Raw genomic sequence first — 57,671 nt, 5'->3', positions numbered from 1 at the left:
TGTCGCGGCTGCGGTAGCCCTCCAGCAGCTTGAGCTTGGCGACCCAATCCAGTTCCTCGGCCAGATCCATGGGGTCGTCGGCCAGGCGGTCCAGCACGGACTCCCAGCGGTCGAGGATGTCGGCGGTATCGGCGTCGAGATCGGGTCCGAACCGGTTCTGGACGTATTTGCGGGCCAGTTCCAGATACTCGCGCTGCAGCTCCAGGGCGGTCATGCGGCGGCCGTCGCGCAGGCGCGCGGCGTGGGTGAGCCCTGGATCGTGGGAGAACTCCCGCAGGTCGGCCACCGGGGTCTCCAGCGACAGGTCGACGTTGAGGAAGCCGTCCTCGACCATGGCCAGCACGATCGCGGTGGTGCCGGCCTTGAGGTAGGTCGAGATCTCGCTCATGTTGGCGTCGCCGATGATGACGTGCAGCCGCCGGTACTTGTCGGGGTCGGCGTGGGGCTCGTCGCGGGTGTTGATGATGGGCCGTTTCAAGGTGGTCTCCAGGCCCACCTCGACCTCGAAGAAGTCGGCCCGCTGGCTGATCTGGAAACCGCTGTCGCGCCCGTCGGCGCCGATGCCCACGCGGCCGGCACCGCACACCACCTGGCGCGAGACGAAGAAGGGGATGAGGTGGCGGACGATGTCGCCGAACGGTGTGGAGCGGCGCATCAGGTAGTTCTCGTGGCAGCCGTAGGAGGCGCCCTTGTTGTCGGTGTTGTTCTTGTAGAGCTGGATGGGTTCGATCCCGGGGATGCCGCCGGCGCGGCGGCAGGCGTCGGCCATCACGCGTTCGCCCGCTTTGTCCCACAGCACCGCGTCGCGGGGGTTGGTGACCTCCGGCGCGGAGTACTCGGGGTGGGCGTGGTCGACGTAGAGCCGGGCTCCGTTGGTCAGGATGACGTTGGCCAGCCCGAGGTCCTCATCGGTGAGCTGGGTGGGGTCTGCGACCTCGCGGGCGAGGTCGAAACCGCGCGCGTCGCGCAGCGGGTTCTCCTCCTCGAAGTCCCAGCGGGCTTTGCGGGCGCGGGCGGCCGAGGCCGCCAGGTAGGCGTTGACCACCTGCGTGGAGGTCACCATCGCGTTGGCACCGGGGTTCCCGGGCACGGAGATGCCGTACTCGGTCTCGATGCCCATAATCCGCTGCACACTCATGGTGGAAGGTTATCCACCGTTGGGGGGTCTTGAACTCGCTCCGGCGAATTGTGGTGCAACAGCCACCGATTTCCGGTCTTGGCCGCGGGTGTTGCCGAGGCGCGGCACGAATCCGGTGCGGGCGCTGCAGGGCGCTGCGCAGCCGGCGGCCGAGGGGGCCGCGCCGGCGGATGGCGGAAACGACCGGCTGCGGGGCGCGGCCGGCGGCCGGGCACGGAGGCGCCTCAGGGGCCGCCCGCGCGGGCGGCCCCTGAGATTGCGGTGCCTGCCGGCTACAGGTACTGGCCGGTGTTGGCCACGGTGTCGATGGAGCGGCCGGAGTCGGCGCCCTTCTTGCCGGAGACCAGGGTGCGGATGTAAACGATCCGCTCGCCCTTCTTACCGGAGATCCGGGCCCAGTCGTCGGGGTTGGTGGTGTTGGGCAGGTCTTCGTTCTCGCTGAACTCGTCGACGCAGGCCTGCATCAGGTGGGACACGCGGATGCCGCGCGCCTGGTTGTCGATGTAGTCCTTGATGGCCATCTTCTTGGCGCGGTCGACGATGTTCTGGATCATCGCCCCGGAGTTGAAGTCCTTGAAGTAGAGGACGTCCTTGTCGCCGTTGGCGTAGGTGACCTCAAGGAACCTGTTCTCCTCGCTCTCGGAGTACATCCGCTCGACGACGCGCTGGATCATGGCGTCGACGGTGGCCCGGCTGGAGCCGCCGTGTTCGGCGAGGTCCTCCTCGTGCAGGGGCAGTTCGTCGGTGATGTACTTCGAGAAGATGTCGCGGGCGGCCTCGGCGTCGGGGCGCTCGATCTTGATCTTGACGTCGAGGCGGCCGGGACGCAGGATCGCCGGGTCGATCATGTCCTCGCGGTTGGAGGCGCCGATCACGATGACGTTCTCCAGCCCCTCGACACCGTCGATCTCGCTGAGGAGCTGGGGGACGATGGTGTTTTCGACGTCGCTGGAGACCCCGGAACCGCGGGTGCGGAAGATGGAGTCCATTTCGTCGAAGAACACGATCACCGGTGTGCCTTCGCCGGCTTTCTCGCGGGCCCGCTGGAACACCAGGCGGATGTGCCGCTCGGTTTCGCCGACGTACTTGTTCAGCAGCTCGGGGCCCTTGATGTTCAGGAAGAAGCTTTTGCCGACATCGCGGCCGGTTTTCTCGGCGACCTGCTTGGCCAGGGAGTTGGCCACCGCCTTGGCGATGAGGGTCTTGCCGCATCCGGGCGGGCCGTAGAGCAGCACGCCCTTGGGCGGGCGCAGCTGGTGCTCGTAGAACAGGTTCTTGTGCAGGTAGGGCAGCTCGACCGCGTCGCGGATCATCTCGATCTGCCCGCCAAGACCGCCGATGTCGGCGTAGGCGATGTCGGGGACCTCTTCGAGGATGAGTTCCTCGACCTCGGACTTGGGGATGCGCTCGTAGATGTAGCCGGAGCGGGGCTCCAGCAGGAGCGAGTCGCCGGGGCGCACCGGCTGATCGCGCAGCGGTTCGGCGAGCCGGACGATCTTCTCTTCGTCGTGGTTGCTGATGACCAGGGCGCGGTCGTTGCCCTCAAGGAACTCCTTGAGCAGCACGACCTCGCCGACGGTTTCGTACGACTGCGACTCGACGACGTTGAACGCCTCGTTGAGCATGACCTCCTGGCCGGGCCGCAACTGGTCGGCGTCCACCGAAGGGCTGACGTTGACCCGCATCTTGCGGCCGTTGGTGAAGATCTCGACAGTCTCGTCTTCGCGTGCCTCCAAAAAGACGCCGAACCCCGACGGAGGCTGCGACAGCCGGTCGACCTCTTCCTTCAAGGCCGTGATCTGGTCGCGGGCCTCCTTCAAGGTCGCCACGAGGCGCTCGTTTTTGCCGTTCGCGGCGGCCAGGTTGGCCTGCGCCTCACGCAACCGGTCTTCGAGCAGCCGCACGTGGCGGGGGGAATCGGCGAGCTTGCGCCGGACTACGCTGAGCTCCTTCTCCAAGTAGGAGACCTGAGCAGTGAGTTCCGCAACTTCACGGTCGCGCTCGGTCTGACGCTCGTCGTCGCGCTCGGCCACGTCCGCCACCTCCCTATAAGAAGGACGACTACTGAAAACCCTACCTACCCATGGACTATTCCTAACCTCCAGGCAGCGGCGAGTGTCGTAGGACTCACTTTTCGATCTTGTGGATACCCGGGCTGTCCTGGTAATGGCAAAGTCAGCGTAACGCGAACGCCACTTTGCCGGCCTTCAGTCCTCGCCGGTACCCGTTTCGGGTCCTCCGGAATCGGGGGTGGTGTCGGTGGCATCGGGGGCGGTGCCGCCTGAGGCCGTGCCCGCGGTGTCCCCGGCATTGCGGCCCGTGTCCGCCGCACCGGCGCCCTGGCCGGAGCTTCCGGTGCGCGCGGCCTGCTCGCGCTGCCAGTCCTGGCCGTAGGCGCCCTTGGAGGGGCGCCGGCGGCGGTCGGGCGGGACGGCGCCGTCGGCCAGCCGCCGGGCCATCACCAGGAACCCGGTGTGGCCGATCATCCGGTGGTCGGGGCGCACGGCCAGCCCTTCGACGTGCCAGTCGCGCACCATGGTCTCGAAGGTGCGCGGCTCGTAGAAGGAGCCGTTTTCGCGCATCTCCTCCACAACGCGGGAGATCTGGGTCGTGGTGGCGACGTAGGCGCACACCAGCCCGCCGGGCACCAGCGCGCGGGAGGCGGCGTCCAGGCACTCCCAGGGCGCCAGCATGTCCAGTACCACCCGGTCGACATCGGTATCGGCGATGTCCTCGGCCAGGTCGCCCACTGTCAGCCGCCAGGCCGGGTGCTCGCGGCCGAAGTACCGCTGCACGTTGGTGCGGGCGATCTCGGCGAAGTCGGCGCGGCGCTCGTAGGAGGAGACCATCCCTTCCTCGCCCACGGCGCGCAGCAGCCAGCAGGTGAGCGCGCCGGAGCCGCCGCCCGCCTCGATGACCCGGGCCCCGGGGAAGATATCGGCCTGGGCCACGATCTGGGCGGCGTCCTTGGGGTAGACGATCGTGGCGCCGCGCTTCATGGACAGCGTGAAATCGGCCAGCAGCGGCCGGAGGGCTACATAGGCGGTGTTGGAGGTGGAGCGCACCACGCTGCCTTCGGGGCTGCCGATGAGCTCGTCGTGGTCCAGCCGCCCGCGGTGGGTGTGGAACGCCGCTCCCTCGCGCAGGGTGATGGTGTGCATCCGTCCCTTGGGGTCGGTCAGCTGCACGGTGTCGCCGTCGCCGAATGGGCCGCGGCGGCCATGGATGCCGGTCACAAGTACTCGTCTCTTCACGTTCGTCGGCGGGCAGCTGCCCACGTTAGCGGCCCGCGGGGCGTGCGGCGTAATCGCGCTGCGCGGGTTCTCCGGGCGCAGTGTGCGCAGCGCACCGGCCGGGCCGGCACAGGCGCCACAATGAGACTGCGGGCACACGCGGCCGTGTCCGCCAAGGCCGGGAAGGACGGAAATGAGAATGGCGCCCAGCACACCCGAGGTGGGTCTCGGGATCGACATCGGCGGCAGTGGGATCAAGGGAGCACCGGTCGACCTGAAGCGGGGGAGCTTCCTGGTCGACCGGCTCAAGACGACCACGCCCAAACCCTCCACCCCCGCCGCGGTGGCCGAAGTGGTCGCCGAGATGGCCGGTTCCTTCCCCGAGCACGTGTCCGGGTCGGCGCCGCTGGGGGTCACGTTCCCGGCGGTCATCCAGCACGGGGTCGCCCGCAGCGCAGCCAACGTCGACCCGTCCTGGGTCGGCACCGACGCCGAGAAACTGCTGTCGGATGCAACCGGCCGCCAGGTCTACGTGGTCAACGACGCCGACGCCGCGGCCGTGGGCGAGCACCGCTACGGGGCGGCGAGCGGTGTCCGCGGCGTGGTGCTGATGGCCACGCTCGGCACCGGAATCGGCACGGCGCTGCTGGTCGACGGGCACCTCGTGCCCAACACCGAGTTCGGGCACCTGGAGATCGACGGCTACGACGCCGAGACCCGGGCGGCCTCCAGCGTGCAGGACCGCGAAGGGCTCTCCTACGAGCGGTGGGCCCGCGAGCGGCTGCAGCGCTACTTCGACGAGGTGGAGCGGCTGCTGTGGCCCGACCTCATCGTGGTGGGCGGCGGTGTCAGCCGTGTGGCCGACGAGTTCCTGCCCTACCTGCGGTTGAACGCGCCCATCGTGCCCGCCGAACTGCGCAACACCGCCGGCATCGTGGGGGCGGCCTGCCTGGCGGTCGAGCGGTTCGGCCCGCCCGAGCCCGGCCCGGCCGAACAGGGCTGACCGCCCGGCGGGAAGTGTTCCGCCGCCCGGGGCCCGGGGCCGCGGGCGGCGGAACACTGCGCGCGCACTGCCCAATGCTCAGTATGCAAGGCGCGACGGGCCCCACGCGGTGCTCATACACCAGCGCGGAAAGCCGAACGCCGCTCAGCCGCGGGGCGGCGCGAGCACCCGGGCGATCCGCTGCGCGGCGTCGGCGGTGTGCACAGCGGGGGTGAGCGGGCTGCGGTGCGGCGGCGGAAGAGCGGGCTCGCCGGTGCTGTGCAGCCACCACCACAGCCGGCCGCGATGGGGGCGCAGCACGGCCTTGTGCAGCACGGTCCGGTGCAGGTGCGGTGCGGGGCCGCGGGTGAGGACGTCGACGGCGCCGATGGCCCCGTCGACGCGGGCGTCGACTCCGCAGGAGCGGAGTTCGGCGGTGAGGCTGCTGAGCACCCGCACCCAGGCGGGATGATCGGTTTCGGCGCCGGTTTCGATGTCAAGGCGGTGGCCGACTGCGGCCAGGCCGGGGATGCCCGAAGGCGGGGTCTCGACGGTCATCGGTGCTCCTGACTGTTGCGATGAATCCCCAGCACCGAGGGGACTTTGGCCCCTTGACTCTGCCTCACGCGCGGGCCTCGCGAACCCTTCTATTCCTACTACGCATAGCAGTAGTCCTTTCACTCATAGCCACCAATACCAGGTGGACACCCTAACCTAGGCTCATGGACCGACGAGACAGCGCGCTGCCGCCGGACTTCTGGGCACGGACCGACATCCGGGCGGCGCTGGCGACCTGCGACCTTGCCCGCGTCCTGGAGCAGGCCCGCCTCACCCGCGGCTGGTCCCAGGGCGGGCTCGCCCGGGCGGTCGGCTACTCCCAGAGCTGGGTGTCGCGGGTGGTCAACCGGCAGCAGTCGCTCACCGTCGACCAGGTCCGCGAGCTCGCGGGGCGGCTGGGGATCCCGATCCACCTCCTCCGGTTCGCGGACGCACCAGCGCCGGAGAGGGGGGCCGATCCGACGAAACGACGCGATTTCGGCAAGGCCATTGCCGCGGCCGCCATTGCGCCCGCGCAGCCGGCCCGGCCGCAGAGCACCGAAACCGAAACCGATACCGACGAGGGCACGGCCCAGACCCTGCGCGCCATCACCGGCGGCCAGCGGCGGCTGGATGCCGCCTCGCCCTCCCCCGACCTCGCCCGCGGCGCCATCGCCCATGTCGAACTCACCGGGCGCACGCTGGTGCGCGCGCGCCGCACCCCGTTCGCACCGGGCATCGCCGCGGCCGCCAGCGAGGCCGCCGGGTTCGCGGCCTGGCTGCACGCCGACATGGACGACTCCGGCTCGGCCCGGGGCTACTACCGCACCGCGGTGCGCAATGCGCGGCTGGCCGGCGACCCGCTGCTGGCCGCCTACATGCTGGGCAGCCTGGCGGCTTTCGAGACCGAGACCGAAGACGCCGCCGCCGGCCTCGCGCTGGCCGACGAAGCCGCCCGGTTGCTGGGCCCCGATACCCATCCCACCGCTGCGGCGTGGCTGGCGTGCACGCGCGCCGTGGCCCACGCCGCTCTGGGCGACTCCGCTGCCGCCGACCACCAGATCGCCGCTGCCGAACGCGGCGCCGAACACGCCGACAACACCGACCCGCCCTGGCCCTGGGTCTTCCCCTTCAGTACCGCCAAGGTCGCCGGGTACCGCGCGCTGACCGGGGTGCGGCTGCACCGGCCCCACGATGCGCGCGCGGCCTTCAGCGAGGCCTTCGGCCGCTCCCGCCCTCCCGCCAAGCAGGGCGCGGTGCTGATGGTGGAACTGGCGGGCGCCCACGCCGACGCCGGCGATGTCGACGAAGCGTTCTCGCTGGCCGGCGAGTCGCTGCGGATCGGGGTGCGGTTCCGCTCCGACCGGCTGATCTCGCGGGTGCGGCGGTTCCGCCGGTCCTACCAGGGGCCCGCGGCGGCCTGCGTCAAGGAACTCGACGACCGGTTGGCGGCCACCCTGACCATGTAGCCCCGCTCGCCCATCCGGGCTCTCGCGGCCGCGAACGGTTGCCGGGTGGGCGCGCGCCGCGGGCGGGGTAAGTCTCAGCCACCAGGAAGGAAGGGCGATGCGGCGTCTTGCGATCACCGGTCACCGTGCGCTGCCCGCGCAGGTCGAGCGGGATGTCGACTCCGCCCTGCGCGCCTATCTGCGCCAATGCGGCCCGGCGGTCACCGGTTTGTCGTGCCTGGCCGACGGCGCCGACACGCTGTTCGCGCACGCCGTGCTCGATGCGGGCGGCGACCTCGAGGCGGTCGTACCCGCCGAGGGCTACCGCAACGGGCTCCCCCGTTCGCACTGGGCCGCCTACGATGCCCTGCTCGCGGCGGCGGTGCTCGTGCACCGGCTGCCGCACCTCGAATCCACGCCGCAGGCCCACCTTGAGGCCGGCCGCCATCTGGTGGAGCACTGCGAGGAACTCGTGGCCGTGTGGGACGGGTGCCCGCCGCGCGGGCCGGGCGGCACCGCCGACATCGTCGGCTACGCCCGCGAGCAGGACCGGTCGGTGACCATCATCTGGCCGCCGGGCGCCCGGCGGTGAACCCGTCCGGCCGCGCGCACCGGCCGTTCGCACCGGCGGCGAGCGGGGCGACGCCTGCGGCCGGCGTGCCCCCGTTCAGTGCCCGGTGACCGCCTGCTGCACGTCGGTGGTGCTCAGCACTCCGAACGCGCTGCCGTCGTCCTCGACCAGCAGATACTCCGGCGCGGGGTGGCCGCGCAGCGCCTCCAGCAGGTCATCGCCTTCCAGGTCGGCGCGGATCACCGAGCCGCGGGTGATGGCGCGGGACACGCTGGAGACCGGTACCCACGGCCGCCGCGATTCGGGCACCGCGGCGGCCGCGGCCTCGTTGACGATCGAGGTGGGGGTTCCGCCGGTGTCGGCGACCAGGACCGCTCCGGCTCCGGCCTGGTGCATGCGCCGCTGCGCCTCGGCCACCGAGGTGTCGGCGCTGACCACCGCCGCGCCCCGGCCCAGCTCGCGGGCGCGCAGCGTCGGCACGCGCTCGCGCAGGCGGGCGGTGCGCAGCGCCGAGGCCGCACCCATCCAGATGAACGACGCCAGCAGCAGCGCCCACACCAACCCGAACAGGTTGGGCGTGGTTCCGGTCAGCAGCGCGTAGCCCACCGGCACACCGACGATCAGCACCGCCAGCACGCGCCCGCCCCAAGCGGCCACGACGGTGCCGGCCCGCGGCCGCCGGGTCAGGGCCCACACCAGGGCCCGCACCAGCCGGCCGCCGTCGAGCGGCAGGCCGGGCAGCAGGTTGAATACGCCCACCAGCAGGTTGGCCACCCACAGCTGCCAGACCAGCACGCCGGCAATGGTGGCAGGGTCGACGAACCCGTAGACCGCGAAACCTAGCACGGCCAGCACCAGCGACAGCACCGGCCCCGAGACCGCCACGAGGAACTCGCGGCCGGGCGTGGGGGCTTCGCGCTCGATCTCGGAGACACCGCCGAGCATGTAAAGGGTGATGCGTCCGACGGGCAGGCCGAACATGCGCGCGGTCACCGCGTGGGCGAGTTCGTGGATGAGCACCGACGCGTACAGCAGCACCGCGAAAACGAAGGCCACCAGATAGGAGGCGGGTCCCAGCGCCAGCGAGCGTTCGACGACGGGCTGGTAGATCACCGTGATGATGACCGCGATGATCAGCCACGACGGTGTCACATAGACCGGGATACCGAAGGGCCGCGCCATCAACCAGCCGTTGGTGCGGCCGGGGCGGGGCGTGGTCGCGTTCTCGGGCGGGGTGCTGCTGCCGTGGTCGGTCACACCGCCCAGACTATGCGGTGCCCGGCTGCGCAAGGCCGCTGCGCAAGGCCGTAGCGCCCGGGTACCGGGTGCGGGGACCGGCGGAGCGGCGCCGCGGTTGCCGACGCGCTGTGGACAGCGGGCACCGGGCGGCCGGAGCCAACGTACTGTTGGGGCATGGACTCCCCCGACACCGCTCTGGTCCCGGCGCTGTCGCCGTCGCGGGCCGCCGATTTCCTGCAGTGCCCGCTGCTGTTCCGCTTCCGCGTCATCGACCGGCTGCCCGAACGCCCCAGCGCCGCCGCGCTGCGCGGCACGCTGGTGCACGCGGTGCTGGAGCGCCTGTTCGAGCTCCCGGCCGAAACCCGCACGGCCCGCACCGCTCTGTCGCTGCTGGAGCCGCAGTGGGAACTGCTGCGCTCGTCGCGTCCCGATACCGCCGCCGAACTGTTCGCCACCGAGGCCGAGGTCGCGTCCTGGCTCGCCGATGCCCGGGCCCTGCTGGAGCGCTACTTCGAGATGGAGCAGCCGCACCGGCTCGAACCCCGCGAACGCGAAATGCGGCTTGAGGTCACCCTGGAATCCGGGCTGCGGCTGCGCGGCTATGTCGACCGCCTCGACGTCGCACCCACCGGCCAGATCCGCATCGTCGACTACAAGACCGGCAAGTCGCCGCACCCGCGCTTCGAGGACAAGGCGAAGTTCCAGATCTTCTTCTACGCCGTGATGCTGTGGCGGGAACTCGGCGAGGTCCCCGCCCGGCTGCAGCTCATGTACCTCGGCGATGGCAGCGTGCGCTGGTATGAACCCACCGAACAGGAGCTCGCGGCGGCCGAATCCGAGATCACCGGCATCTGGCGCCGGATCGAGCACACCGCCCGCTCCGGCGACTGGGCTCCGCGCCCCAGCAAACTCTGCGGCTGGTGCGACCACCAGCAGCTGTGCCCGGAATTCGGCGGTACCCCTCCCCCGCTGCCCGCGCCGCAGCCGGCACGCTGAACCGTCCGCTGCGCGCAGGTACCCGGCGGCCGGGGCGCTCGTCCGAACGGGGGACGCGCGGGTGACCGGGCGGCGGCCGAACACGCGGCGCGGCGCTCATCCCGGCAGGGCAACCGGGGCGACCGCACAATCCGCGCAACCCGCCCGATAGCAACACGCATCCGCGAATTCGTCCGGGCGGAGGAGGCGAGATCCACCTGGCGAAGGTCGGCCCGCACCCGCACCCGCTTTTAACGTGGAACCGTGACCACTGCGCCAGCCGATTCCCACACCAGCGCGGGCCCGTCCGGCCGCGGGCCTTCCGGGAATCCGGTGCGGCGGGTGGGCACCTGGCCGTGGGTGACCGATGCCGCCATCGTCGCGGCGCTGCTCGCGTCCAACGCCGTACTGGTCGCCATGGCCGCCGAAACCCCGGCCATGGCGCGGCTGTGGGACAACCCCGCCGCGGGCTACACCGTCGGCACCCTGCTGGCGCTGCTGCTGTTCGCGCGGCGCTACGCACCTTTGGCGGTGCTGATCCTGCTCACCGCGGGCGGGCTGCTCGCCGACTACGCCCAGGTGATGGTGTGGGGTGCGGCGAGCCTGGGCATTGCCGTGGCGTCCTACTCGGTGGGCCGCTACCTGCCGATGGTGCGCGCCCTGTGGGGGCTGGGCCTGGGCACTGCGGCCAACATCGCCACCACCCTGCTGAGCCCGGCCCAGTCCGCACCCGACCACGGCAACCCGTGGTGGATCAACCAGGCGTTCTACCTGGGTTGGATCCTGGCGTCCTGGTGGGTGGGGCGGCTGGTGCGGATGCGCTCGTTCCACATGATCGAACTGGCCACCCGCGCCGAGCGTCTGGAACGCGCACGCGACGCCCACACGCGCGCGGTCCTGGCCGAGGAACGCAGCCGCATCGCCCGCGAACTGCACGACGTGGTCGCCCACCACGTCAGCGTCATGACCGTGCAGGCCACGGCCGGGCGCCGGGTGATCGAACGCTCGCCGGAGCGGGCCCGCCAGACCCTGACCGAGATCGAAGGGACCGGACGCCAGGCACTGGCGGAGATGCGGCGGATCGTGAGCGTACTGCGGATGCCCGAAGGCGACCGCGCCGACACCGACCGCGGCCCCCAGCCGGGGCTGGCCGGGTTGACCGAACTCGTCCAGCAGATCCGCGACACAGGCACGCCCGTCGAGCTGATCGCCGAAGGCACGGTCCGCGACCTGGAACCGGGGCTGGAGCTTGCCCTGTACCGCATCGTCCAGGAGTCGCTGACCAACGTGCTCAAGCACGCCGGCCGCAACGCCCCCGCAACCGTGCGGGTGCACTACGGCCTGCGGGCCGTCGCCATCACCGTCACCGACGAAGGCGGCCCGACAAGCGAGGGTTCCTCCTCCTCGCCCACCGACGAGCCCGGCCACGGCCTAGTCGGTATGCGCGAACGCGTGGCCCTCTACGGCGGCGAACTCGCCGCCGGCCCGCGCAGCGGCGGCGGGTTCGAGGTCAGCGCCCGACTCCCCCTGGGGCACCGCGGCTGAGCCCCGCCGCACCGTGCCGCGGGGCCGCATCCGGCCGCGGCGGTCAAAACGGCTCGGCCGATCGGTGAGAATCTGGTCATGGCCATCCGCGTCCTGCTTGTCGACGACCAGCCGCTGCTGCGCACCGGCTTCCGCCTGATCCTGGAGTCCGAACCGGAGATCTCCGTGGTGGGCGAGGCCGCCGACGGACATGCCGCGCTCGCCGACACGCGGCGGCTGCTGCCCGATGTGGTGCTGATGGACATCCGCATGCCCGGCAAGGACGGCATCGACGCCACCCGCGAAATCCTCGCCTGGGCCGAGGACAGCGGGCAGCAGGTGCGGGTGCTCGTGCTGACGACCTTCGACCTCGACGAGTACGTCGTCGAGGCGCTGCGGGCGGGTGCCAGCGGGTTCCTACTCAAGGACGTGCCGCCCGACGAACTGGCCGGGGCGATCCGGGTGGTCGCCGACGGCGCCGCCATCGTCGCCCCCACGATCACCCGCCGGCTGCTGGACCGCTTCGCCGACAAGCTCCCCTCGTCGCGGGAGCGGCCCGCACCGCAACTGGACCACCTCACCGAACGCGAACGCGAGGTGCTGCGGCTGCTGGCGCGCGGGCTGTCCAACGCCGAGATCGCACGCCGCTTGGTGGTCAGCGAAACCACTGTCAAGACCCACGTCGGCAACGTGCTGACCAAGCTGGGCCTGCGCGACCGGGTGCAGGCGGTGGTGCACGCCTACGAGACCGGCATCGTCCGGCCCGGTGAGGACGAGGGGCCGGTCGGGGGCTGACTCGACCCACCGTTCGACCGCATTTGGGGCACCGGCGCGGGACACCGGTCCCGGACACGGATCCGGGACACCGGTGGGGCGCGCCGAAGCACCCGCTGCACGGATGAAGCACCCCGCCACCGGGTAGGCCGGGCGCCACACGCCCGCCATCCGCCCAATCATGCCTACGACCTGCGAACATGAGCCCGTGACCGACCTCACCCGGACTACAGGGCGGAAACCGGGCAACCGCCCCCTGAATCGGGACGTCCCATACGTGGGCGCGCGGATCGGGCGCCCACCGCCCGCTCCGGACACACCAGGAGGTATCAAGCACCGGCCATGGCCCAGGACCCCCAACCCGCGCCCCTGAACGAGGACAATCTGCTGAGCCGCCTGCGGGATTGGCGGGCGTCGCGGGAGTCGGAGATGCACTCCGACCTCTTCGACGAGGCCGTCGAGCTACCCGACCCGCGGGCGCTCGATCTTGTGCTGCGCGTGGGCGAGCTCCTGCTGGCCAGTGGCGAAAGCACCGAAGTGGTCAGCGAGTCCATGCTGAGCCTGTCGGTCGCCTTTGAACTGCCGCGGTCGGAGGTCTCGGTGACCTTCACCGCGATCACCCTGTCCACCCACCCCGGCGGCGACCAGCCGCCCATCACCGGCGAGCGGGTGGTGCGCCGGCGCACCATGGACTACTTCCGCGTCAACGAACTGCACGCCCTGGTGCAGGACGCGGCCCTGGGAGCCGTCGAGCTGGAAGGCGCGATCGCGCGGCTGCGGGCCATCAAACGCGCCCGCCCGCCCTACCCCAACTGGCTGATCGTGACCGGGTTCGGGCTGATCGCCTCCAGCGCCAGCCTCATGGTCGGCGGCCAACTGATCGTGGCCGCCGCCGCGTTCGTCGCCACCGTCCTGGGCGACCGCGCCTCGGCGTTCCTCGCCCGGCGCGGCGTGGCCGAGTTCTACCAAATGGCCGCCGCCACCGTGGTGGCCTCCTCGATCGGGGTGGGGCTGCTGTGGGGCAGCGACCAACTCGACCTGGGGCTGCAGGCGGGCGCGGTCATCACCGGCAACATCATGGCGCTGCTACCGGGACGGCCGCTGGTGGCCAGCCTGCAGGAAGGCATCAGCGGCAGCTACGTTTCCGGTGCGGCACGGCTGCTGGAAGTGTTCCTCACCCTGGGCGCGATCATCAGCGGCGTCGGCGCGGTCGCCTACACCGCCGTGCGGCTGGGTGTGGGCGTCAACCTGCAGGACCTCCCGACTGTCGGCACCAGCGTGGACCTACCGGTGCTGATCGGCTCGGCGGGCATCGCCATGGCCTTCGCCGTCTCGCTGACCGTCCCGCCGCGGATGCTGCCGTGGATCGGTGCCATGGGCGTGATGATCTGGGTGATCTACGCCGGCGTGCGCGGGCTGGTCGACGCCCCGCCGATCGTGGGCACCGCGGCCGGCGCCGTGGCCGTCGGCGTGGTGGGCCACGCCCTGGCGCGCCACACCCGGCGGCCGGTGCTGCCCTACGTCATTCCCGCGATCGCGCCACTGCTGCCCGGCAGCATCCTCTACCGGGGGCTGCTGGAGATCACCCTCAGCCATCCCGTCCAAGGGCTGCTGAGCCTGTCGGAGGCGGTCGCCATCGGCCTGGGGCTGGGTGCAGGCGTGAGCTTCGGCGGCGAACTGGTGCGCGCCTTCCAACGCGGCGGCCTCGCCGGAGCCGGCCGCCGCAGCCGCCCCGCGGCCCACCGCAGCCGCGGCGCCTACTGAGGTATCGGCACCGAGGGCTTGCTCGGGCGAGCGACCACCGGCGCTTCTTGGGGCGGCGCCCCGGCGAAGCGGCAACGGTTGGCTGTGCGGCCTTGCGATCACCCGGGCAACGGGTGGGCTGCGGTGAAAAGCAGCATCAACGGCAGCGATGGGTCCGGGCCGGCGACCACCGGAACCGCCCACAGGTGGTGGCGCGCCCGCCGCTGCGATGATGGCGGGTGCGTCGGTGCTGCCCGGCCGCGTAGCGGGTGCCGTCCCGCCCGGATCCGGAGTACGAACGGGGCTTGCCAGGCAGGCAACCGGCTGGTGCGGCTCGGCGCAGCCGTACCGGGGCGCACCGCGGCCTGCGCAGTGCTCGGTCAGTGCTGCCGGGCCGGTCAGCCGGCGACGATGACGTCGATGCGGTCCGGGCCGTGCACCCCCTGTACGCGGGTTCCCTCGATCGCCGTCGAGGCGGTGGTGCCGGTCAACCACGTCGTGGGGCGGGCGGGGTCGAGCTCGGCCAGCGCGGTGGCCATGGTGTCGACGATCTGGCCCGACTCCACCACGCACAGGTGGCAGCCCGCCAACAGGGACAGGGCGCGCCGGCCCTGACCGACACCGCCGTCGAAGACAAGGGTGCCGGTATCGGCGACCGCCAGCGCACAGCGGGTGATGGCGGCACCGGCGCTCTCCACCGCCCGCGCCGACAGCGCCGCGTGCGGCGGGTCGTCGCGCATGGCCCACACCCCGTCCAGGTCGGACAGCCACAGCGACGACAGGTCCCGCGGCACCGCGACGCGCCGCACGCCGTAGCCCCACACCGCCGAGGCGATGACGCGCGGCAGGTCCTCCAGGTCGCCGACGTGCTGCACCCCGATACCGTGCTCGGCGAGGCGCTCGGTGAACAGCGAGACCTCATCGCCGCGGCCCTGCGCCGGTGCGGCCCCGTCCGGCTCCGCTCCGGGCCCGGTCACCGCTGCGCCCCCAGCGGCGCGGGCATCGGGCGGGGCGGCACCCGCCGCGCGGCGCACCCGGGCCAGCACGGCCGCGCGCGCCGGGTTGTGCTCCTCAGCCATCATTCCCCCCGCCCTGGGCGCCGCGGCGCCCGTGCTCGTCCCGATCCGGTGCGCCTCCTGCGCCTGGACCGCCCGCCGCACGCCGGGCCAGAGCACGCCGTCGGCGCGCCCACCAGGCGCGGAAGGACTCTGCCGGCGGGGCGGGCAGGTCGCGGGCCTCGGTCCACCGCCCCAGCAGTCCGGGCAGCCGCCTGATACGCCCGGCGCGCGCCATCAGCCGCCCCCACCGCGAGGCGGCGCGCTGGGCGCGGGCGAAGCGCCGCTCCGCCGACATCACCCACTCGCTGCTCTGCGCGGCCAGCGCCTCAGGCGTGGGCACCGCGTTGGCGCGCCGCTCGTCGACGACACGGCCGCGCAGCTCCAGCAGGATTTCGGGGATGTCCACCCCCACCGGGCAGACGTCAGCGCAGGCGCCGCACAGCGTGGAGGCGAAGGGCAGGGACGCCTCGCGCGGCGAACGCGTACCGCGCAGCTGCGGTGTCAGCGCCGCGCCGATGGGCCCGGCGCGCACGGAACCGTAGGGGGCCGACCCCGTCCGCTCGAACACCGGGCACACGTCCATACAGGCGGTGCACTGGATACAGCGCAGCGCCTGGCGGCCCACGGGATCGCCGAGAGCGGCCGTGCGCCCGGCATCGACCAGCACCACGTGCACCTCCTGGGGACCGTCGCCCTCGACCGGACCGCTCCAGGTGGAGACCACCGGTGCCTGCGCCGAGCCGAGCGCCGAGCGCGCCCATACCCGCGCCAGCACCGCCACGTCGGCCCACGCGGGCACGACCTTGTCGATCCCGGCGACCGTGATCAGCCGTCCGGGGACGGATGCACCCATGCGCACGTTGCCCTCGGTCTCCATCGCGACCAAGCTGCCGGTCTCGGCCACCAGCGCGTTTGCACCGGTTATGGCCGTGCGCGCCTCCAGCAGGGTCTCGCGGAGGTAGTCGCGCGCCGCCTCGACCAGGGCCTCGGGCTGCGCCGCCAGATCGGCCGGTGCCCCCGGCAGGCGGCGGACCAGCGCAGAGCGCGCGCCCGCCCGATCGTGGCGGCCCACGGTGCGGGACTCGGCCTCGGGCGGCTGCTGGGCGAGCCCGGCGATCAGGTCGGCGATGGAGGTTTCGTGGACGGAGACGCCCGCGCGCAGCAGCGCGGCGTCCAGGTCCAGTTCCCCGGCGGTGGCCGAGGAGGAGCGCACCGCCTCTCGCTCGCCGCCCGCTGCGGCGATGCGGGCCACGACCCTGCGGGCCTCGGAGGCGTCGCGCGCCCAGTGCACCCGGGTGCCGGCGGCCGCGGCGGTCTTCTCGAACTCGGTGAGGTGGCGCTCAAGGTCGGCCAGGGCGCGCTCGCGCACAGCCGTGGCCCGGGTCCGCAACTCCGCCCAATCGGGTTCGGCGCGCCGGCCGCGCCCGCGTTCGCCGCGCTGCCCGGCGGACGCCGCCGAGCGGGAACTGCGCACCGCGCTCTCGCCGAGGGCCGAGCGGGCGGCGTCGGCGAACCGCGGCGGGCCGGTCGGGCGCGCACCCGCCCCGCGCCCGAGCAGATGCGACCAGGGATAGGCAGGCCCCTGCGCCGCGGCCCCGTCCGCGCCCGAGCGCGCGGTCCGGGGGCGGCCCGGTTCGCCCGGCCCGCTCACTGCCCCGCTCCCGCGCCGGCCCTTGCCCCGTCGCCGGAGGCGAGGATCTCGGCGAGATGGAGGGTGCGTGCCCCGCCGCGCAGCCGCGACAGGGCGCCGTCGATCTGGGTCAGGCAGGCGTCGTCCACCGCGCACACCACCTCGGCGCCGGTCTCGCCGATGTGGCGGACCTTGTCGGCGACGATCGCAACCGAGGTGTCGGCGTTCTTCCAGGCGAAGGTGCCGCCGAACCCGCAGCACTCCTCGGCCGCCGGCAGCTCCGCCAGTTCCAGCCCGCGCACCGCCCGCAGCAGCCGCACCGGGCGGTCGCCCACTCCCAGCGACCGCAGGGACTGGCAGGCGGGGTGGTAGGTGACGCGGTGCGGGAACGAGGCGCCGACGTCGGTGACCCCGGCGACATCGACGAGGAACTCGGTGAGCTCCAGTACCCGCGGCGCGCGGCCCGCCCGCGCGTCGCGTTCGGCCAGCCGCGGGTATCCGGTGCGCACCATGGCCGCGCACGACGCCGAGGGCGTGACGACGAGGTCGCACTCGGCGAAGACCTCGGCAAAGCGCCCTGCGAGCGACGCGGCCTCGCGCCGGTAACCGGAGCTGTAGTGGGCTTGCCCGCAGCAGGTCTGCTCGCGGGGAAAGATGACCGTGTAACCCAGGCGCTCCAGTACGCGCACGGTCGCGCGAGCGGTGGCCGGGTAGAGGGTGTCAGTGAGGCAGGAGACGAATAGACCTATGCGCAACGCTTCTCCTAGCGCCCCGGCACGGGGCACGGGGATGCCTGTGGCACAGCAGAGGGGACCGGTCGGCACGGACGGCCCGGACCGGGACCGCCGCCCGGATCCACGGCCATCCTAGACACCTGCCTTCTCTGCCGCCGCGGTTTGCGATGATCTTCACCAGCACCGGCGGCGCTGACCAGGCGCGCGACACGGCGAGGGGTCGCTGTCGCCAAAACACCGCATGCCTACGGGCCCGTTTGTCCGCGTCCGGCCAGCTTTCTCCGGGAACTGACGGAACGGTCGCGGAGCCGCCCGGCAGACGGGTCGGCGTGGGGCCGCGTGGCCCCCGCTGGACCGCCGGGCTCTTGCCCGGCCCCGCTGGACTCCCGCTGGGCGAGTATGCGCCCAGTAGGCGGGTGCCTATCGCAGCGCCCGCGCCGGGAACGGCGCTCTGCGCATCCGGCATGGGGCGCGCTCCAGTGCGGCGGTTGCTGCGGACGACCAACTACCGGACACCCCTAAGGTGGCGTCATGGACGGCGTTAAGGACACCTGCAACACGGGCTCGCCCCGCGGCACGGCCGGCGAGGGCGGGCAGGGGGGTCGGGACGGTACCGGCAGCGGCATCAGCGCTCCGGAGGGCTTCGGCGGATGGCCGGCAGATGCCGACGAGGCGCGGGCGCTGCAGGAGCGGTTGGCCCCGCAGGTGCGCGAGGAGCCGCTTGACTCGGCGGCCGTGTCGCTCGTCGCCGGGCTCGACGTTGCCTACTCCCCCGATGACGACCGGCTCGCCGCCGCGGCCGTCGTCCTCGCCGCGCCCGATTGGCGGGTCGTGGACTCCGCGACCGTCGTGGCGCAGCCGCACTTCCCCTATGTGCCCGGGCTGTTCGCGTTCCGCGAGGCGCCCTCGGTGCTGGACGCCGTCGCGCAGCTGGAGACCGTCCCCGATGCGCTCGTCTGCGATGGTTTCGGGCTGGCACACCCGCGCCGTTTCGGTCTGGCCTGCCATGTCGGACTCGCGCTGGACCGCCCGGTGCTGGGCGTGGGCAAAACCCCGTTCGTCGGCCGGTCCGAGGAACCCGCGGCCGCGCGCGGCTCCTGGACCCCGCTGGTCGACGGCGGCGATGTCGTCGGCCGCTGCCTGCGCACCCGCGACGGGGTGAAACCGGTCTACGTCTCAGTGGGCCACCGCGTCGACCTGGACTCGGCCGCCGCACTGACCCTGCGCCTGGCTTCGCAATACCGGTTGCCCGAGCCCATCCGGCACGCCGACCAACTGTGCAGGAAACAGCTCGCGGCATCCTGACCCGTGCCCCGGCAGCCTGCTGCCCTCGGACCCGCCCGGCCCCACCACAGGCGGCCGGATCCGGCCAATCCGCCGCCGATTCGAGTCGTCTCCGCAGTTTCCGGCGTCGAATACCGAGAAAGCCAGTTGCGCTGTGACTCGCACCACTAAGCTAGCGAGTGCGCAGTAGTTGAGAACAATCGGAGGCGCGCCATGTGCCGGCACCAACCCGAGTGCCCGTCCTGCCAGGACATCGACCGCGAGGCTGCTCGCGTAATAGCCGACCATCCCGAGCAGGGGTGGAGCCTGCTGTGCAACGGCGTCGTGGTCTTCGACGACACCGGCGAACTGCTGCCCAACGGCAGCGCCATCGCCCCGCACCGCCCCACCGACGTGCACGCGGTAGCTTAACTCAAGCCCTGGTTAAGAGGTATGTCGTGCGCGGTCGGTGGCGATCATGAAGAAGTGAGCCCGTCCCGGCTTTGAAATTCCGGCATTCCGGCATTTCTCCATAATCACGTCGGTGCGCGGGTGGGCCACCACTTGCGGGCGGCACCGGTGACCGCCTACCCGGGCCGCCCAGCGCCCTTGGCGCCGCTTTTCACTGCAGACCACCGTCACCCGGCAGGCCGCAAGGCCGCACAGCCGGCCGTCGCCGCCGTCGCCGCTCCCCGCCGCCGAGCGGCCGTGCAACCGCCGCCATCCGCGTGTTGTGCCGATGACCGGCTGATCCGCCTTACCCCGCAGGCCCAGCGCCGCCGCGGCTCACCGGGCGGCCACCCGATTACCCGCGCACACCCATCGACACACCGCTGCAAGCCGCCGCTCCCCCGGCACCCCGCCCGACGCCCCGCTCCACCCGGCGCTCAGGCCACGTGTGCGGCCAGCCATTCGGCGACGACCGCAGCCAGCGATCCGGTGTCCTTGGCGAGGTCGTGGCGCTCGCCCGCACGGACCACGAGCGACGTGGCATCGGCCGCATCGGGCACGCCGAAGGGGTCGCGGTCGCCGTTGACGACGAGCGTGGGGACGCCGGCGCCGCGCAGCTCGCCTGCGCGCGAGCGCTCCGGCTTGCCCGGCGGGTGCAGCGGGAACGCGAGCGCGACCACCGCCGCGGCGCCCAGCTCCGCTGCCGTGCGGCAGGCGGCCCGGGCGCCGTTGCTGCGTCCGGCGAGCACGAGCGGCAGGTCGGCCAGCCGCTCGTCCGCGCGTACGGATCCGATCGCGGACTTCCACGCCTCGTCCTGCGGCGCGGTCGAGCCTCCGGGCATCCGCCGTCCCGCCACCCGGTAGGACTGCGTGATCCGGGCGACGGCCCCGCCCGCCTCCAGGACCGCCGCGCACACCGCTGCGATGTCGGCGGCGTCCACACCACCGCCCGCCCCGTGCGTGATGGCCAGCAGGTAGCGCGGCCGGCCTTCGGGCACGTCGATATCGGCGCGGGCCGGGCCGCGGGGCGTGTCGATCTCCATGGCCCAAACCTAATGTGCCGTGCGCGGACGCCGGCACACCCCGCTCGGGTGCGGCGCCGCCCGCGCTGCAGCCGGTCGCCGCCGGCCCCCTTGAGCCGTTGCCGCCTGGGCCCCTGCCCGCTTGGCCCGTCAGTCCGTGTCGGGCCAGCCTTCGGGCAGCACCGGGTTTTCCGAGCCCGCCGCCAAGCGCAGGCGTTCGCGGAAGTCGTCGTGCAGTGCCCGGCCCCACAGGTACTCGCTGGGCGTGCGCACGGCCTCTTCCAGGTGGCGGTACAGGGCGGCCGCGTTCTGCTCGCCCTGGGCCAGCGGCAGGGCGAGGTGGCTGTACATCTGGTTGATGGCCACGAACAGCTCACCGGTCAGCATGGGGGTGCTGTTCTGGGCCACCGCGGCCTCGACGTAGGGGTCCCACCAGCCTTCGCCCTCCGCGGGCTCCTCGCCCGGCTGCCCGGTGGTTTCGGGATCGGGCGCCAGGAAGCCGCGGCGCAGGCGGGTACGGACCTCTTCGGCGGTGGCGGGGTCGCGGTGGGTCAACCCGTCGGCCCACACCCGCTCGGCCGCGTCGCCGTCGCCGCGCATCGCCAGCAGGCGGGCCAGCAGCTCCACTGCGCCGCCGGCGACCTCGGGCTCCACCGGCGGCTCCCGGTCCGCGCGCCCGCCACCTGCCGACGTGGCAGGCACGTCCGCGGCCCTCTCCTCGGATCCGCCGCCTTCTTCGGTTTCCGCCGCCGCCACGACCGTGCCGAAGGCGCTGATCGCGTGCTCGACGTGCACGGCGCCCAGCAGCAGCCGCAGCCCGGCGTGCTCGCCCAGTTCCAGGCCGCGGTGGATCACCGATGCGGCGGCGTCGGCGCGGCCGCGGGCGAGCAGCCGGGCGGCGTAGTCGCGGGCGGCTGCGGGCACGATCTCGGCGGAGTCGCTGTCCAGCACCTGGTCCCAGTGCTGTTCAGCGGTTGCGGTGTCGCCCTGTTCCTCGGCCAGCCGCGCCAGCCCGTAGTGGGCGGCCGGCCGGTAGCGGTTGTTGCCCGAGTCCAGCACCTCGCCCCAGGCGGCCCGGGCGCGGTCGCCGTCGCCCTCGGCCTCGAAGGAGAGGGCGAGGTGGTAGGCGGCGCGGGGGGCGAACTCGGGGTGGCCGGTGCCGATCGCGGTGCGTGCAGCAGTACGCGCCGCAGCGACCTCGCCCATGTCGTGGCGCACCACGGCGAGGCCGAGTGCGGCCAGCGGCAGGTACCGCCGGGATCCGCCGTCGACGACGCGCTCGTAGACCTGGGCGGCGCGGTTGAGGTGCCCGTTGCGAGCGAGGTCGCGCGCCTGGTCGCACAGGCTCTTGAACTCCGGCTCGTCTCCGGCGGCGTCGTTGGCCGAGGAGGGCCCTGCGGACGCTGTCATCGGCTGCCTCCCATGGGGTGCGCTCCAGGGCGGCTGCGGCTTGCGGGGCCCTGCAAGGGGTCTCCGCCGGGCTCCGGCGGCCGGTGGCGGCTGCTCCCACTGTGCAGAGCGGGTGCGGCCGGCCGGGGCTCAGGTGGGGGAGATATCAAGTAATGCACTTTCCACGCGGGGGGCGTTCCGGGGCGTTGCAAGTGTGGCGCCCCGGCGGTTCATCTCGGAGATTAGCCCGTTGCGGGGAGGCTCGTCAGCGCGGCGCGGCCGGAGAATTGCGGGGTTGGCCGGAACCATCCCCTATCCAACACCTTTACAACGTAGATTTTTCAAATGCCCGGACCGGCAGGCGACCGGATACGCGGTCTCGGCGCACAAGACGGCGGCCGCCGGCCCGCCTGTTCAGCGGGTCCGGCGGCCGCGGCCGTTGTCCGGCGCAGGCGCCTACACCTCGAACGCCTCCGGCGGCGGGCAGGCGCAGACCAGGTTGCGGTCGCCGTAGGCCTGGTCGATGCGCCCCACCGGCGACCAGTACTTGTCGAACCGCAACTCCGGCAGCGGGAAAGCGCCCTCGCTGCGCGGGTAGGGGTGCTTCCAGTCGTCGGCCGTGAGCGCCTCAGCGGTGTGCGGCGCGTTCTTCAGCGGGTTGTCCTCGGGCATGTAGGCGCCCTCGGCCACCCGGTCGATCTCGGCGCGGATGGCGATCATCGCGTCGATGAACCGGTCCAGTTCCGCCAGGTCCTCGCTCTCGGTCGGTTCGACCATCAGTGTCCCGGCCACCGGGAAGGACATGGTGGGCGCGTGGAACCCGTAGTCGATCAGCCGCTTGGCGACGTCCTCGTTGCTGACCCCGGTCCGCTTGGCCAGGCCGCGGATGTCGATGATGCACTCGTGGGCCACCAGGCCGCCGCTGCCGGTGTAGAGCACCGGGTAGTAGGGCTCCAGCCGCTTGGCCACGTAGTTGGCGCTGAGCACCGCCGCCTCGGTGGCCGTGCGCAGCCCCTCCTCGCCCATCATCCGGATGTAGGCCCAGGAGATCTGCAGGATCCCCGCGGAGCCGAACGGCGCCGCCGAAACGGGCCCCACGCCGGTGTGCGGGCCGGCTTCGGGCTGGCCGGGGTGGTTGGGCAGGTAACCGGCCAGGTGGGCGCGCGCCGCGACCGGGCCCACGCCCGGACCGCCGCCGCCGTGCGGGATGCAGAAGGTCTTGTGCAGGTTGAGGTGGCTGACATCGGCACCGAACTCGCCCGGCTTGGCCCAGCCCAGCAGCGCGTTCAGGTTGGCACCGTCGACGTAGACCTGCCCGCCGGCCTCGTGCACCAGGCGGCACACCTCGGTAATGGTGTCCTCGTAGACCCCGTGCGTGGAGGGGTAGGTGACCATGATCGCCGCCAGGTCGCCGACGTGCGCGGCGGTCTTGGCCCGCAGGTCCTCCAGGTCGATGTTGCCGCCGTCGTCGCAGGCCACGACCTTGACCCGCATCCCGGCCATGGTCGCGCTTGCGGCGTTGGTGCCGTGCGCGGAGCTGGGGATCAGGCAGACGTCGCGGCCGTGCTCGCCGCGGCCGCGGTGGTAGCCGCGGATCGCCAGCAGCCCGGCCAGTTCGCCCTGGGAGCCGGCGTTGGGCTGCAGCGACACGGCATCGTAGCCGGTGATCTCGGCCAGCCAGCGCTCCAGGTCGCGCACGATGCGCACAGTGCCCGCGGCCTGGTCCAACGGCGCGAACGGGTGCAGCGCCGCGAACTCCGGCCAGGTCACCGACTCCATCTCGGCGGTGGCGTTGAGCTTCATGGTGCACGAGCCCAGCGGGATCATGGTCCGGTCCAGCGCCAGGTCCTTATCGGAGAGGCGGCGCATGTAGCGCAGCAGCGAGGTTTCGCTGCGGTGCGCCGAGAAGACCGGGTGCCCCAGGTAGTCCACACCGCGCCGCAGCTCGGCGGGCAGCGCCGGGGCTCCGTTGCCGGAACCGCCGGAGCCGCCCGAGCCGGCGGTCTCACCCTGCTGCCGTTTGGTGCCGTTGGCGGGGCCGCCGGTGAACGCGTCGACCACGTCCTGCAGGTGGGCGGGCGTGGTGGCCTCGTCGCAGGAGATGCCCACCGTGTCGGCGTCGGCCGCCAGCAGGTTGATCCCCCGCTCGGCCGCGGCCTCGACCACGGCCAGGGCGCCGCCGCGCACCCGCACGCGCAGGGTGTCGAAGAACTCGTCGTGGACGACCTGGCACCCGGCTGCGCGCAGCCGCGCCGCCAGTTCGACGGCGCGGCCGTGCACCTGTTCGGCGATGGCGCGCAGGCCGTCGGGGCCGTGGTAAACCGCGTACATCCCGGCCATGACGGCCAGCAGCACCTGGGCGGTGCAGATGTTGCTGGTGGCTTTCTCGCGGCGGATGTGCTGTTCGCGGGTCTGCAGCGCGAGGCGGTAGGCGGGCTTGCCGGCGTTGTCGACCGAGACGCCGACCAGCCGGCCGGGCAGCTGGCGCTGCAACCCTTCGCGCACCGACATGTAGCCGGCGTGCGGACCGCCGAAGGCCATGGGTACGCCGAAGCGCTGGGTGGAGCCCACGGCGATGTCGGCGCCCATCGAGCCGGGGCTGCGCAGCATGGCCAGCGCGAGGATGTCGGCGGCCACCACCGCCAGTGCGCCGCGCTCGTGTGCCTCGGCGATGACGGGCCGGGGGTCGCGCACCGCGCCGCCGGCCGCCGGGTACTGCACGAGCACGCCGAAGGCATCGGTGTCGGGCAGGCCCGCCGACAGGTCGGCCACGACCACGTCGATGCCGAGGGGTTCGGCGCGGGTGCGCAGCACCGACAGGGTCTGCGGGAACACATCGGAGTCGACGATGAACGCGTTGCCCTTGGCGCGGGTGGCGCGCCGCGCCAGGGTCATCGACTCGGCCGCGGCGGTCGCCTCGTCCAGCAGCGACGCACCGGTGACGTCCAGGCCGGTGAGGTCGGAGACCATCGTCTGGAAGTTCAGCAGCGCCTCAAGGCGCCCTTGGGAGATCTCGGGCTGGTAGGGCGTGTAGGCGGTGTACCAGGCCGGGTTCTCCAGGATGTTGCGCCGGATGACCGGCGGGGTGACCGTGTCGTAGTAGCCCTGGCCGATCATCGAGGTCAGCACGCGGTTGCGGTCGGCCAGCTCGCGCAGTTCGGCCAGCGCCGCTGTTTCGCCGGCGGCCGCGGGCAGTTCCAGCGGCGCCGGGCGGCCCGGTCCGGTGAGGATGCGCTCGGGCAGCGCCGCGGTCATCAATTCGGTCGTGCTGCCGTAGCCGACCGCCTTGAGCATCTGGGACACCTCGGCCGGGTCCGGACCGATGTGCCGGTCAGCGAAGTCGCGGGCCGGTTCGCCACCGGCGTCCGGTCCTCGGTCACGGGTTGGCTGCTCCGTCATGGAGACCTCCTGGTCGCTTGGCCGCCTCGGCGGCTGCTCCTGTGTGGTCTCCCCCTCTGTCACTCACGGCTGTGCAAAGCCGCGGCGCAGGCACGTCTCGCCTACCGCTCCAGAGTGGCCTCCTCCGCGCGGTCCTTGGTGCCTGAGAGGTTACTGGGGAGTGTTGCCCCGTCGGCGCCCCTGGTACGGGGTCTCTCCCGCGCGGTATCGACGGCCAGATTGGTGTCGACTGCAGTGTTCAGATGTGAGTGGTCATTATCTACGGAAACCGCGGACCGTATCGCGGCGGGGTCCCCGTCGGGCCGTGCCGATCGTGTCCCCGCACCTACGACGGTACTGGATCCGGACGGGCCTATGCCTCCCGACCCGGCGTCCTGATCCGTGCCGCAATCCGGGTGCCGACCGATGCCGGGGCGCGGGTCGGCCCCGCTGAGGCGGTGCACGGCGCGCCCGCCGCAGACCCGCGGGCGCCGGGGCCGCGGACGGCCGGCGGGAGGCGGCACAAAACGCCCGCCCGGGCGGGATCTTGCGGGCGGGATCTTCAGTCGGCCGCCGCAATCACCCGGTCTTGCGCTCGCGGCGGCGCCGGGCGAGTTCGTCGGCCGGGCAGGGTTCGGGGCTCAGCGACTCGCTCAGCCGTTCGCCGGGGAACTCGTCGAGCGCGCCTTCGAGTTCGCGCCACACGCGGCCCAGCGCGATCCCGAACACGCCCTGGCCGCCCTGCATGAGATCGACCACTTCGTCGGGCGAGGTGCACTCGTAGACGCTCACGCCATCGCTCATCAGCGTGATCTGGGCGAGGTCGGAGGTCCCGCGGTAGCGCAAGTGCTCGACCGCCGGACGGATCTGCTGGAGGGAAATGCCGGTGTCCAGCAACCGCTTGACGACCTTGAGCAGCAGGACGTCGCGGAAGTCGTAAAGGGGGGGTCCGCCGCCCTCAGGCCGCACGCTCGGGGTGACCAGGCCGGTGCGGGCCCAGTAGTCGAGTTGCCGATAAGTGATTCCGGCGGCCGCACACGCGGTGGGGCCGCGATAACCGACGTCCATAGGCAGCGCCACCACGTCCTCTTCGCACAGCAGGCCCTGCTCCCCAGCTCGCCGTATAGCTGTATGCCTGAGAGCGGAGGTTTGCTGCTCACCGCTAGTAACCGCCACGCCGAACCTCCGGCTCCTCGGCCCACGGCGAATGACAGGGGGCATGAAGGGTGCGCCGCGGGTTCCTTCGACATTGAAGGTAAGCCGGTCGCATGGACAGCGTCAACGACACCCATCGGCGCGTCGCGGAACCTCTTCGACAGTCGCGGGCATCCCGCGCCGCGCATCCGCAAGCACAGCCGCACCGGTAACCCCGCGCCACTACCGCACCGCCGCGACCTGCACCGAAACGCGGCGGCGGCGCAGGGCCCGCCGGCGGCCCGGCGGCCGGGTCCCGGGGCGCCCGGCGCAGCGGTATCCGACACGCCCGCGCAGTGGCGGGCGCGCCGCGCCGCCACGGAAACCGCAGCCCCCACCGGGCTGGTCCCGGGCGGTGTGCGCCGGCGCCCTGCCCGGTATCGTACCCGCCGGACCCGCCCCCTGCTGTGACGCGCCCGGTAGCGGCACCGCACGCAGCGTAGGTACGCAACGCGCAGCATGCCGGTGCCGATGGCCCCGTTCCCCCGCCCCACCGCGGCTGCACCTCCAAAAGCCCCTGACGCGCCGCCCGGTGCAGCGGCGAGCCCGTGCACAGCCGCCCGCCCGGCCGCTGTGCGCAGCGCGTCTGGTATGTCTGGTTCCTGATCGCAGCGGGCGGCAGCGGCCGCCCGCCCCATCCACCGCAGGGAAGGTCCCCAGGTGAACCGGCGCACCACGAACTGGGCGGGAAACATCGGCTTCGGCGCCGAGCGTGTCCACCGCCCCACCACCGTCGCGCAACTGCAGGCGGTCGTCGCCCGCGCCGAGCGGGCACGCGCCCTGGGCAGCGGCCACTCCTTCAACTCCGTCGCCGATACCCCGGGCGACCTCGTCTCGCTCGCCGACCTGCCGCGAACCATGGAACTCGACACCGCCGCGGGCACGGTCCAGGTGGGTGCCGGGGTCCGCTACGCCGAACTGGCGCAGTGGCTGCAGGAGCGCGGGCGGGCCCTGCACAACCTGGGTTCGCTGCCGCACATATCGGTGGCCGGCTCGTGCGCGACCGCCACCCACGGATCGGGTGACGCCAACGGCAACCTCGCCACCGAGGTGGAGGCGCTGGAGCTGGTGACCGCAGGGGGCGACCTGGCCGTTCTCAGCCGCGCCGAACACGGCGCCGAGTTCGACGGCATGGTGGTGGCGCTGGGCGCGCTGGGTGTGGTCACCTCGATGACGCTGCGCACCCGGCCCGACTTCGACGTCGCCCAGCGGGTCTACGAGCGGCTGCCGCTGGAGGCGTTCGCCGAGCATTTCGACGAGATCGCCGGCGCCGCCTACAGCGTCAGCCTGTTCAACCGCTGGCGCGAACCGGTGATCGACCAGGTGTGGACAAAGCACCGCACGAGCGACCCGCTGCCGCCGGGAACCGAATCGGGCCTGTTCGGCGCGCTGCCGGCCCCGGGCCCGCGCCACCCGATCCCGGAGATGTCCACCGAGCACTCCACCGAGCAGCTCGGCGCGGTCGGCCCTTGGTCGGAGCGCCTGCCGCACTTCCGCCCCGGTTCGCCGCCCAGCACCGCGGGCAACGAGCTGCAGGCGGAGTACCTGATGCCGCGAAGCAACGCCGCCGCGGCGCTGCAGGCGCTGGAGCCGCTGCGCAGCGAGCTTGCGGGCGTGGTGCTGGTGCATGAGATCCGCACCATCGCCGCCGACGGGCTGTGGCTGAGCCCTAGTTTCGGACAGGACACGGTGGCCTTCCACTTCACCCTGGTTCCGGACTCCGCTGCGGTGCTGGCGGTGCTGGAGCGCGTCGAGGAGCGCCTGGCGCCCTTCGGTGCCGTTCCGCACTGGGGCAAGCTGTTCACGGCCGCGCCCGGGGCGCTGCGGGAGCGCTACAGCCGGGTGGACGACTTCACGGCGCTGGCGGACCGGTTCGACCCGCACGGCAAGTTCCGCAACGAGTTCCTGCAGCGCCACATCTTCGGCGGCGCCTGAGCCGAGCCGCGCCCGCTCGCCCGCCTCCTGCGGCCCGGCCCTGCTGCCGTGCCGCTCAGGCGGCCTCCAGCCGCTCGATGGCCCGGCGCGGCGAGCGGGCGTGGCGGGACATGCCGCGCCAGGGCTCGGCGCCGGTGCGCTCCGCAAAGTTGCGTACCGTCCAGGCCCGCGCCGAGTCGAGGTGCTCCAGTTCCTCCCACCGCAGCGGGGTGGCCACCGGCGCGCCGGGCAGTGCCCGCACCGAGTAGGGCGCCACCGCCAGTTGGGCATAGCCGTTGCGCAGGTAGTCCAGGAACAGCCGGTCGCCGCGCCGCTGCTTGCGGAAGCTGGTGGTCAGCGCCTCGGGGCGGCGCCGGGCGGCCAGTTCGGCGATGACATGGGCAAGGTCGCGCGCTTGGGCGGCGTCGATCTCGGGGCGGATGGGCGCGACGATGTGCAGCCCGCGCGACCCGGTGGTCATCACGAAAGCGGCCAGCCCCAGTCCGTCCAGCACTTCGCGGACGTGGTGGGCGGCGCGGCACACGGCCGCGAAGTCGTCGCCGGGCGGGTCCAGGTCGATGACCAGCCGGTCGGGGTTGCGCAGGCTGCCGACCCGGCTCAGCCAGGCGTGCAGGGTGATGGAGGCCTGGTCGGCCAGCCACACCAGGGTGGCGGTGTCGTCGCAGACCAGCATTTCGGTTTCGGCGCTGCCGTCCTCCTTGGGCACCGTGGCGGCCCCCGCCCACGCGGGCGCATAGGAGGGGCGGTGCTTGACGAAGAACCCGCCCCCGGGGTCGCCGATGCCGTGCGGGTAGCGCTGCACGGCCAGGGGGCGGCCGCGCAGGTGGCGCAGCATCGGCTCGGCCACCGCGCGGTAGTACTCGGCGACTTCGAGTTTGGTGGGCCCACCGGGTTCGAACAGCTCCTTGCCCGGGCGGCTGATGCGCACCCGGTGCCGGCCCAGCCGCCATGTCCGCGCCTCAGTGTCCACCCGGCTCACCCCCGTTGTATGGCTTTACCCGGACTCCGCAACGTTTTACCTGGTAACGGGCAGGATGGAAGGTAGGTCGCCGAGCGGAAGGAGGCGGGCAATGGCCTCTCCGGTATGGAAGGGAACCCTGACCTTCGGGCTGGTGAGTCTGCCGGTGCGGCTGTTCAGCGCCCGCCAGCGCCACGGCACGCGGTTCCACCAGTTCCAGCGCGGCACCTCCGACCGGATCCGCTACCGGCGGGTGAACGAGCGCACCGGCAAGGAGGTCGACGGCTCGGAGATCGTGCGCGGCGCACCGGCCGATGCCTCCTCGGGCGGCGACGAGTACGTCATCGTGGAGCCCGACGAGCTGGAGGAGATCGCGCCGGGCCGGTCGACGTCCATGGAGATCAGCGCGTTCGTGCCCGTCTCCGATGTCGAGGCGCTGTGGTACGACTCCGCTTATTATGTCGCCCCCGAATCCAAGGGCTCTGCCAAGCCCTACCGGCTGCTGTGTGCGGCGCTGGAGCGCTCGGGGCGGCTGGGGCTGACCACACTGGTGATGCGCGAACGCCAGCACCTGGCGGTGGTGGGTCCCCAGCAGGGCGTGCTGACTCTGAGCACGCTGTGGTGGGCCGACGAGGTCCGCGACCCGGCCGAGACCCTGCCGGCCATCCCAGGCGCCGACCTGGGCGAACGGGACCTGGACCTGGCCGAGCAGCTCATCGGCGCGATGGCCGACGAATGGAAGCCCGAGGCGTACACCGACGACTACCAGGAGCGCATCGACGAGCTGATCCGGGCCAAGAGCGCCGGCGAGCGGGTGCGCTACGCCGAGGAGGGACCGCCGCCCGAGACCAACGTGGTGGAGCTGACCGAGGCGCTGCGCGCCAGCCTGCGCACCGGCGACGGCGGCTCGGGTTCCTCCGGCCCGGGCAAGGGCGGCGGCAAGAGGCGGGGCCGCTCCGCGGGCGCCGGGGGCGGCCGCAGCGCCGCCAAGGCCGAACAGGGGCGCGGCGGCAATGGCGGCGGCCAAAGCGACGGCCCGAGCAGCGGCAAGGCCCCCGAGCAGCGCGAGGCGCCCCTTTCGGAACTGTCCAAGCGGGACCTGTCGCGGCTGGCCGCCGAGCTGGACATCGCCGGCCGGTCGAAGATGTCGCGCAGCGGGTTGGAAGAGGCTATCGAACGCGCCCGTTCGGCGGGTTCGGCGCGTTCGGCGTCCTGAGGCCGGCCCGCGGGCGCCGCGCCTGCGGGTCCGCGGGCCCTGCGCAGCGGTGGGCACCGCCCTCACCCTTCGACGGACAGGTCGGTGGGCACATCGGCGGGGGCCAGGTCGGTGCGCGGCCGGAGGTAGCCGACGATGTGTCGCCAGCGCCCCGATGCGGCAGCCGTATCGGGCACGACCTCGACCACCACCTCGGGCACGACCCGCGTGTACTCCCGGGCCGCGCCCCAGCGCGGGGGCAGCCGCTCGGGCCAGGGGTGGTCGCCGCCGGAGGGGCGCAGCAGCGCACCCAATTCCTGGCGCTGCTGGGGCTCCAGCTCCCCGGTGCGGCCGGCCACCTGCAGCGCGCCGGTCTGGGAGTCGCGCCGCCCAAGGATAAGCTCGCGCGGCCGGTGGGCGTCGCCGACCACTCCGCCGACGATCGCCTCGGTGGTCACCCGCCGCTTGTACTTCAGCCAGTCGCGCCGCCCGGGCCGGTAGCGGCCGCGGCCGTCCTTGGCCATCAGGCCCTCCACGCCCACGCGCCACATCTGGTCGAACCACTGCCGGGCGACATCGGGGGATGCGGTCTGCCAGCCGAGCATCAGCGCCGGCTGGGTGGAGCGGCGCATCAGCTCTTCCAGGCGGGCGCGGCGGTCGTCGAGGGCGGCGGCGGCCAGCTCGGTGCCGTCGGCCCGCAGCAGGTCGAAGACGATGTAGTGGCAGGGCTCGGTGCGCGCCAGCCGCCGGGCGGTCTCAGGGCTTGCGTGGCCGCGCCGCTGCAGGCCAGCGAAGTCGAGCCGGCCTTCGGGCGACCAGCGCACGACCTCGCCGTCGACCGCGGTGTTCTCGGGCAGGGCCGCGCGCAGTGCCGCGGCGATGTCGGGGAAGGTGCGTTCCAACCGGCGGCCCGAGCGCGAGGTCAGCACCACCTCGCCGTTGCGCCGGGCCATCGCGCGGTAGCCGTCCCATTTGGGTTCGTAGCGCCAGTCAGGTCCCTCGGGCAAGCTGCGGGCGGTACGCGCGAGCATCGGTTCCACGCAGCGAGCCTGCCCGGCACAGACGCCGGGCAGTTGCCCGCTGCCTTATCTTGGCCCGATGTTGACCCGGCATTGGGCGGCAGGCCCCGCGGCCGACCCGCGGGGCCGCCGGCCGGGATCAGGTGGTGCGGCCGAAGTCCTCGGGCGAAATTTGATCAAGGAACTCGCGGAACTTTTCCACCTCGTCCTCTTGCTCGTCGGGAATCGGCACGCCGGCCTCCTCGACCACGTCGTCGTGGGCGTAGATGGGCGCGCCGGTGCGCAGCGCCAGCGCAATGGAGTCCGACGGCCGGGCACTGACCTCGACGCCGTTGGAGAAGACAAGTTCGGCGTAGAAGATGCCGTCGCTGAGCGAGGTGATGTTGACGGTGCTCAGGTCGGCGTCCAGCGCTTCGAGCACATCGCGGAAAAGATCATGGGTGAGCGGACGGGCGGGCATGACGCCCTGTTGGGCCAGGGCGATCGCGGTGGCTTCGACCGCACCGATCCAGATCGGCAGGTAGCGCTCGCCGTCGGCTTCCTTGAGCAGGACGATCGGCTGGTTCGAGGGCATCTCGACTCGGACGCCGACAACCTCCATGTGCTTCACTGCGGCTCCGTCCCACGACTGGTCGTGCCGGAAGGGCAGCACCCGCCTAAGGTGTGCTCTGCTCCGTCTATTTCACGGTACACCGCCACGCCGAGCGCCATCCGAGACCGGACCGGGAACCTGGGCACCCGGAGGGGTCTCCGGCAACCTTCCCCGATGCCGCGTTCGGGCGACATGACCGCGATGTCCCCGATCGCGCCATCGGTGGCGGTCTTCCCTACAAGGCTCTCCGGTGGCGCGGCGGTGCAAACCTGCCCGGGGCGGCAGGGGTGGGCCATCACCTCAGCGGCGCGGCTTGGTGAGCAGCACCAGTCGGAACTTTCCGATCTGGACCTCGTCGCCGCCGCCGAGTTCGGCCTCGTCGATGCGCTCCCGGTTGACGTAGGTGCCGTTGAGGCTGCCGACGTCGCGGACCCCGAACCCGGGACCGCGCCGGAAGAACTCCACGTGCCGCCGTGAGACGGTGACATCGTCGAGGAAGATGTCGCTGTTGGGGTGGCGGCCTACGGTGGTGACGTCGCTGTCGAGCAGGAACCGGCTGCCGGCGTTGGGCCCGCGCTTGACGACGAGCAGCGCCGTGCCGGCGGGCAGCGCGTCGACGTTGGTGGGTTCGCCGGGAAGATCCTCGCCCTCGGCCTCGGCCTCCAGCGCCTGGATGCCGGATATGGAGATCGTGGAGGTGGTCTCACCGACGGAGTCGCGGCTGCCGCCGGAGCCCGGGGCGGCTTCCTGTCCGGCCGTACGGATGGGGGAACCGCAGTTTGAGCAGAAACGGGCATCATCCGCAACGGCGTGACCGCACTGCGTGCAGTAAACGCTCGACATAGGTCGGCTCGGCCTCCTACCGCACGGGGCGGTGCTTGATTCGGCTGGTGGTCCTTCGCGCCTGGGTGGGCGGACATAGCGCACACCCACTCTCAAAACGGGGCGGGCCGGCGTGGTGTTCCCCCGGCTCACCTCGGATTCTCACATCGTGTCATCCCCTGCCATCCGCTGCTGCGCACACGTTCGCGCCCCCGCCCGCGAGCGCCGCTCATGCGCGCAACACCCGCCGGTGGGGAAGACTCGACTCTAAACCATATCGACGCCGCGGAGGCGGTGCCGACAGCCCGCGGCCGTGCGCGGGTGTGCGGCCGGGTCCGGCCGCACACCCGCGCAGGCAGGGGCGCGTTTCAGACCGCAGGACGGCCGGTTCAGCCCTCGGCCTGTTCGACCACCTCGGCCCACTGCTCCAGCAGCCGCTGCGCGGTGTCGGAGTCGGGACCTTCTGCCCACAGGTGGGTGACCGCCTCGGAGGTGTCGGGCAGGATCAGCGCCCAGGCGCCGCCGGGCTCGACCACCCGCACACCGTCGGTGGTGTCGACCTCGCGGCCTTCGGCGGCCTCGACCACCGCGCGCATCACGCTGCCCTTGACCGCCCACGGAGTGGGCACCGAGCGGCGCAGCAGGTGCGCCTTGGGGATGCGGCGGTCGATGTCGCCCAGCGAGAGCCGGGTGCGCGCCACCAGGCCCAGCAGCCGCACGAACGCGGCTATACCGTCGCTGGTGCGGGAGAACTCCGGGACCACGTAGCCGCCCCGGCCGTCGGAGGCGAAGACGATGTCGTCGGCCTGGGCGGCCTTGGCCAGCTCGTCGACGGCAGTGGGGGTCCACTGCACCTCGACCCCGTGGTAGCCGGCGACCTGCCCGGCGACACGGGTGGTGGTGACCGGCAGCGCTACCCGGCCGCCGCGGCGCTCGGCGGCGATCAGGTCGAGCACGACCAGCAGCGCGCGCTCGTTGTCGACCACCTGGCCGTTCTCGTCGACCAGCGACAGCCGCTCGGCGACCGGATCGAACCGCACGCCGAAGTCGGCGCGGGAGGAGGAGACCAGCTCGCCCAGGTGCTGCAGGTCGCGCATCTGCTTGGCGAGCGTGTCGGTGGGCGAGGACTCGTCGAGCCGGTTGTTGACGGTCAGCACCTCCACCCCGATGCGGCCCAGCAGCGAGGGCAGGATCAGCGACCCCGTGCCGCCGGCGCAGTCGACCACCACCTTCAGGCCGACCTCGCTGACTCCCGAGGTGTCGACGGTACGCAGCAACTCGTGGGCGTAGTTCTCGACGCCCCGGGACGGGAAGGACAGCTCTGCGATCTCGCCGGGGAAGGCGCGGCGGTACTCGGCGCGGGAGAACACCCGTTCCAGCTTGCGCTGTGCAGCCGGGGACAGGTCGGCGCCGCGGTCGTCGAAGAACATGATGTCGACCGACTGCGGGTCGCCCGGCGAGGTGCGCAGGCTGATCCCGCCGGCGACACCGCTCTGGGAGGTGTGGAAGCGCGATACCGGCAGCGGCACGACCTCCAGGTCGCGTACGTCGATGGCGCTGGCGGTCAGCGCGCTGATGACCGCGCGCTTGAGCGCCCGGGCGGCGCGCGAGACGTCGCGCGAAGTGGTCACCACCGAGCCCTTCTTCAGCGTGGTGGCGAACGCGCTCGCCAACCGCACCGCCAGCTCGGGGGTGATCTCGACGTTGATCAGGCCGGAGACCCCGCGCTGGCCGAACAGCGAGCGCTGGCCGCGCGACTCCCAGATGACGTTGGTGTTGACGACCGCGCCGGCCTCGATGGTCTTGAAGGGGTAGACCTTCACATCGTTGGAGAGGTAGGCCTCGGACTCGACGACGCATTCCTCGCCGACGATCGCGCCCTCCTCGACCCGGGCGCTGGACATCACATCGGTGTTCTTGCCGATGACGCAGCCGCGCAGGTTGGTGCTGGCGCCGATGTAGACGTTGTCGTGCACGACGGTGCGGTGCACGAACGCCTCGGAACGCACCACGACGTTGCTGCCGAGCACGGTGAACTCGCGCAGCTCCGCACCCGCCTCGACCTTGGCGTAGTCGCCGATGTACAGCGGGCCCTTGAGCACGGCCTCGGGGTCGACCTCGGCGCCTTCTGCCATCCACACGCCCGGTGAGACCTCGAAACCGTCGATCTCGACATCGACCTTGCGGGAGAGCACGTCGGCCTGGGCGGTGAGGTAGCTCTCGTGGGTGCCCACGTCCTCCCAGTAGCCGTCGGCGATGTAGCCGTAGAGCGGCGCGCCGTCCTTGAGCAGCTTGGGGAACACGTCGCCGGACCAGTCAACGACCTCGCCCTCGGCGACCTCGTCGAGGACCTCGGGCTCCATGATGTAGATGCCGGTGTTGACGGTGTCGGAGAAGACCTGGCCCCAGGTCGGTTTCTCCAGGAACCGCTGCACCCTGCCCTGCTCGTCGACGATGATGATGCCGAATTCCAGGGGGTTCTCGACCCGCTTGAGGCCGATGGTGACCTTGGCGCCGTTCTCGCGGTGGAAACGGACCATGTCGGTGAGGTCGATATCGGTGAGCGCGTCGCCGGAGACCACGATGAACGGTTCTCCGCGCAAGTGCTCTTGGGCGTTCTTGACGCTTCCGGCGGTTCCCAGCGGCACCTCCTCTGCCACGTAGTGCAGGTTCATGCCGAATTCTTCGCCGTCGCCGAAGTAATTGCGGATCAGCGTGGCGAGGAATTGGACGGTCACGACGGTGTCGTCGAAGCCGTGCCGCTTGAGCAGCCGCAGGACGTGCTCCATGATGGGCCGGTTGACGACGGGCAGCAGTGGCTTGGGCTGGTTGGCGGTCATCGGGCGGAGGCGCGTTCCTTCTCCTCCGGCCATGACTACGGCCTTCATCGGGGCCACCCCCCGATGCCGTTTCTCGGGCGGCCGAACGCCCTCGGGCGCGTTCTCATGGTGGGGATGTCGCTCCCTTCCTGTTGCTCGTGCCGCTCTGTGATGGCTCGGAGCCGGCAGGGCCGCGACCGGGCGCAGTCTCGGCCGCAGGGGCCGTCTGCGCCGGGTCGCCGACCCGGTGGCTACCGCGGCCGGATGTGGCCGCTACCCCTGGTAGGGGGGCTTCATCCGTGCCGGATAAGCGGTCGGCCCGGCGGGTCTGCGCAATCAATCGCAGCCCTTGTACCGCGTACAGCAGTCCGGCCCACCAGTAGATAGCAGTTCCCCAGATCGCGAACGCCCAACCCACAATTCTCGCCACATCGCCGACTATTCCGGCGTATCCGGCAAGGAACAGCAGCGGGAAGGAATAGAGCAGGCACAACGTGGCGGCCTTGCCCGCAAAGTTCACCGGCAGCGTGCCGTAGCCGTAGTGGCGCATAACCGGCAGCGCCAGCACCATCAGCGCATCGCGCACCACCAGTACGGCCAGCAGCCACCAGGGCACGACGCCTCGCACGACCAGCCCCAGTACCGCGGCGAATATGTAGAGCCGGTCGGCCAGCGGGTCCAGCACCGTGCCCAGGCGGCTGGTCTGGTTCCAGGCCCGGGCGATCTTGCCGTCGAGCCAGTCGGAGATCCCGGCGAAGGCCAGGATCCCCAGCGCCCACCAATCGGCCGCGGGTACCAGCACCAGCCACAGGAACACCGGCACGCCCACCAGCCGGAGCATGCTCAACAGATTCGGAACTGTCCAAACCCGGTCGCTCGGGACGTTTCCTGCTGCGCTCGGGCTCACTCGGCTCGCCACCCCACCTCCCAAGTGTCCGAATAGCGAGCTTACCCGGCAAAGGCTCGCGTTACAGCGGGGTAAAGGCGAGTCGGCGCAGCCGCTCCGGTCCGGTGGGCTCCTGCGCGGCCAACGGAGAGCACGAAATTCCGTACTGCCCGAAACGCCGCCGCACCGCCTCGACGACCCCGGTGTCGGGCTGTTCGGGCACCTGGTTGAGCACGACCGCGCCGAGCCGGAACCCGGCCTCGGCCAACTGGTCGGCGGCGCGCTCGGTCTCGGCCAGCACCATCCGCCGCGGCAGCAGCACCAGCCGCACCTCGGCGTCGGCGCGCATCCGCTCGGCCGCGCGCTGCAGGCGCAGCCGGCGGGCGTTCAACTTCTCCAGCAGCGGGTCGGGCTCGGGTTCGCCGGCGCCGCCCACCATGCCCGCGGCGAGGCGGTCGGCGCCCACCGCCCGCTCGCGCTGGCGGGCCAGCCCTTCCACCCACGGGGTCAGCAGCGCCGGCATGTTGAGCATGCGCAGCAGGTGTCCGGTTGGGGCGCTGTCGACGACCAGGCGGTCCCAGTGGCCGGGCACCTGGTCCATGGCGTCTACGAGCTGGTCGTTCAGCGCCGACTCGGCCATGCCGGGGCCGGCCGCGGCGTGGTCGAGGTGGCGCTGCACGGCCGGCATGATCTCGCGGGGCAGGGCCGCGTAGGCGTCGTCGGTGACCTGCCGGACCCGGCGGCGCACGGCCGCCTCGGAGTCGGGCTCGGCCGCCCACAGGTTTCCGGCGACGCGGCGCGGGGTGTCGCCGAGCCGGGTCTCCAGTGCGTCGCCCAGCGAGTGGGCGGGGTCGGTCGAGACGACCAGGGTGCGCAGTCCGGCGTCGGCCAGCGCGAGCGCGGCGGAGGCGGCCATGGTCGTCTTGCCGACGCCGCCTTTGCCGCCGAAGAAGGTGATGGGTGCGGAGTCGGCGGTGGCCGCCCCTGCGGCGCCGCGGAGGGCACCGGTGCCGGGGGTGTCCCCGTCGCCTGGTCCGCTGATGTGGTTGCCGGTGTTGCCGGTGTTGCCAGTATTGCCGGCGCTCTCGGCGTTTCCGGCGTTACCGGCGTTTCGGGCACTGTCGGCTGCCACGGCCGTCCCCCTGATTCCTCGCGCTGCGGTCCCGGTGCGGGTGCGGGTGCGGCTCAGCAGCACACGCCGGGATCGCCAAAGTCTTCCCGCCCCATGCGCTGGTGCCATTCGTGCAGGTCAGCGACCATGTAGGGGATCAGGTCGAGGGTCTCGTAGGCGGCGGGGTCCTCCACGCCCAGCGTCTGGAGCATCATCATCGCCCGCAGCGTGTCCTGCTGGGTGCGGGCCTCGCGGCGCAGTACGTGGCGCCAGCGGGACTCGAACCACTCCTCGTGGAAGTCCTCGATCCGGCGCCACGCACTGCGCAGCCGCTCCCACCTCCCGGTCACGGCGCGTCGTCGGTTCCCGCGGCTTCCTCGGTGGAGGCGGGCCGCCCCTGCGTGCTCTGCGGGTCTTGCGTTGCCTGCGGGCCCTGGAGGCCGTGCACGGTCTGCGGCGGTGCGGCACCGCGCTCGGCAAAGGCCCGGCGCAGTGCGATCGCCGCTTCAACGATCAGCCAGATCGCGAGCACGAAGATGAGCAGGTCGAGCGGGGCGAGCAGGAACACCTGCATCGGGTCGCCGGAGGTCAGGAACCCGGCCAGATTCACGATCAGGGCCCAAGAGGTCATGAACAGCAGGAACACCAGGGGAACCAGGACCGCAAGCGGGTTGCGGCTGTTCTTGGTGACCCACACCGCCACCACCGCCAGGGCCAGGCCGGCGGTGAGCTGGTTGGTGGTGCCAAAGAGCTGCCACAGGGTGCCGAAGGCGAAGTCGCCGGGAACCAGCGCCAGGGCCAGCGGGATGACGGTGGCCACCACGGTGGCCGCGGTCAGGTTGCGGGCCAGCGGTCGGATCCGGACGATCTCGGCGATCTCCTGGACGATGTAGCGCTGCAGCCGCACGCCGGTGTCCATCGAGGTCGCCGCGAAGCTGACCACCACGATCACCGCGAAGACGGTACCGATGGAGGTGGGCACCCCGAGGTTGTTGGCGAAGGCGGCCACACCGGCGGTGAAGTGGCCCACCGAGCCGTCGGAGGCGGTGGCGAAGTCGGCGTAGAGGTTGTTCCACTGGCCGGCGGTGGCGGCCACACCGGCCGTGCAGGCCAGGATCGAGCACAGCGCCAGCGTGCCTTCGCCGGTGGAGGCCAGGTAGCCCACGTAGCGGGCGTCGGTCTCCTTGTCGAGCTGCTTGGCGGTGGTGCCGGAGGCGACCAGGCTGTGGAACCCCGAGATCGCGCCGCAGGCGATGGTGACGAACAGCAGCGGGAACCAGGGCGGCGAGCCGGCGGGCACGTCGTTGACCACCGGGGCGACGATGGCGTCCCAGCCGACCACCACGCCCACCAGGATCACGCCGAGCGCGAGCACCATCTGGTGCTGGTTGATGTAGTCGCGGGGCTGCAGCAGCAGCCACACCGGCAGCCGCGACGCCAGGAACGCGTAGATGAAGATCAGCAGGACCCAGATCATGTTCGGGGTCACGCCGAGCGCCGCGGCCACGGGTTCGAGGGAGACCGGCACCGCGACACCGAGCGGGATGCAGGCGTAGACGATGACCAGCGAGATCAGCGACGGCACCAGCGCGGCGGTGCGCCGGCGGTAGACGTACTGGCCCACCGCGATCGCCAGCGGGATGGTCACCAGCACCGGGATGACCGACTCGGGGTTGCTGGTGAGCAGGTTGCCGATGACCACCGCGAAGACCGCGTTGACCATGGTCAGCAGGAAAAAGATGATCAGCAGGAACAGGGTGCGCGAACGGGAGCTGATCACCTCGCCGGTCAGCGTGCCGATGCTCTTGGCCTTGTGCCGCACCGAAACCACGAGCGAGCCGAAGTCGTGCACCCCGGCCGCGAAGACCGTGCCGGCGACCACCCACAGCAGGGCCGGTCCCCAGCCCCAGAACACCGCGACCGCCGGACCCACGATCGGGGCGGCGCCGGCGACCGAGATGAAGTGGTGGCTGAAGACGATGTGCTTGTTCGTGGGGATGAAGTCGATACCGTCGCGGTAGGTGTGGGCCGGAGTCACAAACGACGGGTCGAGCGCGTAGACGCGCTTGGCCAAATACGCCGAGTAGTACCGGTAGCCCACGGCGAAGATCGCCAGGACCACGATCATGACGACGGCTGCTGGCATTGGCTGTCCTTACGTCACGCTGCTACACACGCTGCTCGCCCCGCCCGGACCGCCCATCGGCCTGATGCGGCTGAGGCCGATCGCCGAGCGAGCCGTGACCGGGACACAACTACCGAAGATCGAATAAAGTCACCAGAAATTAACATGTGCCTCTTCACAGACAAAGGGTTGACCTTGCAAAACATGGTCACGGTTTGGCGGCGATCCACCGTCGCGGAACTGTGTTGGGTGGGCGATACGGGACCTGCAGGTATCCCGGTGGTACCGCTCGTATGGGACGACCTGCCGTGCGTGGCACTGCCCATGGCGCACCTTGATGCGGTCGACAGCATGACCTCGGGACGGGCCGCGTTCGCGGTCACCCTTCCCACTGCCGGCGGCGACACGCTCAAGACTCGTAAAACGGGTGATAAGGACGAGGAGGTCAGCGGGGGAACCGGCGGCGGGGCCGGCGGCGGAACGCTCGCGGCGGGCGGGCTGGTGGCGACGGGTCCCGTCGACATCCGCTACGACCTGCAGGGCAAGCGCTTCGCCGACCACCTGATCGAGCAGGAGATCGTCAAGCACCCGCCCACCCGGCTGCGCGCCGACGGCCTGATGGCGCGCCGCGAGAACTGGTGGTGGCTGCCCCGGGTGCTGATCACCATGACCGCGCTGGAAGAGGTACGCGAACTGCCCGGGCGCACGCGCAGCGAGGACGCGCTGCTGGTGCGCCCGCACGGCCCCCACGGCAGCGCACCGCGGGTCGACACCGTCACCGCACGCACCTGGCCCGGCGACCCGGGTGGCGGAGTGGAGCTGTGGCGCCGCGACGGCGCGGCCCTGCAGGGCGGGGGCGAGCCCGCGTTCGCCTTCTCCCACCGGCACAGCCCCGACTTCGAACGCTGGGAACGCTGGTACCGCACCGGCCGCGTCCAAGGCGAGGTTCTGTCGGTATCCGAAAGCGAAGGCGCACCCGAACAGGAGCAACCGCGCCCCTACGGCCTGCTGGCACGCTTCCGCAACCACCGCGAAGTGGTCCGGTCCTGCCGAGAGGGCATTTCCCGGGCGGAATCCCGCACCGCCGGCGAGGAGTAAGCGGGGGCTCGCCCGGCTCGGGCTGCGGTTCCGCCCGGCGCAGGAGCAATGCGCCATGGGCGGGCCGGCCGCCGGCCCGGGCCCGGCCGGGGACCGGGGCCCGGGGCCCGGGTGGTCTCTTGCCGGTTTCCCGGGGCAGGTGCCGCGGTAGGTTCGGCTTCCACTTGGACATCGACGTGTGGGAACGGCCCCGGCGCTCGTCCGCACGGGTCGCCCCCGGTGCCTGCCTGAACGGCCCGGTTGGCCGGAAACGGACGGCTGCCTTCACAGTGCGCCCGGACTGTGGTTGTCTGCCTGCGGCCCACCTGCGCATGCGGCCGGGGTCCGGCGCATGCCACCCCCCTACTCCCGGTGATGGCGCTGTGACTGACAAGGTGATCCGGCCGGACGAAGTCCCCGTGCCCCCGGTCGACTGCGATGCGCTCGACGAGGCGGCTACGGCACTGAAGAACGACGGCGCCGACGTCTCCCAAGCCGGGCAGGACATCAAGTCCACCTGGCACGGGCTCGAAGGAATCTACGCCGCCCCCGAGTCCGACTCCCTCTTCTCCGCGATCAACCCGGTGGCGACCAAGGGCGACGACTTCGGCTCCGCGGCGGCCTCGGTGGCCGACGCCTTGAGCACCTTCGCCGAGAAGGTGCGCCCGATCAAGGCCCGCCTGAAGGCCCTCAAGGCCGACGCCGAGGACTTCCAGGACAAGATCGACGGCGACGACGACTGGCGCGAGGACGAGGACAAGACCGACGAGCTGGACACGCTCAACAACGACATCCTCGCAGCGACCCACGAGTACCAGCAGGCCGAGCGCGACTGCGCCAACACCATCACGGCGCTGTTCGGCGGCACCACGTTCGTCGCCACCGCGCCGGGCGAGGAGGGCTCGGTCGGCGCGGACGAGCAGGCCCACGGCTACACCGAGGCCCTGAAGGACGTCGAGACGCCGTGGGCGACCCCGCAGGAGCACGACGCCCCCTGGTACGAGGACGTCTGGGACGGCGTGAAGGACTTCGGCGTGGGCATCGCCGAGGACCTCGGCTCCATGGTCGGCCTCTACGGCGAGGACGGGTGGGGTGTCGGCTCCGCCGGCGAGTGGTGGGGCAACATCAAGAACAACTGGGGCGACACCCTCAACGGGCTGGGCAGCCTGGTCGGCCTCTACGGGGAAAACGGCTGGGGGGTCGGCTCCTTCGGCGAGTGGTGGGGCAACCTCTCCTCCGGCTGGACCGAGTTCGCCCACGCCATTGTTCCTTGGCGCGAGTGGGGCGACCGGCCCGGTTACGTGATCACCCAGAGCGTGCTCAACATCGGCAGCATGTTCGTGGGCGGCGCCGGCGTGTACAAGGGCCTGGCCAAGGGGGCGCGCAAGGCCGGCGGCGGCGATGCGGACGTCGATACCAGTACCAACGCGCCCGAACAGGACCTGTCCCCGGACGTGGACGCCCTGCAGCGGCTCGGCAGCCGCCCGGGACAGGGCTCGACGCAGGATCTGCAGAACACGCTGGACGGCCTGGACATCGACGGCAGTCAGATCGACGGGCTGCAGAACGCGCTGTCGCGGGCCGAGGGCTTCGGCGACGGCGGAGCACCGGCCGGCGGGTCCGCCCCGGAGATCGATCCCGCCATGCACATGCACGACGGACCCGAACTCCAGCCGGCCGGCAGGCACTCCTTAGACATCCATGCCAACGAGGAGGGCCCCGACTTCCCGCCGACGACGACACCAACGCCGACCGAGCCCGTCCCCGACTCCCCCAGCCCGGAACCGGGGCAGACCCCGCAGGAACCGGGGCAGGCCCCACCGGCACCGGAGCGCCCGCACGGCCCGCCCACCGGATCGGGAGGGGAAGGCGGACCGGGTCCGGGCCCGGGCTCCGGTTCAGGCGGCCCACCCACCGGAGGCGGAGGCGACGGCGACCGGCCGCAGGTACCCGACGGCGAGGCTGAAGGCGCCGGCCGAGATGGCGGAGACCAGCCCGACCGCCGCGAAGAACCCGAGCCAGAGGAAACTACGGGGCCGGACAAATCCCGGATAAAGACCACCCCGGAGGGCGAGCAACGCCCTTCGGAGACACCGGAAGACGGTCCGACCGAAAAATCTGAACGACCGGAGCAACCGGAGCAACCGGAGCGGCCAGCCGGCCAATCCCCCGAGGAACAGCAACACGGCGACGAGGGCAAGCCGCAGGAGCAGGAGCAACAGCAGCCGGACCAGGAGCAGCCCGAGCAAGGGCGGGACCAGGAGCAACCGGACGACCCCAAGGGGAACGAACCGGACGGCGAGGGTAAGGACAACCCTGAGAGCGCACAGGAACCAGAGCCCACCGACGCGATCGACCAGCCGCAACAGGACCCAGCAGACGAGAAGGGGGATCAGGACGGCCAGAAGTCGGAAACAGATCCCGATTCAGCGGCCGATGACATCGCCAACATCGCCACCCGACCATTACCTGAGGACTTTGCTCACGGTCAGGTGCTTGAGCAACTCGAGGAATCGCGGGTCACCAGAGGTGACAACGGCCTGATAGAGACCATCGACGGCAACCCGGTTAACCAATATATGCGGTCCACTGTTTCGGACCGCGCACACCACATGCGACACCTAGTAAAACAATTGGAGTTCACCAAGGCTGCCCTGGGAAAGACCATGGGGGCAGTTAACTCCGTAGCCGTTGATCTCCGAACGGGCCTGGTCGCGGAAGGTATCAACGGACGCACAAGCGACTGGCTGCGCCCAACTCTCCTCCACAAGGAGATTGGCGACAACCTTCTTGCAATGGAAGCCAATGGACCGTACATCGTCGGTGATCCCGAGAGAGCTGGTGCGATCGAACATAAACATGCCACCCGAGACGAGCCAACGCGACACGCCGAAATAAAGGCAGTAAACAGACTCCTCGATGCCCGGGGTGCACCAGCCGGAACAGACGCACTAAAAGAGTTCCGCATAGACAATCTTTTCACATTGCGCCACGAAGGGCCGATAAATGCCCCTTGCTGCGGGAGTTGCACACGCCTCCTGAAAGACGTTTCCAGTCCAAATTCCGGAAAGACATATGATCCACAAGGAAAGAAAAACCCAGATATCTTCTACGATTAAGGAGATAAATGCGCGTTCACGATGACGACACAGAGTCCGACGAAGACGGGTTCGTGCTATACAACGGAGAACCCTTTACCGGGGAAGTCATAGAAACAAACAAGGAAGGGGATGTAGTATCACTCGTCACATACAAAATGGGGATTGAACACGGCCCTTGGGTGGAATGGTACTCAAACGGACAGAAAATGGTCGAAGGTCACAACCACCAAGGCAGCGCCGTCGGAACATGGAAAAAATGGCATAAGAACGGTGTTATTTCAGAAGAGCGAATTCACAACGATAACCATAGAGCAGCGACATATAGAAGCTGGGACAAAAACGGAAAAATCCTTATAGACGAGCGATACTAATTTTGTAGTGTCTATACCATTCGCCATCCCGTTTTTGCTCTTCGTGGGACACCCACTAGAAATCGTCCGATCTTCCAGTAGCTGCACCTCCCACCCGAACTCAGGACGCGAAAAGAGGATCGAACTTTAAAACCTACTCAGCGCGCCTATATGGCAATCCCGGTGGTCACCGGCGAGGCACGCGGCAAGGTCGCTTACACCTGGAACGACGAAATTCTGCCGTCCTTCCCCGTCCATCTCGACTACCCGGCGTGGTACGAAGGCTGGCTGGACGAGTTCCTGTGCTCGGTGGATCACGTCTGGTACGGGTTCGGTCCCAGCGGAGACAGCCCGGGGCACTGAATCCGGCACCGACGGTCCCGACGAGGAGGCGGCCGAGGCACTGCGGGAAACCGCCCGCACCGCCGATTCGGCGCGGCTCCGCTTTTCCGCTGTGTGCGCGCTCGGACGCGGCGAAGGCCATGAGGACGCGTTGCGGGCGGCGCTGGACGACCGCTCCGCGGCGGTCGCCACCATCGCCCGGATCAGCCTGGGCGAACCTGCGGACTGAACGGGGAAGCGCAAAACCGTTGTACGCCTGGGCGGCGAACCCGCCCCCTCGTGGTCAAAGCCGGGTTCACCGCCGATTTCGCCGCCGCCCGCGCAGGTTGCCGTGTGCTGCGCGGGTGTCGGCGTCTGCCGGTGGCTGCGCGACCGTTTGGCTGCTCAGGCGCTGGGGAGTTGCCGGCGCAGGTAGCCGACCAGGACTTCGTGCAGTTCCGCCGCCAGGGCGTCGCGCTCCTGCTCGCCGGCTTCGGTGATCAGGGGGACCATGCCGCGAACGAGCTGGATCATGACCGTTGCCATCCGGGCCACGTCTTCGGGCGGGTGGTCGGGGAGCAGGCCGGCGATGAGGGCGGCGACGCGTTCGTGGATGGTCTGTTGGACCGGCGCGATGGCTTCACGCAGGCCGGCGGGCATGTCCGTGCGGGAGAAGAGTGCCTTGAACCCGGGGTGGGCCAGGTTGAAGGCGATCAGCGGGCGGAGCACGGTGTCGACGACGTCGTCGAGGTCCGCGCCGCCAGCCACGTCCGCGGGGTCGACGGTGAACGCCTCGCCGCGGAGCGCGGTGAGCCGGGCGGCGTAGTGCTCGGCCAGGGCGCGGGCGATGTCGTCCTTGTTCGCGAAGAACTGGTAAAGCGATCCCGGTGACACGCCGGCCCGAGCGGCGATCGCGTTGGTCGTCGCCGCGTCGTAGCCCTGCTCCGTGAAGACGGCCGCGGCGGCGTGCAGGATCTGCTCGATCCGCTGCTGTCCCCGCGCTTGCCGGCGCCGTCCGGCCGTTCTGCTTCCGGTTCCTGCGGCCGACTGCTCCTCGCTCGCCACGATCCTCCCGATCCGCTGCGCTGTCTGTCCTGCCTTGCTGGGCTGTGCCGCCTTACTGCGCTGCTCTGCCGTACCGCTGTGCTGCATCGCCTGCCTGTACCGGCTCACCCCGCGGCACCGGTGCCTGCTGAACCGTACGGCAACGCCGCGCCCCACCGCACCCCGCACCCCGCACCCCGCACCCCGCACCCCGCACCCCGCACCCCGCACCCCGCACCCCTCGACAATGCGAGCATTTACTCGTATTGTGCAAATGCGAGCAACCATTCGTGAAATCTACCAGGCGACGCGTCCGCCGCCCATAGGGCCGCCGCCTCACCGCCATCCGGGCGCGCCGGAACAGTGCAGGTCCGCACGCCCCTAGTCCCCCAGCGCCGCAGACGAGGGGTCTTCAATCCTGCAGCCCCTCCCAGCCCCCCGGCCCCGGCCCCGACCGGACCGGCCGAATCCCCGCAGGCCTCCTACTTCCCTCCCCTCCCCCACCACCGACCCCACTGGAGAACCGCAGTGACCGAGCCCTCGCCCGCCCCGCCCGCGCCACCGCCCTCCCCCACCCGCTTCGAGCGGCTCGGCGACTTCGCCTACCGCCGGCGGCGCCCGGTGCTGGTCGTCAGCGTCATCGTGTTCGTCGCCCTGGCGATGGGCGCCGCCGGAGCGATGTCCTCGTTCGTGCTCAACCGCTGGGAAGCCCCCGGCAGCGAATCGGTCGCCGCCCAGCAGCCGTTGCGCGAGCAGTTCGCCACCGGCAACTCCAACCTCATCCTGCTGGTTACCGCACACGGCGGCGATGTCGACGACCCCGCGGTCGCCGACGCCGCGGCCGCCGTCTCCGCCGAGCTTGCAGCCGAGGACGCGGTCGCCGATGTGTGGTCGTACTGGTCGCTCGGCGGCGACGCCACGCTCCGCAGCGACGACGGGCGTTCCGCGATGGTCCTCGCCCACGTCGCCGGGGACGCCACCGCGGCCCGCGCCGCCATCGCCGGGTACATCCCCGACTACACCCGCGACAACGGGACGATCCGGGTGCGGGTCGCCGGCTCGGAAGCCGCGTCGACGCAGATCAGTGCCCAGGCCACCCAGGACTTCGTCCGCGCCGAGCTCATCATCGTCCCGCTCATGCTCGCGCTGCTGGTCGCCATCTACCGGCGCGTCAGCTCGGCGCTGCTCACCCTCGGAGTCGGGCTGCTCTCCGTCATCGCCACGCTCGCCGGCCTGCGGGCGCTCACGTCCCTCGTCGAGATCGCGAGCTTCGCGGCGAACATCGTGCTCGTCATGGGCATCGGGCTCGGCGTCGACTACGGCCTGTTCATCATCTCCCGTTTCCGCGAGGCACTCGGCCGCGGCGCGGCGGTGCGCCCGGCGCTGCGCGAAACCCTCGACACCGCCGGCCGCACCGTCGTGTTCAGCGGTCTGACCGTTGCCGCGGCCCTCGCCGTCCTGGTCGCGCTGCCGTTCCCGTTCCTGCGGTCCTTTGCCTACGCGGGGGTCCTTACCGTCGCCACGGCCGCGATCGGCGCCCTCGTCGTACTGCCCGCCGCCCTGGCCGTGCTGGGTGAGCGCGGCCTCCGACGCGGCCGTGTCGCGGCGGAGCCGCAGCCGGTGGAGCAGGGCCGCTGGTTCCGCCTGGGGCGCCGGGTGATGCGGCGGCCCGGCGTGTGGGGGGCCGTGGCGCTGAGCGCGCTACTGGCGCTCGCCACTCCGGTTCTCGGACTGCAGATCGGGGTGCCCGACGACCGCGTGCTCCCGCAGGGTTTCTCCGTACGCGACACTTACGACCAGCTGCGCGGCGACTTCGCGGCGGAGTCCAACGACGCCCTCCAGGTCGTCGAGACCGGCGGCGCCGCACCGACCGGCGCCGAGGTCGCGGCCTACGCCGCCGACCTGTCCCGGATCGACGGGATCGCCCAGGTGAACTCGTCCGCTGGGATCTTCGCCGACGGCGCACGGATCGCCGCCGGCGACGCCCGGCTGGTCGAAGGCGATGTGCAGCGGCTGGAGGCCGTGCCGGACCGGGCGGCCATCGCCGGGACCGGCGGCGACCGCCTGGTGGCCGAGGTGCGGGCCGCCGCGGCGCCCTTCGACGGCACGCTCGTGGGCGGCTACCCCGCCCAGCTCGCGGACTTCCGCGAAGCCATGGTCGAGCGGCTCCCGCTCGTCATCGGCCTGATCCTGCTGGTCACCTTCGTGATCCTCTTCGCCCTCACCGGCAGCCTGGTGCTGCCGCTGAAGGCGACCGTGCTCAACCTGCTCAGCGTCGGTGTCATGTTCGGGGTGCTGACAGCGGTGTTCCAGAACGGGTTCCTCGCCGACGCGATCGGCTTCACCCCTGTCGGCACCCTCGACCCGGCGTTTCCGATCCTGATGTTCTGCGTGGTGTACGGCCTGTCCATGGACTACGAGGTGTTCATGGTCTCCCGTATCCGCGAGGAGTACGAACGCACCGGCGACAACGAAGGCGCCGTGCTCACCGGCCTCCAACGCAGCGCTCCGCTGATCACCGCGGCCGCGCTGACGCTCGCCGTCTCCTTCGCGGTCTACGCCACCGGCTCGGTCATGTATCTGCAGATGATCGGTATCGGCGTCGCGGTGGCGATTCTGGTCGACGCGACCGTCATCCGCGGCATCCTGGTGCCCGCCTTCATGCGCCTGGCCGGGCGCGCCAACTGGTGGGCGCCCGCCTTCCTCACCCCGGTCTTCCGCCGGTTCGGGCTCCGCGAACACGCACCGGCTCCCGCGCCGCCCGCGGCTCCGGAACCGGCCTCCCGCGGTGCGGACGTGTGAGGCCCGCGAGGGGCCGACCGCCGCTCAGCGTGCCCCCGCCGGGTGGGGGCACCGCCGGCGGCGCTCCTACCCGGCGGCTGTGCCTGCGCCTTCAGACCTTGCGCCACTTCGGCACCCAGGCGCCGTCTTCGATCTCGTAGTCGCTGAAGAGGGCTGGAGCCTCCTTGAGCATGGTTTCGCCGATCTTGCCGAAGAGCAGCCGGATCTCTTCTTCGGCGCCGGGGGCGGTGCGGGCTTCGAGCGTGTGGCGCAGGGTGCGGACGTTGGCGGTCCACACCAGGCCGGTGGCCACGCCCTCGGGGGCGAAGCGGCGCATGAAGGAGGTGCGGTGCTTCTTCTCGGCGAACTTGACGCCCTCTTCATCGAGGCCGAAATGCTCGGCCATCCACAGTTGGAACCGCTCCATCTGATCGAGCATCTCGGTGGCGCGCTCCATCAGCTCGGGGTCCTTGCGCGCCCAGTCGGGGAACCAGAACGGCAGGTCGTCCAGGCGGACGAACCGCAGCGACTCCTGGGAGACGGCGGTGCCGGGGCGGTGCCGGATCAGCTCGTGGGTCAGCACCCGGCTGACGTTGTGCAGCACGAAACTGAAGCTGACGTGCTCCAGGACGGAGCCGTGCATGCTGGCCAGGATGTTGCCCAAGTACTGGTCCTGGTCGGTGCGCACCCGGGTGACATTGGGGTTGAGGCCAGGCTCCCACGAGCGGTAACACAGCCGCCCGGCGAACTCGGCGAGGTTCTGCGGATCGTTCAGGGCGGAGTCGAGTTCGCCCCGGTCGAGCCGCTCCAGCCAGCTCTGCCCGCCGACATCGGCGAGGTAGCTGGCGATCTCGTCGTAGTCCAGTTGCGGTCTGGCGACCAGGTGGACCTCGGGCTCGACGCTCTTCACCGTGCTCTACTCCCCCATTGCGGGGCCCGTGGGCCCGCTGTGCTCCTGCTGCGGCGACCGGCACGCCGAAGGACCGCCGGTAGCCGCTGCGGGCTCCGGTGGTCGTGTGGACGGCGTGTCCGTCAGAACCTAGCATCGCCTGCGGACCATGGGAGCAGGCCCCAGGCCGCTGTACTGCGGCCACGGGACCTGCGAATACGGTGCGGAGCGCGCGGGTCCGTGCACAGCGCGGCGGACCCGGCACGACCGGTACGGATCGGGTGCGCACCGGGTGCGGTTCGTAGCGGTGGGGTTGTTGCCGGGTGCGGAGCCTTTCGGCCTCAGCCGATGTAGGCGATGCCCGGCGCGACGATCACGCCGACCACGATCAGCACGATGCCCCACAGCAGTTGGCGGCGCACCAGAGCGAAGATGCCGGCGACGATCAACACGATCCCAAGTATCAGCATGACAATACCCATGCCAAGGGCACTAACCCGGGCGGAGATCGCCTAACGCCCGGGGCGGCGGCAGGTGCCGGGGACCGCGCCACTGCGAGTCGGCCGACCGTGCCGCCTGCCCGTGCCGCGCTCAGTCCTCGACGTAGGGCAGCACGGCGCCGGGGCCCGCGAAGGCGCCGCCCTGCGGGCCGCCGTGCCAGAACGGGTCGTCGTCGGGGAAGTCGGCGGCGTAGCGGGCGGCGTCGTCGAGGGGCCGGTAGCCCAGTTCGCTCTCGCCGGCGCTGAGGTCCCAGAAACGGCGGGCGTTGCCGGAGACCGCATAGACCGCCGCGAAGTTCACGTTGGCCGCGGTGAGGGCGGCGCGGACGAACCCGACGCAGTCGCGCGGGCTCAGCCAGGTGGCCAGGTGGCGGGTCTCGGTGGGCCGTTCCTCGAAGGAACCCGCGCGCAGTGCGACGACCTCCAGCCCGAAGGTGTCGGCGTACATCTGGCCCAGTGCCTCGGCTGCGACCTTGGTGACCCCGTAGAGGCCGTCGGGGCGGGGCGGCTCGTCGGGGAAGACGTGGTGGTGGATGGGGTAGTTGCCGGTGACACGGTTGCTGGAGAAGAGCACGACGCGGGGTACCCCGGCCTGGCGGGCGGCTTCGAGGACGTTGAGGGTGCCGCGCACGTTGGCGTCCAGCAGGTCGTCGAAAGGGGCTTCGTCGGCGATCGCGGCGAGGTGGACGACGGAATCGGCGCCGGCGAAGGCCTCGCGCAGCGCCGCACGGTCGCCGACATCGGCCTTTACGGCGGTCTCGCCGTCGCCCTCGGGCTCGATATCGGCGGTGTCGACCAGCACCACATGGTCGGCGTCCTCGCGCAGCCCCGCGCGCACGGTGGGGCCGATGTTGCCCGCCGCTCCGGTGATCACGACCCTGCCAAGTTTCACGTCCATGCATACGAGCCTACGAGGGACGCAGGGGTCGTGGGCACACCGGCCGGGCATGGCGGAGCGCGGTTGGGGCGTTTGGCGGTGTGCCCGGGCCGAATGCGCAGGTTGTTCGCCCGAGCGCGGGCGGATGCGCGGTGCTGGGTACCCGCGCGGGTGCGCGCTCGGCGCGGGCGGGCGCCGAGCGCGCACCCGCGCTCATGAAGGTCGGCGCGCCATGCGCAGCACGCGCTCGATGATCGTTTCTCCGGTGGCCGCGGTCAGGATCGATTCGGGGTGGAACTGCACCGCCCACTTCTTGGCCGCGGGGTCTTCGACGGCCATGACGACCGGTGCGCCGCCGGCCTCGTCGACGGTGGCGGTAACGGTGAAGCCCTTGACCCGCTCGGGCGTGGTGTAGGTGGAGTGGTAGCGCGCCGCGGTGAACCCGCCGTCCTCGCCGAGCCCGGCCAGCAGGTCGCCGCCGCCGGCTGCGGTGCGGATGCGGCCCGGTTTTCCGTGCACGGGCTCGTCCAGGGTGAGCAGTTCGCCGCCCGCGTGCTCGACCATCGCCTGCAGCCCCAGGCAGACCCCGAAGACCGGCAGGCCGCGCGAGTCGAGCTGGTCCAGCAGTTCGGCGGCGCCGAAATCGGCGGGCACGCCCGGTCCGGGCGAGAGCACGACCAGGTCGGGCGCCAGGGTGTCGAGCAGGGCGGGGTCGAAGCCGTGGCGCAGCGTGGTGACCTCGGCGCCGTGGCGGCGCACGTAGTCGGCGAGGGTGTTGACGAAGGAGTCCTCGTAGTCGACCAGCAGCACCCGCATGCCGCCGCCCGCCGGCGCCGGAGCGGGCTCGGCCTCGGTGCCGGGATGCTGCGGCCCGGGCGCGGCGCCGGTGTCGTCCAGGGCCAGGGTCTCCAGCAGCGCGCGGGCCTTGAGAAAGGTCTCGCGTTCCTCGGCGTCGGGGTCGGAGTCGTGGAGCAGGGTGGCGCCGACCCGCACCGTGGCGACGCCGTCGCGGATATGGGCGGTGCGCAGTGTCAGCCCGGTGTTCATCGAACCGTCGAAGCCGATGACGCCGACGGCGCCGCCGTACCAGCGGCGCGGCGTGGTCTCGTGCCGCTCGATGAAGCGCATCGCCCAGGTTTTGGGCGCGCCGGTGACCGTGACGGCCCACATGTGGGTAAGGAAGGCGTCCAGCGCGTCGAATTCGGGGCGCAGCCGGCCTTCGATGTGGTCGACGGTGTGGATCAGCCTGCTGTACATCTCGATCTGGCGGCGGCCGATGACCCGGACGCTGCCGGGTTCGCATACCCGCGACTTGTCGTTGCGGTCGACGTCGGTGCACATGGTGAGCTCGGATTCCTCCTTGGCGGAGGTGAGCAGGGTGCGGATGTTGTCGGCGTCGCCGAGGGCGTCCTCGCCGCGGCGGATGGTGCCGGAGATGGGGCAGGTCTCGACCCGTTGGGCCTGCCCGGGGGCGCCGCTGACCCGGACGAACATTTCCGGTGAGGCGCCGACCAGGTACTCGCCCTCGCCGAGGTTGAAGAAGAACTCGAAGGGGGCGGGGTTGCGGGTGCGGAGGTGTTCGTAGAAGCGGGCCGGGGAGTCGCAGGTGCCGTAGGTGCGGTGGCCGGGCACGACCTCGAACAGGTCGCCGCGGGCGAAGCGCTTCTTGGCCTCGGCGACGATGCGGGCGTAGCTGCCGGGTTCGGGCTGGGGCGGGAGCTCGGCGGCGGGCGCGGGAACCGGGGTGGGGTCGGTGGCGCGCTCCATGCCGCGGGTGGTGCGCGGAGCCGGTTCCCCCTCGGCCGCCGGGCCGGATCGGCCGAACTGGCCGGGCTGGTCGGGCACGGTGAACTCGTAGGTGTAGCGCAGGCAGGTTTCGCGCTTGCGGTCGTGCACGATGATGGCGTCGGGCAGGTGCAGCACGAGGTCGCGGTCGTCGGGATTGCGCTGCAGGACGGGTTCGACCGGCTCGAACTGGAAGGCGAGGTCGTAGCCGAAGGCGCCGTAGAGGCCGAGGTGGGAGTCGTCTTCGGCGGCGAACAGGGCCACCACCGAGCGCAGTGCGGAGAAGACGCTGGGCCGGCGGCTGCGCTGTTCCTCGCTGAAGTATTCGCCGGCGGCGGGCTCGGCGACGGTGACTTCGACGGTGTCGGCGCTGGGCCGGGCGGGTTCGCCGTGGTGGGCGAATGCGGTGGCGAACACGGGCAGCAGCACCCGGCCGCGGTCGTTGAGTGCGGTGGCGGTGATCCGCCGCCCGCGGGCGGCGACCTCCAGGCAGGGGTCGACGTAGCCCATGTGCCAGCGGCTGTAGCGGCCGGGGTACTCCATCCCGGAAGAGAGCACCCCGCCGCGGCGGTGCTCGACTGAGGCGACCAGGTCGGCGAGGACGCCCGGGTCGCAGGGGGCGGCGGTGCGGTCGACGTCGATACCGCCGGCGGTGCGGTAGGAGTTGCCGGTGGTGTCCCCGGTGGCGGGGCTGTGGGCGGGCGGAGTGGCTGAACCTGTGGTCACGGCCGGTCCTTTGCGCTGGGCTGTGCGGTTGGACGTTGCAGCCGCGCCGGGCCGGGGCCGGATATACGAAACGGCCGCCGGTACGGGCGGCCGCTGGGCTGATGTGGGAATCGCGTACCTGCAAGCGCCGCCTAGGAGCGGCGCCACCACTGTTTCGGGACAGGAGCGATTCGCATGGCACGAGCATAGCGCATCGCGACCTATACGCGGGAGAGAACGGCCGAGGGGGCTGCACGGATCCGCTGCGCGTTCCGGGACCACCCGGGTCGGCCGGAAGGTGTGTGCAGGCGGGCACGGGCGTATGTGGACGTGGACGGGACCACCGGAGACGGGATCGGGATGCGCATGCGGGAGCCGCGGTGGATCGGTAGCGGAGCAACCGGGTCTACACGGGCGCGCGGGAATGAATCACCGCACTGGTACGCTCTACCAACACTGAAACCCTAAGAACGTACGTCTCTACTTCAAGGATACCACCAACATGGTAGAGGATCAACAAGATCCCAACAGAGGTCTTGACACCGGCCGCGATCTGGCTCTCCGTGTCGAGCAGGACTACGTCGATCGGCTCTACACGCGCCTGGACGTGCTCCGCGTCCAGACCGCGCAGGGGCTTCACGAGGCGTTGGGCCGCGGCGGCGCCGGGGGCTATGCCGCGCGGACCGAGCGCGAGGCCCGGGCCGACGAAAACGCCGCACGCCTGACCCGGCTCAACTCCGTCGAAAACGGACTGTGCTTCGGCCGCATCGACCTCGGCGACGGCACCCCCGCAACGGCGCAGACCCTCTACATCGGCCGCATCGGCCTGCGCGACGAGGACCACGAACCCATCCTGATCGACTGGCGCGCCCCCGCCGCCCGCCCCTTCTACGCGGGCGCCCCGGCCTCCCCCGCCGGACTGGTGCGCCGCCGCCACCTGCACGTGCGCGACCGCGCCGTCGTCGGCCTCGACGACGAAGTGTTCGACCTCGACGGCCTCAGCGAGGACGACCGCCGCACCCTGGTCGGCGAGGCCGCGCTGCTTGCGGCGCTGAACCGGGGACGCACCGGGCGGATGGGCGACATCGTCGCCACCATCCAGGCCGAGCAGGACCGCGTCATCCGCGCCGGGCTGCCGGGCGCGCTGGTGGTCCAGGGCGGGCCGGGCACCGGCAAAACCGTCGCCGCCCTGCACCGCGCGGCCTACCTGCTCTACACGCACCGCTCGGTGCTGGAGCGGCGCGGGGTCCTGGTCGTCGGCCCCAACCCGACGTTCCTGCGCTATATCGGGCGGGTGCTGCCCTCGCTCGGCGAGACCGACGTGGTCGTGCAGACCGTGGGGCAGCTCTACCCCGGCGTCGCCGCGGCGGGCGAGGACACCGCCGAGGCCGCCGCGGTCAAGGGGTCGCTGCGCATGGCCGATGTGGTGGAGGCCGCCGTGGCCGACCGCCAGCGCGTGCCCGAGGGCGATCTGGTGGTGCAGGCCGACGGCGTCGAACTGCGCGTGGCCCACGAGACCTGCAGACATGTGCGCGACCGCGCCCGGGAGCTGGGCCTGCCGCACAACCGGGCGCGCAAGCTGTTCGCCAACGAGATGCTGTGGGAGCTGGCCCGCGCCCAGGACGCGTGGATGGAGGAGTCGCTGCGCGAGGCCGAGGAACTGCTCCAAGAGGCGGGCGGAGCCCCGAAGTCCGAACTGGAGGACCCCGACGCGCAACTGCGGTCCGAGGAGGACACCGCCTATGCGCGCGAGATGCTGTGGGCCGAGCCTGCGGTACGTGCGGCCGTGGACGGGCTGTGGCCGCTGCTGACCCCGGAGCGCCTTGTCGGCGAACTCCTCAGCGACCCGGATCTGCTGGCCTCGGCCGCAGCGGGCGCCGAACGGCTCTCGGCCGGGCAGGGTCTGGCCGAGGGCGAATGGCGTGCGCTGCTGCGCCCGGCCGGCTCGCCTTGGACCGCGGGCGACGTCCCGCTGCTGGACGAGGCCGCCGAACTGCTCGGCACCGACGGCAGCGAGGAACGCGCCCGCGAACGCGCGGCCCAGCGCCGGCGCGAAGAGGCCGAGAACTACGCCCAGGGCGTACTGGAGTACACCGGGTTGTATGAGGACGGCGTGCTCGACGCCGGCGCACTCGCCGACCGCCAGGAGCAGGGGCCGCAGGGCAGCACGGCCGACCGCGCCGCGGCCGACCGCACCTGGGCCTACGGCCACGTGATCGTGGACGAGGCCCAAGAGCTCTCCGAGATGGCCTGGCGCACCGTGATGCGCCGGGTGCCCGCCAAGTCCCTGACCGTGGTGGGCGACCTCGCCCAGACCGGCAGCTCGGCGGGCGCGCGGTCGTGGGAGGCGATGCTGGGCCGCTACGTCGGCGGCCGGCTGCACGAGGAGCATCTGCTGGTCAACTACCGCACCCCGGCCGAGATCATGGCCGTGGCCGCCGACGTGCTCGCCGAGATCGCGCCCGAACAGGCCGTGCCGGAGTCGGTGCGCGACGGCGGCGAGGCGCCGCGGGCGGTCCGCGCCGGCGGCGACCTTGGCGGCGGCCTGGACCGGCGGCTGCCCGAGCTGGTGGCCGCCGAGCTGGCCGCGATCGGCGAGGGCCGGGTGGCCGTCATCACCCCCGCGGCCAAGCATGCCGAGGTCGCCGCCCTGCTGCCCGAGGCCGCCGCCGACCCCGGCCCGGAGATCCTCGACCACCCGACCGCGGTGCTGACCGCTACCCAGAGCAAGGGGCTGGAGTTCGACGCGGTGGTGATCGTCGACCCGGCGGGGATCCTGGCCGCCTCGGCGTCGGGCGGGCGCGACCTGTACGTGGCCATCACCCGCGCCACCCGGCGGCTGACCGTCGTGCACGAGGGCGACCTGCCGCAAATGCTGTCCGGGCTGCGCGATTCGGGTGCCGATACCGGTACTGACCCCAGCAGCGCAGGAGAAGGGGCGCCGACCGCCGCGGCAGAGCAGGAAGCAAGCAGGGGCATAGGCGGCCGAGTGGGCACCGGGCTGCGCTGAGGCGGGCGACCGCTGCGGGCTGCAAACCGCCAATGCGGCGGAGGCGGTGCCGGCCGGCCCGTCCGATCCGGTGGCACCGCCTCCGCACGCGCCGCCGGCGGGGCAGCACTGCCCATCCTGGCTGGTCCGCGCGCTGCGGCGCCTCCCCCTCAGGAACGGGCTCCTCCCCCGCCGGTGGGAGGAGTCCGGCGGGGGCGCCTTGCAGGCGGGCGAGCGGGTGTGCGACTCTCGGTGGTAGGTACTACGTAGTACCTACCTGCTGCTCCCCAGCGGGGACGGCTCCCGCCCTACCCACCCGGCGACATCGAGAGCGGAGCGCTCGTGCTGCAGTCGTACCTGGCCCTGTTGCGGAAACCGCACGTCTCCACGGCACTGGCGACCAACATCGCGGGCCGGCTGCCCAACGGGATGGCGGTTCTTGCCCTCACCCTGCTGTTCCGGCACGCGGGCGTGGACTTCGGCACCGTCGGCCTGCTCCTCGCCGTCTACGGTGTCAGCACCGCGGTGGGTGGACCCGTACTCGGCCGGCTCGTCGACTTCCACGGCCAGTCGCTCGTGCTGGTGGGCAGCGGACTGGTCTCGGGGGCGGCGTTCGTGGGGCTGGCCTTGGCGCCGGGGGCTCCACTGGCCCTGACTGCGGCGCTGACGGCGATCGCCGGTGCGCTCACCCCGCCGTTGGAATCGTGTCTGCGCTCGGTCTGGCCGACCTTGGTCGCCGATGAACGCGAACGCGAGACCGCCTACTCGCTGGACGCGGCAATGCAGGAGGTCATCTTCGTTGCCGCGCCCCTGGTCGTGGTGGCCGTCGCCGCACCGTTCCTGCCGATGCACGCGGTCATCGCGACGGCGCTGATCACGGTGGTCGGCGCCGCGGTCTTCGCCGGCCTGCGCCCGGTCCGCCGGTGGCGCCCGGTTCCGCGCCGCACCAACTGGCTGGGGCCGCTGATGGAGCCCGGCGTGCGCCGCATCCTGGTGTGCTTCGTGTTCGTCGGGGCTGCGCTGGGCGCCCTGGCGGTGGGTACGGTGGCCTACTCCGAGGAAAGCGGGGCCCGCGACGTCTCCGGCCTGCTGCTCAGCGCCAACGGGTTCGGCGCGCTCCTCGGCGGCCTGGGCTACGGAGTGGTGCGCCTGCCCTTCTCCGGCGCCGTCCGGTTCCGCGTCCTGCTGGCCGGGCTGGCACTGGGATACCTGCCGCTGCTGCTCATGCCGGGGCTGCCGCTGATGGCGGTGCTGATGGCGGTGTCGGGCTTCTTCCTCGCCCCAGCTCTGGCGTGCACGTTCCTGCTGCTGGGCCGCATGGCACCGCGCGGCACGACCACCGAGGCGTTCTCCTGGCTGATGTCGGTGTTCGTGTGCGGCAACTCGCTGGGCAGTGCGCTCGCGGGGGCCGCCGCCGACCGGGTCGGCGCGGTGGCCGTGTTCGGCGTGGCCGCCGCGGCGACGCTGGCGGCCGCGCTGCTGTCGCTGCGCGCCGGGACGGCCGGGCC

Annotated in this window: 44 protein-coding genes and 1 riboswitch (1 of these 45 running past the window's edge); of the genes, 18 read left to right on the top strand and 26 right to left on the bottom strand. The window is 71.6% G+C overall.

Annotated features, from left to right (window positions below; translation table 11 throughout):
• The 3 genes from dop to ACYVD5_RS04850 form a co-directional block, all read right to left on the bottom strand.
• A protein-coding gene (dop, locus tag ACYVD5_RS04860; RefSeq protein WP_460999681.1) for a depupylase/deamidase Dop crosses the window boundary here: on the bottom strand, window positions 1–1,138 show its 5' portion. 383 nt of this gene lie to the left of the window's left edge; 1,138 of the gene's 1,521 nt are visible here — the first part of the coding sequence; it begins with the start codon at window positions 1,136–1,138; its stop codon lies beyond the left edge, outside the window.
• 272 nt (window positions 1,139–1,410) lie between these two features.
• On the bottom strand, window positions 1,411–3,180 hold the full coding sequence (gene arc, locus ACYVD5_RS04855; protein ID WP_460999680.1) for a proteasome ATPase: 1,770 nt from the start codon (window positions 3,178–3,180) through the stop codon (window positions 1,411–1,413).
• Window positions 3,181–3,345: 165 nt separating this feature from the next.
• Window positions 3,346–4,374 (bottom strand): tRNA (adenine-N1)-methyltransferase, encoded by a 1,029-nt coding sequence (locus ACYVD5_RS04850; RefSeq protein ID WP_460999679.1) that lies wholly within the window; start codon window positions 4,372–4,374, stop codon window positions 3,346–3,348.
• A gap of 196 nt (window positions 4,375–4,570) precedes the next feature.
• On the opposite strand from ACYVD5_RS04850, the gene ppgK reads away from it, so the two are divergent.
• The gene (gene ppgK, locus ACYVD5_RS04845) at window positions 4,571–5,374 is read left to right on the top strand and encodes a polyphosphate--glucose phosphotransferase (protein ID WP_460999678.1); all 804 of its coding nucleotides are present in this window, start codon (window positions 4,571–4,573) and stop codon (window positions 5,372–5,374) included.
• Between the two features lie 144 nt (window positions 5,375–5,518).
• Here the strand turns inward: ppgK and ACYVD5_RS04840 are convergent, their stop codons facing one another.
• Window positions 5,519–5,911, bottom strand: a complete 393-nt coding sequence (locus tag ACYVD5_RS04840) for a hypothetical protein (RefSeq protein WP_460999677.1) — start codon at window positions 5,909–5,911, stop codon at window positions 5,519–5,521.
• A gap of 164 nt (window positions 5,912–6,075) precedes the next feature.
• Between ACYVD5_RS04840 and ACYVD5_RS04835 the strand changes: the two genes are divergently transcribed.
• Both ACYVD5_RS04835 and ACYVD5_RS04830 read left to right on the top strand, forming a co-directional pair.
• Complete coding sequence (locus ACYVD5_RS04835) at window positions 6,076–7,359, top strand: helix-turn-helix domain-containing protein (RefSeq protein ID WP_460999676.1); 1,284 nt, start codon at window positions 6,076–6,078, stop codon at window positions 7,357–7,359.
• Window positions 7,360–7,456: 97 nt separating this feature from the next.
• Window positions 7,457–7,930, top strand: a complete 474-nt coding sequence (locus ACYVD5_RS04830; RefSeq protein ID WP_460999675.1) for a hypothetical protein — start codon at window positions 7,457–7,459, stop codon at window positions 7,928–7,930.
• A 75-nt stretch (window positions 7,931–8,005) separates the two neighbouring features.
• Here the strand turns inward: ACYVD5_RS04830 and ACYVD5_RS04825 are convergent, their stop codons facing one another.
• Entirely contained in the window at window positions 8,006–9,166 is a 1,161-nt protein-coding gene (locus ACYVD5_RS04825) for a site-2 protease family protein (RefSeq protein ID WP_460999674.1), read from the bottom strand.
• Window positions 9,167–9,322: 156 nt separating this feature from the next.
• On the opposite strand from ACYVD5_RS04825, the gene ACYVD5_RS04820 reads away from it, so the two are divergent.
• From ACYVD5_RS04820 to ACYVD5_RS04805, 4 genes are all read left to right on the top strand, one after another.
• Complete coding sequence (locus ACYVD5_RS04820) at window positions 9,323–10,144, top strand: RecB family exonuclease (protein WP_460999673.1); 822 nt, start codon at window positions 9,323–9,325, stop codon at window positions 10,142–10,144.
• Window positions 10,145–10,387: 243 nt separating this feature from the next.
• Window positions 10,388–11,668, top strand: coding sequence for a sensor histidine kinase (locus tag ACYVD5_RS04815; protein ID WP_460999672.1), 1,281 nt, complete (start codon window positions 10,388–10,390; stop codon window positions 11,666–11,668).
• A 78-nt stretch (window positions 11,669–11,746) separates the two neighbouring features.
• A complete protein-coding gene (locus ACYVD5_RS04810) occupies window positions 11,747–12,442 on the top strand; it encodes a response regulator (protein ID WP_460999671.1) in 696 nt (231 codons plus the stop codon).
• A gap of 321 nt (window positions 12,443–12,763) precedes the next feature.
• On the top strand, window positions 12,764–14,185 hold the full coding sequence (locus ACYVD5_RS04805) for a threonine/serine exporter family protein (protein WP_460999670.1): 1,422 nt from the start codon (window positions 12,764–12,766) through the stop codon (window positions 14,183–14,185).
• A gap of 377 nt (window positions 14,186–14,562) precedes the next feature.
• Here ACYVD5_RS04805 and ACYVD5_RS04800 read toward each other — a convergent pair whose 3' ends face one another.
• Genes ACYVD5_RS04800 through ACYVD5_RS04790 form a run of 3 tightly spaced genes read right to left on the bottom strand, consistent with a single transcriptional unit; the run spans window position 14,563 to window position 17,607 of the window.
• Complete coding sequence (locus ACYVD5_RS04800) at window positions 14,563–15,246, bottom strand: LutC/YkgG family protein (protein WP_460999669.1); 684 nt, start codon at window positions 15,244–15,246, stop codon at window positions 14,563–14,565.
• On the bottom strand, window positions 15,236–16,873 hold the full coding sequence (locus tag ACYVD5_RS04795) for an LUD domain-containing protein (RefSeq protein WP_460999668.1): 1,638 nt from the start codon (window positions 16,871–16,873) through the stop codon (window positions 15,236–15,238). Before ACYVD5_RS04795 ends, ACYVD5_RS04800 begins: the two co-directional genes overlap by 11 nt.
• A complete protein-coding gene (locus tag ACYVD5_RS04790; RefSeq protein ID WP_460999667.1) occupies window positions 16,870–17,607 on the bottom strand; it encodes a (Fe-S)-binding protein in 738 nt (245 codons plus the stop codon). The genes ACYVD5_RS04795 and ACYVD5_RS04790 overlap by 4 nt, the downstream gene beginning before the upstream one ends.
• A 510-nt stretch (window positions 17,608–18,117) precedes the next feature.
• Here ACYVD5_RS04790 and ACYVD5_RS04785 point away from each other — a divergent pair.
• Together ACYVD5_RS04785 and ACYVD5_RS04780 are read left to right on the top strand one after the other, a co-directional pair.
• On the top strand, window positions 18,118–18,891 hold the full coding sequence (locus ACYVD5_RS04785; RefSeq protein ID WP_460999666.1) for an endonuclease V: 774 nt from the start codon (window positions 18,118–18,120) through the stop codon (window positions 18,889–18,891).
• 192 nt (window positions 18,892–19,083) lie between these two features.
• On the top strand, window positions 19,084–19,281 hold the full coding sequence (locus ACYVD5_RS04780; RefSeq protein WP_460999665.1) for a DUF5999 family protein: 198 nt from the start codon (window positions 19,084–19,086) through the stop codon (window positions 19,279–19,281).
• A 455-nt stretch (window positions 19,282–19,736) separates the two neighbouring features.
• Here ACYVD5_RS04780 and ACYVD5_RS04775 read toward each other — a convergent pair whose 3' ends face one another.
• From ACYVD5_RS04775 to ACYVD5_RS04760, 4 genes are all read right to left on the bottom strand, one after another.
• Window positions 19,737–20,342 carry an alpha/beta hydrolase family protein gene (locus tag ACYVD5_RS04775; RefSeq protein WP_460999664.1) on the bottom strand — a complete coding sequence of 202 codons (606 nt, stop codon included), beginning with the start codon at window positions 20,340–20,342 and terminating at the stop codon, window positions 19,737–19,739.
• Window positions 20,343–20,471: 129 nt separating this feature from the next.
• Complete coding sequence (locus ACYVD5_RS04770; protein WP_460999663.1) at window positions 20,472–21,731, bottom strand: tetratricopeptide repeat protein; 1,260 nt, start codon at window positions 21,729–21,731, stop codon at window positions 20,472–20,474.
• A 435-nt stretch (window positions 21,732–22,166) separates the two neighbouring features.
• Complete coding sequence (gene gcvP, locus ACYVD5_RS04765) at window positions 22,167–25,109, bottom strand: aminomethyl-transferring glycine dehydrogenase (protein WP_460999662.1); 2,943 nt, start codon at window positions 25,107–25,109, stop codon at window positions 22,167–22,169.
• Between the two features lie 119 nt (window positions 25,110–25,228).
• Window positions 25,229–25,319, bottom strand: a riboswitch (glycine riboswitch).
• 348 nt (window positions 25,320–25,667) lie between these two features.
• Complete coding sequence (locus ACYVD5_RS04760) at window positions 25,668–26,264, bottom strand: MerR family transcriptional regulator (protein WP_460999661.1); 597 nt, start codon at window positions 26,262–26,264, stop codon at window positions 25,668–25,670.
• Window positions 26,265–26,942: 678 nt separating this feature from the next.
• On the opposite strand from ACYVD5_RS04760, the gene ACYVD5_RS04755 reads away from it, so the two are divergent.
• Window positions 26,943–28,217: an FAD-binding protein gene (locus ACYVD5_RS04755; RefSeq protein ID WP_460999660.1), complete on the top strand. Its 1,275-nt coding sequence runs from the start codon at window positions 26,943–26,945 to the stop codon at window positions 28,215–28,217.
• A gap of 55 nt (window positions 28,218–28,272) precedes the next feature.
• Here the strand turns inward: ACYVD5_RS04755 and ligD are convergent, their stop codons facing one another.
• Window positions 28,273–29,187 carry a non-homologous end-joining DNA ligase gene (gene ligD, locus ACYVD5_RS04750; protein WP_460999659.1) on the bottom strand — a complete coding sequence of 305 codons (915 nt, stop codon included), beginning with the start codon at window positions 29,185–29,187 and terminating at the stop codon, window positions 28,273–28,275.
• 100 nt (window positions 29,188–29,287) lie between these two features.
• Here ligD and ku point away from each other — a divergent pair, with 100 nt between their 5' ends.
• Entirely contained in the window at window positions 29,288–30,391 is a 1,104-nt protein-coding gene (ku, locus tag ACYVD5_RS04745) for a non-homologous end joining protein Ku (RefSeq protein WP_460999658.1), read from the top strand.
• A gap of 62 nt (window positions 30,392–30,453) precedes the next feature.
• Here the strand turns inward: ku and ACYVD5_RS04740 are convergent, their stop codons facing one another.
• The 8 genes from ACYVD5_RS04740 to ACYVD5_RS04705 all read right to left on the bottom strand — a co-directional run bounded on the left by ACYVD5_RS04740 (window position 30,454) and on the right by ACYVD5_RS04705 (window position 39,765).
• A complete protein-coding gene (locus ACYVD5_RS04740) occupies window positions 30,454–31,401 on the bottom strand; it encodes an ATP-dependent DNA ligase (protein ID WP_460999716.1) in 948 nt (315 codons plus the stop codon).
• Window positions 31,402–31,528: 127 nt separating this feature from the next.
• On the bottom strand, window positions 31,529–31,999 hold the full coding sequence (locus tag ACYVD5_RS04735; protein ID WP_460999657.1) for a bifunctional nuclease family protein: 471 nt from the start codon (window positions 31,997–31,999) through the stop codon (window positions 31,529–31,531).
• A gap of 282 nt (window positions 32,000–32,281) precedes the next feature.
• Window positions 32,282–32,824: an FHA domain-containing protein gene (locus ACYVD5_RS04730; RefSeq protein WP_460999656.1), complete on the bottom strand. Its 543-nt coding sequence runs from the start codon at window positions 32,822–32,824 to the stop codon at window positions 32,282–32,284.
• 368 nt (window positions 32,825–33,192) lie between these two features.
• Window positions 33,193–35,691, bottom strand: a complete 2,499-nt coding sequence (locus tag ACYVD5_RS04725; protein ID WP_460999655.1) for a sugar phosphate nucleotidyltransferase — start codon at window positions 35,689–35,691, stop codon at window positions 33,193–33,195.
• A gap of 55 nt (window positions 35,692–35,746) precedes the next feature.
• Window positions 35,747–36,463, bottom strand: a complete 717-nt coding sequence (locus tag ACYVD5_RS04720) for a CDP-alcohol phosphatidyltransferase family protein (RefSeq protein ID WP_460999715.1) — start codon at window positions 36,461–36,463, stop codon at window positions 35,747–35,749.
• Between the two features lie 127 nt (window positions 36,464–36,590).
• A complete protein-coding gene (locus tag ACYVD5_RS04715; protein ID WP_460999654.1) occupies window positions 36,591–37,640 on the bottom strand; it encodes an ArsA family ATPase in 1,050 nt (349 codons plus the stop codon).
• A 53-nt stretch (window positions 37,641–37,693) separates the two neighbouring features.
• Window positions 37,694–37,969 carry a cory-CC-star protein gene (locus ACYVD5_RS04710; protein ID WP_460999653.1) on the bottom strand — a complete coding sequence of 92 codons (276 nt, stop codon included), beginning with the start codon at window positions 37,967–37,969 and terminating at the stop codon, window positions 37,694–37,696.
• Complete coding sequence (locus ACYVD5_RS04705) at window positions 37,966–39,765, bottom strand: carbon starvation CstA family protein (RefSeq protein WP_460999652.1); 1,800 nt, start codon at window positions 39,763–39,765, stop codon at window positions 37,966–37,968. Before ACYVD5_RS04705 ends, ACYVD5_RS04710 begins: the two co-directional genes overlap by 4 nt.
• A 228-nt stretch (window positions 39,766–39,993) precedes the next feature.
• Here ACYVD5_RS04705 and ACYVD5_RS04700 point away from each other — a divergent pair, with 228 nt between their 5' ends.
• From ACYVD5_RS04700 to ACYVD5_RS04685, 4 genes are all read left to right on the top strand, one after another.
• Window positions 39,994–40,842 (top strand): hypothetical protein, encoded by an 849-nt coding sequence (locus ACYVD5_RS04700; RefSeq protein WP_460999651.1) that lies wholly within the window; start codon window positions 39,994–39,996, stop codon window positions 40,840–40,842.
• Between the two features lie 362 nt (window positions 40,843–41,204).
• Window positions 41,205–43,940, top strand: coding sequence for a hypothetical protein (locus ACYVD5_RS04695; protein ID WP_460999650.1), 2,736 nt, complete (start codon window positions 41,205–41,207; stop codon window positions 43,938–43,940).
• Between the two features lie 8 nt (window positions 43,941–43,948).
• A complete protein-coding gene (locus ACYVD5_RS04690; protein WP_460999649.1) occupies window positions 43,949–44,293 on the top strand; it encodes a toxin-antitoxin system YwqK family antitoxin in 345 nt (114 codons plus the stop codon).
• A gap of 150 nt (window positions 44,294–44,443) precedes the next feature.
• Window positions 44,444–44,635, top strand: coding sequence for a hypothetical protein (locus ACYVD5_RS04685; protein WP_460999648.1), 192 nt, complete (start codon window positions 44,444–44,446; stop codon window positions 44,633–44,635).
• Window positions 44,636–44,998: 363 nt separating this feature from the next.
• Here the strand turns inward: ACYVD5_RS04685 and ACYVD5_RS04680 are convergent, their stop codons facing one another.
• Window positions 44,999–45,658: a TetR/AcrR family transcriptional regulator gene (locus tag ACYVD5_RS04680; protein WP_460999647.1), complete on the bottom strand. Its 660-nt coding sequence runs from the start codon at window positions 45,656–45,658 to the stop codon at window positions 44,999–45,001.
• A 507-nt stretch (window positions 45,659–46,165) separates the two neighbouring features.
• On the opposite strand from ACYVD5_RS04680, the gene ACYVD5_RS04675 reads away from it, so the two are divergent.
• Window positions 46,166–48,439 carry an MMPL family transporter gene (locus ACYVD5_RS04675; RefSeq protein WP_460999646.1) on the top strand — a complete coding sequence of 758 codons (2,274 nt, stop codon included), beginning with the start codon at window positions 46,166–46,168 and terminating at the stop codon, window positions 48,437–48,439.
• A 91-nt stretch (window positions 48,440–48,530) separates the two neighbouring features.
• Here ACYVD5_RS04675 and thyX read toward each other — a convergent pair whose 3' ends face one another.
• From thyX to ACYVD5_RS04655, 4 genes are all read right to left on the bottom strand, one after another.
• Entirely contained in the window at window positions 48,531–49,328 is a 798-nt protein-coding gene (gene thyX, locus ACYVD5_RS04670) for an FAD-dependent thymidylate synthase (RefSeq protein WP_460999645.1), read from the bottom strand.
• Between the two features lie 320 nt (window positions 49,329–49,648).
• Window positions 49,649–49,789, bottom strand: coding sequence for a GPGG-motif small membrane protein (locus tag ACYVD5_RS04665; RefSeq protein WP_460999644.1), 141 nt, complete (start codon window positions 49,787–49,789; stop codon window positions 49,649–49,651).
• Between the two features lie 109 nt (window positions 49,790–49,898).
• The gene (locus ACYVD5_RS04660) at window positions 49,899–50,705 is read right to left on the bottom strand and encodes an NAD-dependent epimerase/dehydratase family protein (protein ID WP_460999643.1); all 807 of its coding nucleotides are present in this window, start codon (window positions 50,703–50,705) and stop codon (window positions 49,899–49,901) included.
• 192 nt (window positions 50,706–50,897) lie between these two features.
• Window positions 50,898–53,195, bottom strand: a complete 2,298-nt coding sequence (locus tag ACYVD5_RS04655; RefSeq protein ID WP_460999642.1) for an anthranilate synthase component I — start codon at window positions 53,193–53,195, stop codon at window positions 50,898–50,900.
• Window positions 53,196–53,676: 481 nt separating this feature from the next.
• Between ACYVD5_RS04655 and ACYVD5_RS04650 the strand changes: the two genes are divergently transcribed.
• Window positions 53,677–56,184: a HelD family protein gene (locus ACYVD5_RS04650; RefSeq protein ID WP_460999641.1), complete on the top strand. Its 2,508-nt coding sequence runs from the start codon at window positions 53,677–53,679 to the stop codon at window positions 56,182–56,184.
• A 321-nt stretch (window positions 56,185–56,505) separates the two neighbouring features.
• The coding region (locus ACYVD5_RS04645) for an MFS transporter (RefSeq protein WP_460999640.1) at window positions 56,506–57,671 on the top strand (1,166 nt) is incomplete at its 3' end.

It is taken from the genome of Streptomonospora sediminis (assembly GCF_054778995.1).
The sequence above is the reverse complement of the archived record's forward strand: the minus strand, read 5'-3'. Positions and strand labels throughout refer to the sequence as shown.

Excerpts from the sequence above, each read along its gene's own strand:
- ppgK (WP_460999678.1), top strand. The coding sequence starts at position 4,571 with ATGGCGCCCAGCACACCCGAGGTGGGTCTCGGGATCGACATCGGCGGC.
- ACYVD5_RS04660 (WP_460999643.1), bottom strand. The coding sequence starts at position 50,705 with ATGGACGTGAAACTTGGCAGGGTCGTGATCACCGGAGCGGCGGGCAAC.
- ACYVD5_RS04775 (WP_460999664.1), bottom strand. The coding sequence starts at position 20,342 with ATGGAGATCGACACGCCCCGCGGCCCGGCCCGCGCCGATATCGACGTG.
- ACYVD5_RS04650 (WP_460999641.1), top strand. The coding sequence starts at position 53,677 with ATGGTAGAGGATCAACAAGATCCCAACAGAGGTCTTGACACCGGCCGC.
- ACYVD5_RS04780 (WP_460999665.1), top strand. The coding sequence starts at position 19,084 with ATGTGCCGGCACCAACCCGAGTGCCCGTCCTGCCAGGACATCGACCGC.
- gcvP (WP_460999662.1), bottom strand. The coding sequence starts at position 25,109 with ATGACGGAGCAGCCAACCCGTGACCGAGGACCGGACGCCGGTGGCGAA.
- ku (WP_460999658.1), top strand. The coding sequence starts at position 29,288 with ATGGCCTCTCCGGTATGGAAGGGAACCCTGACCTTCGGGCTGGTGAGT.
- ACYVD5_RS04830 (WP_460999675.1), top strand. The coding sequence starts at position 7,457 with ATGCGGCGTCTTGCGATCACCGGTCACCGTGCGCTGCCCGCGCAGGTC.
- ACYVD5_RS04840 (WP_460999677.1), bottom strand. The coding sequence starts at position 5,911 with ATGACCGTCGAGACCCCGCCTTCGGGCATCCCCGGCCTGGCCGCAGTC.
- ACYVD5_RS04770 (WP_460999663.1), bottom strand. The coding sequence starts at position 21,731 with ATGACAGCGTCCGCAGGGCCCTCCTCGGCCAACGACGCCGCCGGAGAC.
- ACYVD5_RS04665 (WP_460999644.1), bottom strand. The coding sequence starts at position 49,789 with ATGGGTATTGTCATGCTGATACTTGGGATCGTGTTGATCGTCGCCGGC.
- ACYVD5_RS04800 (WP_460999669.1), bottom strand. The coding sequence starts at position 15,246 with ATGATGGCTGAGGAGCACAACCCGGCGCGCGCGGCCGTGCTGGCCCGG.
- ACYVD5_RS04725 (WP_460999655.1), bottom strand. The coding sequence starts at position 35,691 with ATGAAGGCCGTAGTCATGGCCGGAGGAGAAGGAACGCGCCTCCGCCCG.
- ACYVD5_RS04705 (WP_460999652.1), bottom strand. The coding sequence starts at position 39,765 with ATGCCAGCAGCCGTCGTCATGATCGTGGTCCTGGCGATCTTCGCCGTG.
- ACYVD5_RS04785 (WP_460999666.1), top strand. The coding sequence starts at position 18,118 with ATGGACGGCGTTAAGGACACCTGCAACACGGGCTCGCCCCGCGGCACG.
- ACYVD5_RS04810 (WP_460999671.1), top strand. The coding sequence starts at position 11,747 with ATGGCCATCCGCGTCCTGCTTGTCGACGACCAGCCGCTGCTGCGCACC.
- ACYVD5_RS04740 (WP_460999716.1), bottom strand. The coding sequence starts at position 31,401 with ATGCTCGCGCGTACCGCCCGCAGCTTGCCCGAGGGACCTGACTGGCGC.
- ACYVD5_RS04730 (WP_460999656.1), bottom strand. The coding sequence starts at position 32,824 with ATGTCGAGCGTTTACTGCACGCAGTGCGGTCACGCCGTTGCGGATGAT.
- ACYVD5_RS04720 (WP_460999715.1), bottom strand. The coding sequence starts at position 36,463 with ATGCTCCGGCTGGTGGGCGTGCCGGTGTTCCTGTGGCTGGTGCTGGTA.
- ACYVD5_RS04685 (WP_460999648.1), top strand. The coding sequence starts at position 44,444 with ATGGCAATCCCGGTGGTCACCGGCGAGGCACGCGGCAAGGTCGCTTAC.
- ACYVD5_RS04805 (WP_460999670.1), top strand. The coding sequence starts at position 12,764 with ATGGCCCAGGACCCCCAACCCGCGCCCCTGAACGAGGACAATCTGCTG.
- ACYVD5_RS04820 (WP_460999673.1), top strand. The coding sequence starts at position 9,323 with ATGGACTCCCCCGACACCGCTCTGGTCCCGGCGCTGTCGCCGTCGCGG.
- ACYVD5_RS04835 (WP_460999676.1), top strand. The coding sequence starts at position 6,076 with ATGGACCGACGAGACAGCGCGCTGCCGCCGGACTTCTGGGCACGGACC.
- ACYVD5_RS04690 (WP_460999649.1), top strand. The coding sequence starts at position 43,949 with ATGCGCGTTCACGATGACGACACAGAGTCCGACGAAGACGGGTTCGTG.